This is a genomic window from Micromonospora sp. GCM10011541 (assembly GCF_042650725.1).
Lineage (GTDB): Bacteria > Actinomycetota > Actinomycetes > Mycobacteriales > Micromonosporaceae > Micromonospora > Micromonospora sicca.
In genome coordinates this window covers 1-57,671 of sequence record NZ_JBHSBP010000002.1, presented here as the reverse complement: position 1 = coordinate 57,671, position 57,671 = coordinate 1, and the positions used below count along the sequence as shown (strand labels likewise).

The 57,671-nt window shown below is 66.7% G+C and carries 35 protein-coding genes (1 of these 35 running past the window's edge); 21 read left to right on the top strand and 14 right to left on the bottom strand.

Translation table 11 applies throughout. The annotated features are described in order from the left end of the window. From ACFOYX_RS00440 to ACFOYX_RS00385, 12 genes are all read left to right on the top strand, one after another. A protein-coding gene (locus tag ACFOYX_RS00440; RefSeq protein WP_322442475.1) for a replication-relaxation family protein crosses the window boundary here: on the top strand, positions 1-713 show its 3' portion. The gene continues 175 nt to the left of window position 1, outside the view; 713 of the gene's 888 nt are visible here — the last part of the coding sequence; its start codon lies beyond the left edge, outside the window; its stop codon occupies positions 711-713. A 378-nt stretch (positions 714-1,091) separates the two neighbouring features. After that, positions 1,092-2,006, top strand: a complete 915-nt coding sequence (locus ACFOYX_RS00435; protein ID WP_336636245.1) for a DUF2637 domain-containing protein — start codon at positions 1,092-1,094, stop codon at positions 2,004-2,006. After that, entirely contained in the window at positions 1,987-2,391 is a 405-nt protein-coding gene (locus tag ACFOYX_RS00430; protein WP_322442477.1) for a hypothetical protein, read from the top strand. The genes ACFOYX_RS00435 and ACFOYX_RS00430 overlap by 20 nt, the downstream gene beginning before the upstream one ends. Further along, entirely contained in the window at positions 2,388-3,863 is a 1,476-nt protein-coding gene (locus tag ACFOYX_RS00425; protein ID WP_322442478.1) for a tyrosine-type recombinase/integrase, read from the top strand. The genes ACFOYX_RS00430 and ACFOYX_RS00425 overlap by 4 nt, the downstream gene beginning before the upstream one ends. 504 nt (positions 3,864-4,367) lie before the next feature. Beyond that, on the top strand, positions 4,368-4,568 hold the full coding sequence (locus ACFOYX_RS00420) for a helix-turn-helix domain-containing protein (protein WP_322442479.1): 201 nt from the start codon (positions 4,368-4,370) through the stop codon (positions 4,566-4,568). 87 nt (positions 4,569-4,655) lie between these two features. Beyond that, entirely contained in the window at positions 4,656-5,279 is a 624-nt protein-coding gene (locus tag ACFOYX_RS00415; RefSeq protein WP_322442480.1) for a DUF1819 family protein, read from the top strand. Beyond that, the gene (locus tag ACFOYX_RS00410) at positions 5,279-5,878 is read left to right on the top strand and encodes a DUF1788 domain-containing protein (protein ID WP_322442481.1); all 600 of its coding nucleotides are present in this window, start codon (positions 5,279-5,281) and stop codon (positions 5,876-5,878) included. The genes ACFOYX_RS00415 and ACFOYX_RS00410 overlap by 1 nt, the downstream gene beginning before the upstream one ends. Positions 5,879-5,882: 4 nt before the next feature. Next, positions 5,883-9,392 (top strand): BREX system P-loop protein BrxC, encoded by a 3,510-nt coding sequence (gene brxC / locus ACFOYX_RS00405; RefSeq protein ID WP_322442482.1) that lies wholly within the window; start codon positions 5,883-5,885, stop codon positions 9,390-9,392. Further along, entirely contained in the window at positions 9,392-12,874 is a 3,483-nt protein-coding gene (gene pglX / locus ACFOYX_RS00400) for a BREX-1 system adenine-specific DNA-methyltransferase PglX (RefSeq protein ID WP_322442484.1), read from the top strand. The genes brxC and pglX overlap by 1 nt, the downstream gene beginning before the upstream one ends. Beyond that, positions 12,867-15,362, top strand: a complete 2,496-nt coding sequence (gene pglZ, locus ACFOYX_RS00395; RefSeq protein ID WP_322442485.1) for a BREX-1 system phosphatase PglZ type A — start codon at positions 12,867-12,869, stop codon at positions 15,360-15,362. Before pglX ends, pglZ begins: the two co-directional genes overlap by 8 nt. An 11-nt stretch (positions 15,363-15,373) precedes the next feature. Next, complete coding sequence (brxL, locus tag ACFOYX_RS00390; protein ID WP_322442486.1) at positions 15,374-17,521, top strand: BREX system Lon protease-like protein BrxL; 2,148 nt, start codon at positions 15,374-15,376, stop codon at positions 17,519-17,521. Between the two features lie 137 nt (positions 17,522-17,658). After that, entirely contained in the window at positions 17,659-18,306 is a 648-nt protein-coding gene (locus ACFOYX_RS00385; RefSeq protein ID WP_322442488.1) for a hypothetical protein, read from the top strand. A 145-nt stretch (positions 18,307-18,451) separates the two neighbouring features. On the opposite strand, the gene ACFOYX_RS00380 is transcribed toward ACFOYX_RS00385, so the two are convergent. After that, entirely contained in the window at positions 18,452-19,456 is a 1,005-nt protein-coding gene (locus tag ACFOYX_RS00380) for a hypothetical protein (RefSeq protein WP_322442489.1), read from the bottom strand. Between the two features lie 506 nt (positions 19,457-19,962). On the opposite strand from ACFOYX_RS00380, the gene ACFOYX_RS00375 reads away from it, so the two are divergent. Then, positions 19,963-23,292, top strand: coding sequence for a helicase-related protein (locus ACFOYX_RS00375; RefSeq protein ID WP_322442490.1), 3,330 nt, complete (start codon positions 19,963-19,965; stop codon positions 23,290-23,292). Continuing rightward, complete coding sequence (locus ACFOYX_RS00370) at positions 23,289-25,403, top strand: AAA family ATPase (RefSeq protein ID WP_322442491.1); 2,115 nt, start codon at positions 23,289-23,291, stop codon at positions 25,401-25,403. The genes ACFOYX_RS00375 and ACFOYX_RS00370 overlap by 4 nt, the downstream gene beginning before the upstream one ends. Positions 25,404-25,787: 384 nt before the next feature. Here ACFOYX_RS00370 and ACFOYX_RS00365 read toward each other — a convergent pair whose 3' ends face one another. Genes ACFOYX_RS00365 through ACFOYX_RS00345 form a run of 5 tightly spaced genes read right to left on the bottom strand, consistent with a single transcriptional unit; the run spans position 25,788 to position 34,220 of the window. Next, a complete protein-coding gene (locus ACFOYX_RS00365) occupies positions 25,788-27,389 on the bottom strand; it encodes a DUF6884 domain-containing protein (RefSeq protein WP_322442492.1) in 1,602 nt (533 codons plus the stop codon). Next, the gene (locus tag ACFOYX_RS00360) at positions 27,386-30,481 is read right to left on the bottom strand and encodes a helicase-related protein (protein WP_322442493.1); all 3,096 of its coding nucleotides are present in this window, start codon (positions 30,479-30,481) and stop codon (positions 27,386-27,388) included. The genes ACFOYX_RS00365 and ACFOYX_RS00360 overlap by 4 nt, the downstream gene beginning before the upstream one ends. Further along, the gene (locus ACFOYX_RS00355; RefSeq protein ID WP_322442494.1) at positions 30,478-32,229 is read right to left on the bottom strand and encodes a phospholipase D family protein; all 1,752 of its coding nucleotides are present in this window, start codon (positions 32,227-32,229) and stop codon (positions 30,478-30,480) included. Before ACFOYX_RS00355 ends, ACFOYX_RS00360 begins: the two co-directional genes overlap by 4 nt. Next, positions 32,216-33,451: a DUF6361 family protein gene (locus tag ACFOYX_RS00350; protein ID WP_322442495.1), complete on the bottom strand. Its 1,236-nt coding sequence runs from the start codon at positions 33,449-33,451 to the stop codon at positions 32,216-32,218. The genes ACFOYX_RS00355 and ACFOYX_RS00350 overlap by 14 nt, the downstream gene beginning before the upstream one ends. A 13-nt stretch (positions 33,452-33,464) precedes the next feature. Then, positions 33,465-34,220, bottom strand: coding sequence for a DUF429 domain-containing protein (locus ACFOYX_RS00345; protein WP_322442496.1), 756 nt, complete (start codon positions 34,218-34,220; stop codon positions 33,465-33,467). A 215-nt stretch (positions 34,221-34,435) separates the two neighbouring features. Between ACFOYX_RS00345 and ACFOYX_RS00340 the strand changes: the two genes are divergently transcribed. Continuing rightward, positions 34,436-34,663 (top strand): hypothetical protein, encoded by a 228-nt coding sequence (locus ACFOYX_RS00340; protein WP_322442497.1) that lies wholly within the window; start codon positions 34,436-34,438, stop codon positions 34,661-34,663. A 9-nt stretch (positions 34,664-34,672) separates the two neighbouring features. Here ACFOYX_RS00340 and ACFOYX_RS00335 read toward each other — a convergent pair whose 3' ends face one another. Both ACFOYX_RS00335 and ACFOYX_RS00330 read right to left on the bottom strand, forming a co-directional pair. Further along, the gene (locus ACFOYX_RS00335; RefSeq protein WP_322442498.1) at positions 34,673-36,169 is read right to left on the bottom strand and encodes a hypothetical protein; all 1,497 of its coding nucleotides are present in this window, start codon (positions 36,167-36,169) and stop codon (positions 34,673-34,675) included. Positions 36,170-36,175: 6 nt separating this feature from the next. Beyond that, on the bottom strand, positions 36,176-38,881 hold the full coding sequence (locus ACFOYX_RS00330; protein ID WP_322475116.1) for a hypothetical protein: 2,706 nt from the start codon (positions 38,879-38,881) through the stop codon (positions 36,176-36,178). A gap of 379 nt (positions 38,882-39,260) precedes the next feature. On the opposite strand from ACFOYX_RS00330, the gene ACFOYX_RS00325 reads away from it, so the two are divergent. Next, on the top strand, positions 39,261-43,742 hold the full coding sequence (locus ACFOYX_RS00325; protein WP_322442500.1) for a DUF3883 domain-containing protein: 4,482 nt from the start codon (positions 39,261-39,263) through the stop codon (positions 43,740-43,742). A gap of 145 nt (positions 43,743-43,887) precedes the next feature. Here the strand turns inward: ACFOYX_RS00325 and ACFOYX_RS00320 are convergent, their stop codons facing one another. Beyond that, positions 43,888-44,406: a hypothetical protein gene (locus ACFOYX_RS00320; protein ID WP_322442501.1), complete on the bottom strand. Its 519-nt coding sequence runs from the start codon at positions 44,404-44,406 to the stop codon at positions 43,888-43,890. A 44-nt stretch (positions 44,407-44,450) separates the two neighbouring features. Here ACFOYX_RS00320 and ACFOYX_RS00315 point away from each other — a divergent pair, with 44 nt between their 5' ends. The 5 genes from ACFOYX_RS00315 to ACFOYX_RS00295 all read left to right on the top strand — a co-directional run bounded on the left by ACFOYX_RS00315 (position 44,451) and on the right by ACFOYX_RS00295 (position 53,625). After that, complete coding sequence (locus ACFOYX_RS00315; RefSeq protein WP_322442502.1) at positions 44,451-44,636, top strand: transposase; 186 nt, start codon at positions 44,451-44,453, stop codon at positions 44,634-44,636. Between the two features lie 249 nt (positions 44,637-44,885). Beyond that, positions 44,886-46,163, top strand: coding sequence for a helix-turn-helix transcriptional regulator (locus tag ACFOYX_RS00310; RefSeq protein WP_322442503.1), 1,278 nt, complete (start codon positions 44,886-44,888; stop codon positions 46,161-46,163). Positions 46,164-46,232: 69 nt separating this feature from the next. Continuing rightward, a complete protein-coding gene (locus tag ACFOYX_RS00305) occupies positions 46,233-47,471 on the top strand; it encodes a hypothetical protein (RefSeq protein ID WP_322442504.1) in 1,239 nt (412 codons plus the stop codon). Next, entirely contained in the window at positions 47,468-50,812 is a 3,345-nt protein-coding gene (locus ACFOYX_RS00300) for a hypothetical protein (protein WP_322442505.1), read from the top strand. Before ACFOYX_RS00305 ends, ACFOYX_RS00300 begins: the two co-directional genes overlap by 4 nt. Then, on the top strand, positions 50,809-53,625 hold the full coding sequence (locus ACFOYX_RS00295) for an RNaseH domain-containing protein (RefSeq protein WP_322442506.1): 2,817 nt from the start codon (positions 50,809-50,811) through the stop codon (positions 53,623-53,625). The genes ACFOYX_RS00300 and ACFOYX_RS00295 overlap by 4 nt, the downstream gene beginning before the upstream one ends. A gap of 873 nt (positions 53,626-54,498) precedes the next feature. On the opposite strand, the gene ACFOYX_RS00290 is transcribed toward ACFOYX_RS00295, so the two are convergent. The 5 genes from ACFOYX_RS00290 to ACFOYX_RS00270 all read right to left on the bottom strand — a co-directional run bounded on the left by ACFOYX_RS00290 (position 54,499) and on the right by ACFOYX_RS00270 (position 57,443). Next, the gene (locus ACFOYX_RS00290) at positions 54,499-54,756 is read right to left on the bottom strand and encodes a hypothetical protein (RefSeq protein WP_322442507.1); all 258 of its coding nucleotides are present in this window, start codon (positions 54,754-54,756) and stop codon (positions 54,499-54,501) included. Positions 54,757-54,877: 121 nt separating this feature from the next. Continuing rightward, positions 54,878-55,576, bottom strand: a complete 699-nt coding sequence (locus ACFOYX_RS00285) for a hypothetical protein (protein WP_322442508.1) — start codon at positions 55,574-55,576, stop codon at positions 54,878-54,880. Between the two features lie 196 nt (positions 55,577-55,772). After that, positions 55,773-56,195, bottom strand: a complete 423-nt coding sequence (locus ACFOYX_RS00280; RefSeq protein WP_322442509.1) for a hypothetical protein — start codon at positions 56,193-56,195, stop codon at positions 55,773-55,775. 160 nt (positions 56,196-56,355) lie between these two features. After that, entirely contained in the window at positions 56,356-56,649 is a 294-nt protein-coding gene (locus ACFOYX_RS00275; protein ID WP_322442510.1) for a hypothetical protein, read from the bottom strand. A 521-nt stretch (positions 56,650-57,170) separates the two neighbouring features. Next, positions 57,171-57,443: a hypothetical protein gene (locus ACFOYX_RS00270; protein WP_322442511.1), complete on the bottom strand. Its 273-nt coding sequence runs from the start codon at positions 57,441-57,443 to the stop codon at positions 57,171-57,173. Positions 57,444-57,671 lie beyond the last annotated feature (228 nt).

Here is a 57,671-nt window from a genome sequence, read left to right as displayed (position 1 = left end):
CTCGGTTCCGGCCGCAGCGTGCCGACGGCGGCTCGTACCCGTACCACTACGTCATCGACCAGCTCGGCGCTGAGGTCGTCGCGGCCAGCCGGGACGATCGCCCACCGCGGCGGGACCACGCCCGGGTGGAACGGCGGCGCTGGACCTCGACCCGCAGCCTCTCCCACCGCCTCGGAGTGAACGGCTTCTTCACCGACCTGGCTGGGCACGCCCGCACCCATCCGGGCACCGGCTTGGTGGAGTGGTTACCGGAGGCGGTGTGCCAGCGCGCCGGGACGTTCACCAGCCGGCAGGATCCGGGGCTGGTGCGGGCGTATCAGCCGCGGGTCCGTCCGGACGGCTACGGCCGGTGGGTCGATGGCGGTGTCGATGTGCCGTTCTTCGTCGAGTACGACACCGGCGCCGAGCAGTTGTCGATCCTGGCCGGGAAGGTGGACGGCTATCAGGAGCTGTTCGCGACGATCGGGCGGGTGTGGCCGGTGCTGTTCTGGTTGCACTCGGCCGCCCGGGAGCGCAACCTGCGCAGCGTGCTGGCCGACGTGCCGCTGGCGGTGCCTGTCGCCACCGGGGCCCGCGACCACGCCGCGATGGCGGGCCTGGGCCCGGCTGGGGCGGTGTGGGCCGTGGCCGGCGGGGAAGGGCAGCGGCTGCGGCTGGCTGATCTGGCCGGGTACGCCGTCGACGTCTCCAGCCGGGCGGGTGAGGCCGCGTGATCGGTGACGGCACGACGGGGGCGGACAGTACCTCCGCTGCGGAGCGGACAGCGACGGCCGGCGTCTGTCACGGATCTGTCGTGAGCAGCTCGGCCAGTGCTGACAGATCCGTGAGAGCCACGGACGTCCGCTCCCACAGCGGCCGGACCGCGTCCCCGTCCGGAGTCCGCAGCGGGCGGTCCGCAGCCGGCGTCCGGCACCCGTCCCGACGGTCGTCCGACGCCGGGCCGGTCCGCAATCCGGTCCCGCCTCCTGCGACTGACGGACGGACCGGAACCCCGGTCCGGGTCGAGGAGGTGATAGGCCACGACAGCACCGATCCCTGACCTGGACACCAGTCCGCGCGGCAGCCGTGTCGAGGGTGTCGTTCAGGTCGTCATCATGCTGGCGATCGGCGGCGCGGCCGGGGCGGCCAGCTTCACCCACGTGCACAACGTGGCCGCCGCGCACGGCCAACCCGGCTGGCTGGCCTGGGCAGACGCGATCGTCCTGGAACTGATGTCCATCGCCTCCGGCCTGGAACTGCGCCGCCGCAAACGCGCCCACACCTCCACCGTGTTCCCAGCCACCGTGCTGGCCTGCGCGGTCACCCTGTCCCTGGCAGCGCAGGTCGTCGAGGCCGAACCCTCGGTCATCGGCTGGGTCGCCGCCGCCGTACCCGCGCTCGGGTTCCTCGTCATGGTCAAGATCGCCCTCGGCCGCACCAGCACCGCCACGCCCGCCACCGCCCGAACGATCGCGGACCGGCGGCCGGATGAGGCCGGGCGGACCCGTCCGGACAGCGGATCAGACGAGGCGACCCGGTCCGGCGTCACGGCGGGGGAGCGGTCCAGCACCCGGACCGTCCGTCCACCGGCTGCTCGTCGCCGGAGTGGCGGACGGGACCGGCGACGGCGAGCGGACCGGGGACGGTCCGCGCAGATGTCCGGCGACGCGGCCGAGTTACTGCCGGCGGCGCGAGATGTTCGGGACCGGCTCGCCGCGGACGGGCAGGCACTGACCCGGGCGGCGCTCGCCGAAGCCCTCCGCGCAGCCGGTCACACCGTGTCCAACACCCGAGTATCCGAACTCCTCAAGACCCTCAAGGTCGAATCGTCGGCACCACCCGAGCTGCTCGTGGATCCGGTCATGCCGACCAACCCGATGCCACCGCCTCTGTCACCGGGCCGGCGCAGCGGTGGCCGAGCAGTCACCCCTGCGCCGGTCGACCCCGGCGGGAACACCCCGCTCGGACCGAACAGTCATCCCTTTTACGACCAGGAGAACCCTGATCATGAACAGCCCCATGAATGACGTTGACGAGACCGCCCGCATCACGACCGACAGCACCATCACCGCGCCCGGCGTCGGGGAGGTGTGGACGATCGAGCGCATCCGTGCCCTCGGCGTCACCACCACCCTCGCCACCACTGCCTCGGTGCTCGGGATTAGCCGGTCCCAGGCGTACCGGCTCGCCGCCACCAATCAGTTCCCTATACCGCTGATCCGGGCCGGCAGCCGCATCATCGTCCCGGTCGCCGCCCTGCTCCATCTCCTCCAACCCGACCCCGCCGCGACCGGCGGCGGGCGACTTGATGCTGCTGGGAAGGTGAGCGTGGATGCGATGACCCCGCCACCAGCGGATTCCACCCGACACCGCTGGCGGTACCAGACGGAGCATCCAGGAGACGATGAGTGAAGGGATCCACCTTCAAACGCTGCGGCTGCCGCGACAGCGTCACGGGCCGGCGACTGGGACGCTCCTGTCCCCAGCTTCGCCGGCCCGGCGGCGGCTGGTCCCGTACCCACGGCCACTGGCACTGGCAGATCGACGTACCCGCTCGCGCCGACGGCACCCGCCGCCCACTCCGCCACGGCCCCTACGCCACCCAGGCCGACGCCGACGCAGTGCTGGACCGCATCCGGGCTGCGCTCGCCGTCCCCGACCCCACCGACCCGCACACCACCGTCACCACCGGCGACCTCATCGAAACCGCCGTCAAGACCAGCGCCCCCATCCCCACCCCCGACCAGATCCGGCGGGCGCTGCACCTGGACATCACCCCCACCGAACTCCCGACGATGCAGGCGTACCTGACCGACTGGCTGGCCGGGCGCAAGAACATCAAGAAGGGGACTCTGCGCTCCTATGAAGGGCACATCCGGCTGTACCTGATCCCGCACCTCGGCCACCTGCGCATCGACCGGCTCCGCCCCGGCCACATCGACGCCATGTACGACGCCATCGCCGAACGCAACACCACCATCGCCACCCTGCGCGCCAGCCGCGACCCCGCCAAACGCGACCAGGTCAAGAACCAGCGGATCGTCGGCCCCAGAACCCTGCACGTCATCCACGCCACCCTGCGCAAAGCCCTCAACGACGCAATGCGCCGCCACCGCTACATCGACACCAACCCCGCCCTCATGATCGAACTACCGACCGCCCGACCACCCAAGCCCACCATCTGGACCGACCAACGCATCCGCACCTGGCGCGACACCGGCAAGACCCCCAGCCCCGTCATGATCTGGACCCCCGAACACACCGGCAGATTCCTCGACCACACCCACCACGCCAACGACCGGCTCTACGCCCTCTACCACCTCATCACCTTCACCGGCCTGCGCCGAGGCGAAGCCTGCGGCCTGCACTGGGACGACCTCGACCTTGACAACCGCACTCTCGCCGTCCGCTGGCAACTCGTCCAACACGGCTGGACCACTGCCATCGACACCCCCAAGACCGCGGACAGCGAAGCCCCCGTCGCCCTCGACACCGAAACCGTCACCGTCCTGCGCGCCCACCGAACCCGCCAACATCGCGAACGACTCGCTGCTGGTGTGGCCTGGGCAAAGACGGGCCTGGTATTCAGCACCCCGACCGGCGCCCGGCTTCACCCAGCCGACGTGACCGACCACTTCCACCACCTCGCCACCCAAGCAGGGCTACCACCCATCCGCCTCCACGACCTCCGTCACGGCGCCGCCACCATGGGCCTCGCCGCCGGCGTCCAGATGAAGGTCATCTCTAGCCGGCTCCGGCACTCCAGCCCTCACTTCACCGCAAAGTTCTACGGCGACGTGCTGCCGGAGCTGTCTCACGCTGCCGCGGAGGCCACAGCGGCTGTGGTACCCCGACGGCGGGGCGGCGGCGCGCAGCCGGCATAGGCGATTTGGCTGCGGCGATCTGGCTCACGGAGATCCCGGAGGGTCGATACGCAGCATTCCTACGACGACGCGAGCAGCGTCCAGGCCGCGTTGCTCGCGAGGTGCCACATCGCCAGTCGCTGCCGAGAACGGTGCCGTTGTCCGGCTGGCGATTTGAGTTTCGGCACACCACGCCTGTTCGACCGCCCGCTACGCCGCTATGGCCCGAGCATGCTCCGCGTCCAAGCGCGCCTGCCCTGCAACCTGTCCGCCCTTGCGGCGCTCCACTGATGAGTTCCAGCGCACGTGGTCAGGTTTCGCTGTCATGTCCGGCCGGGACCGTCGCCGGCCGGAGGGGATCTTCCACACCCCTCCTTCCCGGTAGAGAGCTGGGAGGGTCGCCTGAACAGCAGGGCTTAATCCGGCCACACTCGGTCAGACCGGGTGTGGACCGGCCTCTGCCCCCGCAGATAAGGTAGGCGTCCCCGATGCGCTCATCGCTGGCTGTCGACTGGAGGTTGCACCTTGGCTGAACCCTGGCTGTCCGCCGACGACATCGCTGCCCACCTTGGCGTCACAAAAGACACGGTCTATGCGTGGATTGCCGAGAAGGGCATGCCAGCCCACAAGCTCGGCCGACTCTGGAAGTTCCAAACTAGCGACGTCGATGAGTGGGTCCGCAGCGGTGGCGCCGCCTCATCGGGCGACGATGCGCGACCGGACTAACCCCTTCGCGCGACCGGTCGACCCGCGGAAGTGTCGGTGGGGCGCCATACCCTGAACGACTTGCCTGGAACTGGAAGGAGGTGCCCGGTGGATGAGACGGTGACCACTACGCGCTACAAGCTCTCCTTCACCAGCGGTGCCCTCCTCATGCGTGAGGCGGTGATCGCCGCACCGCTGTATCTGCGTGAACGTGACTGGTCCAAGGTGCGTGCGGTGATCCAGGGCGACAATCTCCTGCAAGCCCGCACGGTCGCGTCTGGGCGGCGCTTCGCACGCGAGGTTGTGCAGCGGCTCGCCATGCTCACCGGTGACGAGATCGAGCTGCTTGTCGACGCCACGGCCACCGAGCGTGCCCACCTGCTGTGGGCGGCTGCCTGCCGCCGCTACTCACTAATTGGTGAGTTCGCGGAGGACGTCGTGCGGGAGCGGTTCCTACTGCTGACAGTGACGCTCAGCTACGAGGACTTCGACAGCTTCGTGCGTGGCAAGGCCCTGTGGCACGGGGAACTGGTCGAACTCAGGGAGTCGACGTTGCGTAAGTTGCGCGCGAACTTGTTCCGGATGCTGCATGAGGCGGGTCTCCTGTCCGACGACGGTCACATCCTCCAAGCCGTGTTGTCGCACCGAGTTGCTGGTGAGCTGGCCGCACGGACGCCGAGCGACGTGCGGTTCTTTCCGACCACCGATGGCGCCGCAGGGAGGACCGGGTGATGACGCGCAAGGAGGTGTCGAGGCAGGAGGAGCACCTGTTCACCGTTCTCAGCGGCAGGCGGTTCCTCCGAATGGAGGGCCTCGGCAACGAGGTGCCGTTCTTCATCTACCCGTACGCCCCGGAGGACGCTCTTGAGGTTGCCCGGTCCAAGAAGCGCATCAAGAACCGGCTCAGCAACAAGGGCATCGAGGTGCTTGAGGTCAACCTCTACGACCTGTCGGTGGAGATCCTCAAGGAGCGCGGTGTGTGGGATCGCTTGCTTGCACTCGAACCAGAGCAGGACAAGGGCGACTTCCGCGAGCTGCTCCAGGGGATGCTCGACCCTCAGCTTCACATCGCCCCGGCGATCCGCGCCAAGCTTGCCGAGCGTGACTTCGACATCTTCTTCTTGACCGGCATCGGCGAGGTCTTCCCCTACGTCCGCTCACACAACGTACTCAATAACTTGCAGAGCGTCGTGGTCGGCAAGCCGATGCTCATGTTCTTCCCCGGCCGCTACGAGCAGTCCGACACGTTGGGGTCCTCGCTCGTGCTGTTCGGGCGGCTCAAGGATGACCAGTACTACCGAGCCAAGGACATCTTGGAACAGGAGGCTTGACTCGATGTTGAAGCTGAACGCGATCTTCGCCAAGGACGTGCAGCGCCCGATCGAGGGCGTCATCAAGGCTGACGACACCGCGCACTTGGGCACCGAGGTTGACGAGTATGTGCTGACCAACGAGGCCGCCAAGGGCCTGGAGCTGCTGCTTGAGGCGTACACGAACTACACCAACGCCAACGGTGTGTGGATCTCGGGCTTCTTCGGTTCTGGTAAGTCGCACTTGCTGAAGATGCTCGCTCATCTGCTCGGCGACGTAGAGGGACAGGAGTTCCCGCGCGAGCGCGTGTCGGAGAGTTTCCGGTCCAAGGCGCAGGGTGCGTTCCTCCCGGCGCTGCTGACCAAGGCCGACCGCATCCCGGCCAAGAGCCTGCTGTTCAACATCGACCAGAAGGCGACGCTGATCAGCAAGGATCAGAGCGACGCGTTGCTGAAGGTGTTCGTCAAGGTCTTCGACGAGAGCCGGGGCTACTACGGCAACCAGGGCCACGTCGCCCGGTTCGAGCGCGACCTGGACAACCGCGCCCAGTACGAGGCGTTCAAGGCCGCGTACGTGCGGATCGCTGGACGCGACTGGTCCCAGGGCCGCGAGGAGGGCGTGCTCGAAGAGGTCAACGTGGCCAAGGCATACGCCCAGGTCAGCGGCCAGACCGAGGGGACCCCCACCAACATCCTGACGAAGTACCGCAACGAGTACTCGGTGTCGATCGAGGACTTCGCCGACGAGGTCAAGGCGTGGCTCGACAAACAGGAGCCTGACTTCCGGCTGAACTTCTTCGTGGATGAGGTCGGCCAGTTCATCGGGTCCAACACCCACCTGATGCTGAATCTCCAGACGATCGCCGAGTCGCTGAACACCAAGTGCCAGGGGCGCGCGTGGGTGTTCGTCACCTCCCAGGAGGACATGGACAAGGTAGTCGGCGACCGCACCAAGCAGCAGGGCAACGACTTCTCCAAGATCCAGGCTCGCTTCGCCACCCGAGTCAAGCTCACCAGCGCCGACGTCGAAGAGGTCATCCGCAAGCGCCTGCTTGAGAAGAACGACACGGGCGAGTCCGCACTGCGAGCGATCTACGCGGCCGAGTCGGCGAACTTCAAGACCTTGTTCGACTTCGTCGACGGGGCCAAGACGTACCGCAACTACACCGACGAGGCTCACTTCGTCGGCACGTACCCGTTCGTCAGCTACCAGTTCCCGCTCTTCCAGGCGGCGATCGAGGGCATCTCAGACCACAACGTGTTCGAGGGCCGCAACAGCTCGGTCGGTGAGCGCTCCATGCTCGGCGTCGTGCAGCAGGTCGCCAAGGACATCGGCGATGTCGAGGTCGGCAGGCTCGCGACATTCGACCACATGTTCGCGGGTATCCGCGCCTCGCTGAAGTCCGCCGCACAGCGCGCCATCGATCGTGCCGAGCGGGACCTGCCGGATCCGGACTCGGACACCACCAAGCTTGCCGTGCGGCTGCTGAAGGCACTGTTCCTGGTCAAGTACATCGAGGGCTTCCACGCCACCCCGCGCAATCTGACGGTGCTGGTCTACGACCGGTTCGGGCTCGACCTTCCTGCTCTGTCCAAGCAGGTGCAGGATGCCTTGACGCTGCTGGAGATGCAGACGTACGTCCAGCGCAACGGCAACGTCTACGAGTACCTGACGAACGAAGAGCAGGTCATCGAGGAAGAGATCAAGAACGTCGACATCGACGCATCCGAGGTCAGTGGTCGCCTGTTCAAGATCCTCTCTGGCGATGTCATCCGCACCAGCAAGCTGCGGTACGCCAAGAACGGCCAGGACTTCGCGTTCGGCTACAAGCTCGACGATCAGGTGTACGGGCAGCAGCGTGAGCTGACGGTGCACTTCATCACGCCCGAGTATCCGTACAGCCCGGAAGAGATCCGCATGCACAGCGCGGGCAGGGACGAGCTGCGCGTCATCCTGGAGCCCGACGAGCGGGCTCTGGCGGATCTTCGCTTGCTCATCAAGACCGAGAAGTACACCAAGCGCAAGCAGACGACCTCGCTCTCCGCAATCGAGGAACAGATCCTGCGCTCCAAGGCGGCGCAGAACGTCGAGCGCGAGAAGGAGCTCGTTGAGCGCATCCGCCGGGCCGCAGGCAAGGCGGATCTCGTCATCAACGCCGCCGATGTGACCTCCACGTCGCAGGACGCCATAGCCCGCGTTACCGACGGGTTCCAGGACCTCGTGAGCCGCACCTACACCCAGCTCAGCTTGCTCGGGGGGTCCACCTACAGCGAGCAGCAGGTCGCTGCGTTTGCCAACCCTGACCAGTCGGGCATGATCGACGACCCGTCGCTGTCGAAGCTCGGAGGTCCGGGCGATGAGGTGCTCTCGTTCGTGCTGCAACGCGACCGGCTCGGCGAGCAGGTGACGGTCAAGACGATCGTCGGCGCATTCCAAGCCAAGCCCTACGGCTGGGACCTCGCCTCGATCGAGGTCATCATCGCCTGGCTCATCGGCAACTCGAAGATCACGCTCACCGTCGACGGCAATGCCCTGAAGCGCACCGAGGTCGCCGCCGTGCTGCGCAACACGCAGAAGCACTCGCATGTGGTGGTTGCCCCGCAGAAGGTCTTCGACCAGCGCAAGGTTGCGGCGTTCCGCAAGTTCTGCACCGACTTCTTCGATGAGGCGAGTGCGCCGAAAGACCCGCTGGAGCTGGCGCGGCACGGCAGCGAGAAGCTGCGCGGCAAGCTCGACGAACTCAAGGCGCGGGTGACCGGCTCGAAGTACCCGTTCGTCGAGCAGCTGGCCGCACCCATCGCGCTGCTCGAACAGGCCGTGGGCAAACCCGACGAGTGGTACCTGACCGAGTTCGGTCTCGCCGACGAGCTGCTCGACGCAAAGGAATCCGTGATCGACCCGATTCAGTCGTTCCTCGGTGGTGGTCAGCGCGCGATCTACGATGGAGCGGTCGCGCTGCTCGCCACGAACGCGAACAATCTCGGCTACCTGCCTGCGGGCAGCGACGCTGACGTGAAGCGGATGCTGGACGACCCCAACGCGTTCCGTGGTAACCGGATGACGCAGCTCAAGCAGGCCGCAGAGGCGCTCGGCAAGCAGATCGGGGAAGCACTCGCGACCAACCGCGCCGTCGTGGTCGAAGCCATCGAGGGCCGCAAGACCGAGGTGCTCGGCAGCGCCTACTACGGCAACGCCACCGAAGAGGCACAGGAGAGGGTCGTCCGCGCGATCGACCAGATCATCGCCCGGGTCGGCAGCGAGAAGCAGATCGCGCTCATCCGCGAGCAAGGGAACAGCTTCGGCGAGACGATCTACCCGTCGTTGCTCGACCAGCTCGTATCCTCCGCTCGGCCTGCGGGCGGCACCGACGATCCCGAACCCAAGCCGGTCAGGCAGACCGTCTCGGTCAAGACGATCACCGCGCCCGGCGTTCACGGTGTGCTGGAGACCACCGAGGACGTCGACCGATACCTCGATGCGCTCCGCGGCGCGCTGCTGTCCACGCTTAACGACGGAAAGCGAATCGCACTCTGATGGAAACCGCTCCACTGAAGTCCTTTGCCACCTGGGCGCGCACCGCACTCATCCGCGAGGTGGCAGCCCGCATCGCCGTGGTCCTCGCCCCTGCGTCACCCGAGCGTGTCGAGCTGCCGAATGCTGTGGCCGCCCTGGAAAAGGCCGTCAAGGCATCAGGCGGCGGCGATGCTGGCCGCGCCGCGATGGCGGACAAGGTTGCATACACTTGGTTCAACCGCATCATCGCGCTGCGATTCATGGACGCCAACGGATACAGCGGCATCGGCGTCGTCTCACCCGAGCGCGGCCGCGAAGGCGGTCAGCCGGAAGTCCTCGCCGAAGCCAAGCGCGGGAACATCGACAACTCGGTCGTCACCAACAAACGCACCGCGGAGACCATCACCAGCCTGCTAGACGGCACCCGGCGCAGCGACGACCCACAGGGCGAGGCGTACGCCCTGCTGCTCGCGGAGTACTGCCGCTACTGGAACCGCTCGATGCCGTTCATGTTCGAGCGCGAAGGCGACTTCACGGAGCTGCTCATCCCGGCGAACCTGCTCGCCGACGACTCCGTGATGGCCCGTGCGGTCACCGTGCTCACCGAGGAGGTCTGCCAGGACGTCGAGGTCATCGGCTGGCTGTACCAGTTCTACATCTCGGAGCGTAAGGCCGAGGTGTTCGCCGGGTTCAAGAGGAACAAGAAGGCCGGCGCCGTCGAGATCCCGGCCGCCACACAGCTATTCACGCCGCACTGGATCGTCCGCTATCTCCTCGAAAACTCACTCGGGCGCCTTTGGCTGCTGAACCGGCCCACCTCGCGCCTGGCCGACCAGATGGACTACTACATCGCCCCAGCCGATGAGGAGACCGACTACCCCAAGGTCGCCAGCCCCGAGGAACTGAAGATTATCGACCCCGCATGCGGCTCTGGGCACATGCTCACCTACGCGTTCGACCTGCTCTACGCCATCTATGAGGAAGAGGGCTACGCGCCGTCCGACATTCCACGGCTGATCCTCACGAACAACCTCTTCGGCACGGAGGTCGACCCCCGTGCAGGGGCGCTCGCCGCGTTGGCCCTGACAATGAAAGCTCGGTCGCGACAGCGCACGTTCTTCAACAAGAAGGTCGAGCCGAACATCTGCGTGCTCGAGCCGAGCTCCTTTACACCGGGCGAGTTGGACCTGCTCGTCACGCCGGACGGAGATCGTGCCGCAGAGGAAGCGTTTTGGAACCAGTTCCGGCACGCCGACACCTTCGGCTCCCTGATTCGTCCGAGCGAAGCGCTGATCGAGCCGCTTCGGAAGCACCTCACGGAAATCGAGCCCAGCGATGGAGACCTGATCTCGAGCGAAGTGTTTGTCCGAGCGAGTCGGGTGATCGCCCAGGCGAAGCAGCTTTCGCGGTCTTACGACATAGTCGTAGCCAACCCTCCCTATATGGGCAGCGGAAACATGGATTCTCGGCTTGCCGCACTGGCGAAGCGCGATTACGCGGCTTCGAAGATGGACCTCTACGCGATGTTCATCGAGCGGAGTCTCGACCTGGCCCATACCGCTGGGTTCGTGGCGATGGTTACGATGGATAGTTGGATGTTCCTGGGGGCATACAGCCGGTATCGCAACTCTTTGCTGAAGGGTTCGAGAATCTCGACTCTGGCCCACCTCGGAACCGGAGCGTTCGAGACGATTGGCGGTGAAGTCGTCTCGACCGTGGCTTTTGCCGCACAGGCTGCGCTAGCGGGAAGCTCTCGATCGACGTTCATTCGAGCCGTCGACGCCGAGGGTTCTGAAAAGGCTGATGCGATTGTCGGTGCCAGGCAGGGCCGCCGCCCCGACCTAACCTGGGTCAGAGGTGTCTCCGAGTTTCTCGACGTGCCCAATACTCCGGTAATTTACTGGGCTTCCGAGAACGAGATCGCCGCGCTGAGGCAGGGGCCATACCTCGGAGACCTGCTCCAGGCGCGGGAAGGGCTCACGACGGGAGACAACGACCGGTTTTTGCGCCGCTGGTACGAGGTATCACTTGCCGATATCGGTTTCGGGAACGAATCGACCGAGGAGAGTATCAAGAGCGGTGCGACGTGGTTTCCGTACCAGAAGGGGGGATCCTCGCGCCGGTGGTACGGCAACTTCGACTATGTTGTCGACTGGGAAGATGACGGTGCCCGGTGTCGGCGAAACGTTGATCCTTTGACTGGTAGAGTGCGCTCGCACAACTACAACGGCGCATTCGCGTTCCGGCGAGGTCTCGCCTGGTCGAGCATCTCCGGCGATGGCTTCGCCGTACGTCACGTTGACGGCGGATTCATGTTCGACACGAAGGGCCCGATGGCGTTCGCAAACCGCGAAGAGGAGCTCCTCGTACTCGAGGGATTCATGAACAGTTCCACGGCCACGCGTTTCATGCGGCTGCTCGCGCCTCGCCTGGACTTCAAACTCGGGCACGTGCTGAGTCTTCCGATCCGAGTTCGTGGAAGTTCGGAAGTCGAGAAGCTCGTGGAGTTCTGCGTCGCCGAGGCGAGGTGGGAGTGGGACATGCACGAACTGTCGGTGGACTTCGCCCGATCACCCATCCTAGGCCTCGCGACGACCGCTGAGGAGGCGGTGGACAGGGCGTTGCGGAACGCGAATGAACACATGACTCGACTTGCTGACGCCGAGGAGGCGATCGATCACTACTTCGCCACGGCTTACCTGGGGTCCCAGCGGCTTAGAGAGGCGGTCGTCCGGCGACCGCCGCAAGCCGAACGTGCCAGTCGTGTCCACGCCGCGATCGAAGATTTGGTTTCCTACGCCGTGGGCTGCATGTTCGGTCGCTACAGCCTGGACGAGCCGGGCCTGATCCTCGCGAACCAGGGCGACACGCTCCAGGACTACTTGGCCAAAGTGCCGAACCCGTCGTTCCGGCCGGACAGGGACAACGTGATTCCGATCGTTGATGGCGATTGGTTTGAGGACGACATTGTGGCGCGGTTCCGGCAGTTCTTGCGGGCGGCGTTCGGGGAGCGGCACTTTGAGGAGAACCTGCGGTTCGTTACCGAGGCGCTCGGTGTCGAGGACCTGCGCGACTACTTTGTGAAGTCGTTCTACAAGGACCACGTGCAGCGGTACAAGAAGCGCCCGATCTACTGGCTGTTCTCCAGCCCGAAGGGATCGTTCAACGCTCTCATCTACATGCACCGCTACACCCCGTCCACGGTCTCGACCGTGCTGAACGAGTACCTGCGCGAGTTCAGGGCGAAGCTGGAAGCCAGCCGTCAGCATCACGAGCGTCTCGCCGTGGGTACGGGCAAGCCACGCGAGAAGGCAGCCGCGCAGAAGGAGGTCGACCGTCTGCGCAAGGTGCTGCTCGAACTCGGCGAGTACGAGCACGACGTGCTGTACCCACTGGCGACCCAGCAGGTGCGGATCGACCTGGACGACGGCGTGAAGGCCAACTACCCGAAGCTCGGGGCTGCGCTCAAGAAGATCCCCGGTCTTGAGGCAAGCGATGAGTGAGTTCACTGCCGTTCGGTCTCACCTGGAGCGTCGCTTCGAGACGCACCGGGTGGTGTTCTGGCACGACCCCGAGGGCGAGTACGCCGCCGAACTCGACTCGCTCGGCTTGGAGGGCGTGGAGACCGTTCGTGTTGCCAACGACGAGTACGCGGTGAAGAACCGGCTGCTGCATCTGGAACCTGACGCGAAGTTCCTCGTCTACCGTTCGGGTGCCGTGCCAGCGGGGATCGGTGACTGGCTGCTCGACTTGGAACTGGCCTACGGCGTGTTCACTGCGGACCGGACCTCACTGGTGCAGCAGGAACTCGGGCTTAACGCGGACGGCGTCGGCGAGGTCGTCGAGGCGCACGAGAGGTTCTTCCGGTCGACCAAGCGCATGCAGAGCCTCAGGGCACTGCTCGACGCTGACGATGACGCGCGGCTGCTGCGAGCCAAGATGTCGGCAGTGCTGCTCGGCCATCGAGAACACAGCCTGCTGGAGATCACGCGCATCCTGCTCATCGAGAACGCCAACGGTGCCGGCACTAAGTACAGCGTCCTCGCTGACTACGGCCTCGATAAGTTCTTCTGGCAGGGCGCCCAGTCGATCTACGGCTACACGTCTCCGGGCCCGAGCATCGACGACTTTGTGCTGTGGGTGTTCCGACAGGCTATCGCCGGATTCAAGTCCGACCGCCCAGGCGGGCTCCGCAACATCCAGCTCGACTTCGGCAGCCTGCGCTACGACGTGCGCAGTCAGAAGGCGATGAAGACGCTAGCGAAGCGCGTGGCCCGCGACTTGGACTACGCGAGCACGATCGAGGACGCTAGCTTCCGAGACCTGCTGGGCAACGACCTGTTCGAGGAGGTCGACCGCAAGATCATCAGCAATCTTGCGGGTGCCGTCGCCGACCGGACCGTCACGGCCCGCGAGGTCACCGAGGTGATTCGCAATCGGCAGAGCAGTATCTGGATCGACGGGTACCGCAAGCTGTACGCCGCGATCGGCAGTGCTTCCGACCTGCTGACCGCGCTCAGCGCGCTCAACCTGTCGATGCAGTCGTTCGACGAGGGCCTGGAGCGGTACCGGCACGACTGGTTCCGCATCGACCAGCACTACCGGCAGTTCGTCTACGCCGCCCGCACCGCCGAGCACGCCGGCCCGCTGGAGGCGCTGCGCGCCCAGGTCGAGAAGTTCTACGCGAACAAGTTCCTCTACGACCTAGGGAATGCGTGGCAGCAGCAGGTCGACGGCATCGACCGGTGGCGGTCCGCCGTACTCCGACCGCAGAGCTCGTTCTTCACCGACCACGTCGCACCGATCATCCGCGACGGCAGGCGCAAGGCCGTCGTCATCATCTCCGACGCTCTCCGGTACGAGGTCGCCGACGAACTCGGCTCACGCATCCGCCAGGAAGACCGGTTCGACGCGACCCTCGATGCTGTTCTCGGCGTGCTGCCGAGCTATACGCAGCTCGGGATGGCCGCACTCCTTCCGCACGGCACGATCGGGCACTCCAAGGACGGCGATCCCGTTCTGGTCGATGGCCAGCGTTCGGACGGCACCGCGAACCGCAGCAAGATCCTCGACACCGTGGACGGGAGGGCGATCCAGGCAGAGGACGTGTTCTCGCTGACCCGCGAGGAGTTGCGAGAGCTGTACCAGCAGCACCAGGTGCTGTACGTCTACCACAACCGCATCGACGCGACCGGCGACAAGGCAGGCACCGAACGCCAGGTCTTCGAAGCCGCCGAGGACGCTCTGCGCGAGCTGGTCGAGCTAATCAAGCGCCTGACGAACGCGAACGCAACTAACCTCCTTATCACGGCCGACCACGGCTTCCTGTTCCAGGACACGGCGCTCGCGGACGCCTTCTACCTGTCGACGCTGCCTCAGGGCGACGAAATCAAAGTCACCAACCGTCGTTACGTCCTCGGCCGTGGGCTGAAGGACGACCCCGCGTTCAAGTCCTTCACGTCAGCAATGCTCGGCCTCGACAGCGACCTCGACGTGCAGACCCCGAAGTCGATCCATCGACTTCGGCTCCCGGGTGCGGGCTCACGCTTCGTCCACGGCGGCGCGGCCTTGCAGGAGGTCGTCATACCGGTACTCGCGGTCAACAAGAAGCGCAAGAGCGATACGCGCCTGGTCAACGTCGAGGTGCTGCCCGAGTCGGACAAGATCACCACCGGCCAGTTGGTGGTCAAGCTGTTCCAGTCCGAGCCGGTCAGCGAGAAAATCCAGGCCCGCACCGTACGTGCGGGGCTCTACGTTGGGGAGGCCCTCATCTCGAACCAGCCCGAGCTGGTGTTCGACCAAGGGTCGACCGATAAGCGCGACCGCTACCAGAGCGCAGTCATGCTGCTCAGCCAGGACGCCAACGGCTACAACAACCGGGCGGTCGAGTTCCGGCTCGAGGAACGGATCCCCAACACGAACCAGTGGCGTGTCTATGCCAAGGCGATGTACACGCTGAAGCGCTCGTTCGCCTCGGATTTCGACTTCTAGGGAGTGCTGCCGTGAGCGAAGTGAGCGAGGTCAGCTGGGAGGCATCCGTTGAGCCCGACGCGCCGGTCGATGCCGCCCCGGCGCAGAGCGAACTGGACCGCAAGATCAACCGCCTGTTCCCGGGCGTTGTCGTGCGCAAGGACTTGGTAAAGGCCGTCAAGGGCAACGCCATCGTGCCGTCCTATGTGTTGGAGTACCTGCTGGGCCAGTACGCGGCATCCGACGACGAGGCCACCATCCAGGCGGGCATTGACACGGTGCGCAAGATCCTTGCCGACCACTACGTGCACCGGAATCAGTCCGAGCTGGTGAAGTCCACCATCCGTGAGCGCGGGCGGCACCGGATCATCGACAAAGTGACTGCCACGCTCAACGAGAAGGATGACGTGTACCAGGCCGAGTTCGCCAACCTTGGCATCAAGGGCGTGCTGGTCGAGCCCGCGACGATCAAGGCGCATCCGAAGCTGCTCGTCGGCGGCGTCTGGTGCATCTGTGACATCGAGTACTTCCACAGCGACGACGCGCGGGTCGTGCCGTGGATACTCGGGTCGATCAAGCCCATCCAGTTGTCGAACTTCGACTTCGAGGGATACCTGGCTGCCCGGCGGGAGTTCACCACCGACGAGTGGATTGACCTGCTGGTGCAGTCCATCGGCTTCAATCCCGAGCTGTTCGGCCGGCGGGCCAAGCTCATCCAGCTCGTGCGGCTCATCCCGTTCGTCGAGCGCAACTACAACCTCGTCGAACTCGGCCCTAAGGGCACCGGCAAGTCGCACATCTTCTCGGAGTTCTCGCCGCACGGCATGCTCATCTCCGGCGGCGAGGTCACTGTGCCGAAGCTGTTCGTCAACAACGCCAACGGGCGTATCGGCCTGGTCGGCTACTGGGATGTCGTGGCCTTCGACGAGTTCGCGGGCAAGAAGAAGCGCGCGGACAGGGCGCTCGTCGACATCATGAAGAACTACATGGCCAACAAGACGTTCTCGCGCGGTGTCGAGACGCTCGGCGCGGAGGCGTCGATGGTGTTCGTCGGCAACACCTCGCACACCGTGCCGTACATGCTCAAGCACTCCGACCTGTTCGACGAGCTGCCCGACAGCTACCACGACTCGGCCTACCTAGACCGACTGCACCACTACATTCCGGGCTGGGAGGTCGATACCATCCGCGGGGAGATGTTCTCCAGCGGCTATGGGTTCGTCGTCGACTACATCGCCGAGGTGCTCAAGTCGATGCGCTCGGCGGACTACTCGGACCGCTACCAGCAGCACTTCACGCTCTCGTCGAACATCTCCACCCGCGACCGCGATGGCATCCACAAGACGTTTTCCGGGCTGATGAAGATCCTCTATCCCCACGGGGAGGCCACGCCCGAGGAGATTGAGGAGGTCCTGCGGTTCGCGATCGAGGGCCGCAAGCGCGTCAAGGACCAGATCCTGCGCATCGACTCGACGATGGCCGACGTCAAGTTCGGTTACCTGGACACCGGTGGAGTCTGGCACTCGGTCTCGACGCTCGAAGAGGACGAGTACCCGGCCTACTACTACCGCGAGCGCCGCGAGGGCACCGAAACCACGGCCGATGGAGGCGAACCGACGCCAGGTGGCTCGGCACCGACCGTGGAGGCCGAAGCACCGCGCCAGCCCGAGCCAGTCACCGAGCCGCCGCTATTCGAGGGGCACCGGGAGTTTCAGGAGAACCAGCGTGGCGTCTCATTCGACACGCTCATCATCCCGTACCTGCGTGGCGCGGGGCAGATAACGATCGTCGACCCCTACATTCGCCAGTTCCATCAGGCCCGCAACCTCATGGAACTCATTGAGGCGATTGCCAGGACGAAGGACGCAGCCGACGAAGTCAACGTCAAGCTCCTCACCGCGGAGAACATCGAGAGCGCGGACAAGCTGCGCAAGCAGCTTGAATTCCTCGTCAAGATCAAGCAGGGCGCGGCAGCGGGAGGCATCAACTTTGACGTTGCGTTCGACGACACGATTCACGACCGCTCGATTGTCACGGACGCGGGCTGGAGAATCCTCCTCGGCCGTGGCCTCGACATCTTCCAGTACGTCACCGGCGACGCCTTTGACCTCGCGACCAAGCTTCAAGCGTTCCGCCAAGTCAAGGCATTCGGGATAACCTATATCCGCGAGGGCGGGTGACCGAGGTGACGGCAACTGTGGTGCGGTGGGGGATGAGCGAGTTAGGCCGCCACACCTCACGCACGCTTCACCGTATATTCCGCTGACCAAGAGGGGTGGCAAGCCTGGCAGTGAAACGAGTCGCGATCGTCGATGTGATGTCCACCGATGTGATAGCGGTGGTAGATGCCTGCCGCTGCTTCGAGTGGGCGCCCTACCCGGGCGGCTGGCGGGGCGAAGTCGAGGCGGCCTTGATCGATGCGGTGCTTTCCATCCAGGCCAGGTACGGGCGTCCGGATAACGGTGTGCGGGGTGCGCTCGCACGGTACCGCCGGCACGAGGACAGGCAACGCCTGGACGATCTCACCCGGCTGGCCGCATGGTCGGCGAAAGACCTGCAGGATGTGCTTGAAATCGCGCAGCGGACAGCCGGCGTGCCCAAGGCGGCGGCGATCGTTGAAGCGGCGACGGCGCTGGTCGCCGTTGGCGTGCGGCACGCCCACCAGGTGGAAGCTGACGACGACGCACGCAGGGCTGGCCAGCGGCGCGCCTACACGTCGGTGCGCGGCCTCGGCGAGGTTACGTGGGAGTACCTCGGTATGAGTCTCGGCATCCCCGGAGTGAAGGCCGACACCTGGATCATCCGATTCGCCTCCAACGCCATCGGCCGTCACGCCGGTCGAGACCAGGCACGAGCGCTCGTGATGGCGGCTGCGGCGGAGTTCGGCGTGGATTCGATCCGTCTTGACTACGCCATCTGGCGGCACATGAGTACGACCGCACGCAGGCGTCGACGCCCACCCTGATGGGTGAGGCCTCACCCTGGCGGCGCTCACATTGCCCCGATTGGCATTAGGCCTCTGGGGGTCAACGGAGGTGGGAGCAGCTGACGACCACGCATCCCGCATCCCGGTGCCGTCGCCCGGAGTGGTGTCGAGTCCCGGCACTCTGCTATGCAGGCTCGCGATCTTGCTCCCACTGCTTCAGCCAGGCTTTCCTGGCGCGGCCGGCAGGTGATTCGGGATTGCGGGCAGCCTCCACGATCTCCGCGATCCGGGGGCTTCGATCGGCGAGCACGTCGAGGATGGCATCCACCATCGGCGGTTCCAGCGCCAGTTGTAGCGTCCACTCGCTGCTGTCATAGCAGCCGAAGATCGGATTCTCCTGGTCAACCTCGACGAGCCGGCTCCCAGGAACGGCCTCGCCGTTGTGGCCCCCTGTACTCGCTTCGACGAACAGTTGCGCCAGCAGCTCCTCCCCAACAGGGCTGCCAAAGAAGTTCGTTGATAGTGAGCCGTCCAAGAGCCAGTCGACGAACGCTACGGCGTCGTCACCGCGTCGCGCGAGATCGACGTCGTCGGGCTCGGATTCGTCAAACCTAGTGGTGCAGGCCACGACACCGGAAGTAACAAGCCCAATCGTCGTCCGATCGGTGCCGGAAGTCATACTGGCCGTTTCGGTGAAGCTCAACTCGCCCCACCTCGGGGACAGAAGCGGCTCCGTTCCCCACCAGTCGGGGTCCTCGGGCAGGAACCGCTCACCTTCCGACGTGGAGAAAATAGGCCAGCGAGCACCGTTGACGTACAGCACACGATGCATCCCTCTCTCCTGTGCGCTCTCGGCTTCTTCGATGTGCTTCTCCCACATGCCGTCAGACCACAGGCTCCGATCGACGACTTCCCCGCCACCAGGGGCAGAAAGCGCCAGTGGCAAGTGCCGTAGCGACTCCTGGGTTGCCTGGACCCGGGTGACCTCATTCGGGTGGACCTCACTGAGGGTCAGGTCGGCGCTGATGAGCACGGCTACATCACTGCCAGGACAGGGGACCTCCAGCCCGTCGGCGCTGAGTCGCCACAGCATCTCTCCCCTCCGGAGCACCTGCACCCGCTCGAGCAAGCGCTCTTCCTCGCCTCGGGGGCTGTAGCGCGCAATCTCATACACGAGCTCGCCGTCCATGCTGTTCTCCCCTGGTCATCGTCGTTCCCAGCTATCGGCCGGTTCGCAGCGGTCCTGAACCTGGTCCACCGCCGATTGTGAGACTGCCGTGCCCGTCAACAGCTTCGAACGCATCGGCGGACGGTGGATCATCAGCGGCGACCAGTCTAAAAGTTCGGCCTTTCGTGCGGGCCCGCGGACCTCCCCGGCGTGTAGCGGCTGGCAAGGTCTTTTATCACGAGTCCCTCGATGCCGGCACCGGTCCACCATCGGAAGCTGGTGTGCATGGCTCACGCTGGCGTGATGCCGAAACGCTCACGCCAGGTATCCGCCGGACCGGTGTTACGCAGGGGCCTCGGCGAATCGCACAACTCGCGTTGGCTGTTCGGCCCAGAGACGCGGTGGTGCCCGGCTGCGTAGGCTTGCGGGACAATGACCAGGGTTCGGCCCCTGGCTCCTTTCTACCCGGCAACTGGCGGACAGCAAGGAGTGCCTGCTCGGTGACGCCCCCCTCATCGACTGGTGATGTGACGTTCGGATATTTCCCCGACCATGAGCGGATCGACGTCGCGCTCGACCGGGGTCGGTTCGCGCGCGCGCTCGTCCTGGACACGCCCGTGCGGTCGCTCGCCGATCAGGTAAGCGAGTGCCGGGTGCTGTGGCACCCGGAGGTGGAACTCCCCGAGGGCGTCTACTGGTTCCAAGGGGTCGAGGACGGCCCGGTCATCGTCCAGGTCGCGGCCGGTGCTCTGCCGGGCGGCGCCATGGTGGAGTCACCCTATGGCCTCGACGCCGAGCATCCGCTGCTCGCCGCGTGGGGCTGGGCGGAGGATCTGTGGCACAAGGCTGCGGTGGTCCCTGCTCCGCTCTTCGCGCTCAGCGAGGCTGCCCTCACTCACCCCGGTGGCGTGGACGTGGTGGTGCGCGACCGCAAGTTCCTTCGCGAGCATTGGTCCTACACGGTGATGGTTGAGGGCCGCCAGCAGGACGTCGTGGAGTCGCGGCTGCGTCCATTTCCGAAAATCGACAACCCGCCGACCTGGGTGACCCGCGAGCCGACCCCGGCGAGCAGGTTCGGTGCCACCCTCACCCGTGCCAAGCTGCTGGGTAAGTTCGCCAACACGCTTTTTTCGTTTCGCGCCACGCGGACGACGTTCCGGCCCTACCAGTTCAAGCCGGTGCTCAAGCTGCTGCAAACCGGCAAGGCGAGGTTGCTCATCGCTGACGAGGTGGGCCTGGGCAAGACCATCGAGGCGGGCCTGATTTGGACCGAGATGGAAGCCCGCGGAGAGGCCGACCGGGTCCTGGTCGTGTGCCCGTCGAGCCTGGTGGGCAAGTGGAAGCAGGAGATGGAGGACCGCTTCGAGTTCGAGCTCACGGAGCTCGACAGCGCGGGCTTGAAGTCCTTTCTCCAGCGCCACCAGCAGAACCGGTTGCCTGCCCGCCAGGCCTACATTTGCAGCCTCGAACGTCTGCGCACATGGGGCGGGCTGGAGGATCTTCGGGCCGTGCCGCCCGTGTTCGATCTGGTGATCGTTGACGAGGCGCACTCCATGCGCAACCAGGACACCAAGAGCTACGCGCTCGGCACGGAGCTGGCGGACTGGGCCGCGAGCCTGGTCTTCCTCACCGCGACGCCGATCAACCTCCGCGAGCAGGACCTGCTCAACCTGCTCGAACTCCTCGTGCCAGAGGACTACGGGAGCAGCCTGGACCTGCAGCTACGGCTGGAGCCCAACCGGATCATCAACGCCGTCACGGCGCGCCTCGTCGAGAAGGGGGTCCGCGGCCGGGAGCTGATCGCCCAGCTCGGTGAGCTCAGGACCACATCGCTCGGTGGCGCGCTCATGCGGCGGCCCGACTTCGGGCTCCTGCGTGACGTGCTGGTTAAGGACGAGCTGACGCCGCACGACATCGTCGACGCCAAACGCTACCTGGCCGGACTGAACACCCTTTCCACCGTCATCACGCGCACCAAGAAGGTCGAGGTCGACGACCGCAAGGCCAAGCGCACTGAGGACCGGCGAAAGATCAACTGGACCGACGTGGAGTCGGACTTCTATAAGGAGTACGTTCGGTGGTGCTCGGACCGGGCCGCGGCGATGGATAGCAATCTCTATTTCGCGATGCAGATGCCGCTGCGCCTGGCCAGCGCATGCCTTCCGATGGCGCGGAAGGCGGTGCTCGACCCGGGCGCCTTCGACATCACCGATGCTGACTCGGATGCGGCCGCCTACCGACTCGAACCGCACGCCGAGCTTGTCGCTGCCGCCCAGCGCCTCCCCGAGCACGTCGACACCAAGTTCGACACCGTGCGGAAGGTGCTGCGACGGTTGCACCAGCAGGAGCGGCAGGCGCTGCTCTTCACACACTCCCGCCCGACCCTGGCCTACCTCGCCGGCCGGCTCGGCACCGAGTTCAAGGTCGCGGTCATGCACGGCGGAGTCAGCCGCGAGACGCGGCGCCAGATCATGGCCGACTTCCGTGCCGGTGGCTATGACTTCGTGCTCGCCAACCGGGTGGCCAGCGAGGGCCTGGACTTCGAGTTCTGCTCGGCCGTGATCAACTATGACCTGCCGTGGAACCCCATGGAGATCGAGCAGCGCATCGGCCGCATCGACCGGATCGGGCAGAAAGAGGAGACGATCCTCGTCGTCAACTTCGTCAACGAGGAAACCATCGACGAGCGCATCCTTGCCCGCCTGCTGGATCGCATCGAGATCTTCGAGTCATCCATCGGCGCACTGGAACCCATCATCTCCGCGCAGGCGCCCAAGGCGCTGCAGGCCGGCTTCGACTTCACCCTCACGCTAGCGCAGCGAGAGCAGAAGCTGCACGAGGCGCTGACCGCCATCGAGGAGCAGCGCGCCGGCCTGCGGGACATCTCGGACGCGTCGAACGCGCTGCTGGTGGGCAACGACGTCGACGTCGCCGGGCTCGAGGACGACCTGGTGAGGACAGGCCGCTACATCGGGCAGCGCGAGCTTGCCCTGCTGCTCGACGACTGGGCGCGGACCGATGCCGCGACCGGCGTGAAGGTCGCACCCGACGGCCTCACCCTGGAGCTACGGGGCAACGCCGCCATGGCCGCCCGCGTCGACGATCTCGCCAAGTCCGCGCAGCGCTCCCGCACCGAGACTCGGTCGATCTCCGCGCAACTGCGCAACGAACTGCCGCTCACGCTCGTCCTCGACCAGGAGCACGCCCGCACCCACGGCGGCACCCTGCTCACCGCCACCAGCCCACTCACTATGGCGGCCGCGGCCATTCCCGGTCATCGGCAGGCACGCTTCGCGTCGCTGCGGATCACGGGAGACCCGGACGAGGTCGCGCCCGGCACCTACGTCGTCGTCCTCGCGACGGCGGCGACCGCATCCCGACGTGGCGACGAGATCTGGGGTGCCGCCGTCACCGAGACCCGGCGCAACGCCGGCGACGGACCCGTCGACGCCCTGCTGGCCGCGCTGGCAGAGGGGAAGCTCGCCGACGCGCCGCTTCCCACGATCGACCGGCTCCCCAGGCTCGCCGAGCGCGCGACGGACCGCCTGCACTTGCGCCACCTTGACGAGCAGGCCCGGCGGGACGTCGAGTTCGCAGCGCTGCAGGAGGCGCGGATCGTCACGGTTACCGCCCAGCACGAGCGCAAGCTGGCGACGATCCGCAAGCGCATCGAGACCGCACTGTCACGCGGCCGCGGGCACAGGGCCGTCGCGGGATTCCGAGGCCAGGAACGCCGCGCGGAGGAGAAGTTCACCGCATTGCTGGAAGACATCCGCACCGCGGGCCAACCGGAGATCCGGCTGGAGCCGCTCGCCGCATGTGTTGTCCAGATCGTCGACGGGACGGAGACGGGATGACCCTGGAAAGGAAGCAACTCGATCTCGAAGACGAGCGGACCGCGCAGAAGCGCTACCGCCGCCAGGTTCAGGACCGTGCCAGCCGACCCATCACATATCAGGGATCGCGCAACAGCTTATGGACAGGCACGGGATTGCCGAAAAGCGCCGTCATGCCGCTTGGCGCTCTCATCGGCCGCGTGGCCCTCCGCGAGCCCGACGAGGAGGACCTCGACGGGGGCAGCGACTTCTACATCGGCGAAACCAAGGCCAACCTCGATGGCGTCGACGTCTTCAGCTGGGCCGCTCCCGTCGCCTGCACGTTCTTCCGCGGGTCCCGCCACCACGAGCTCTGCGACGAGGTCGCCGTCATCCGCGCCTTCGAGCACCGCGGCGACGAGATCGTCGACTTCCACGACGAGCCGGTGGGCGACGAGATGCCAGCGCAGCCCTTCCGCAAGCGCGCACTCACCGTCCCCGCCGCACCGAGTCGCACGCTCCGCCCACCTGCAGCGCCCCGCGCGGCGCCACTGCCCCCGGCGCCACCGTCACCAACGCAATCCCCTTCCGCGAAGCCGACGGCAGCGCAGAAGCCCGCAGCGCCCACCCCGGCCGCGGGCTCCACACCGCCAGTAGCTCGCCAACGCAGCTCGCTCCCGGCCCCGTTGTCGCCTGATGCCGCGGCCACTGCGCCGCCGTCCGCACGCCCAGCTCCTCCCGCCGTACGGCCCGAGCCTCCGGCCTCACGCCCGGCCGCTCCGGCCGGGCAGAGCGCCGCAGCGCCACCAGTGCGTGCGGAGGCGCTGCTGCGTGCTCGGCTCGCTGCGCCACGCGCGAAGAGCCTCGCACCGGTGCTCGCAACGCTCCAGCCGGACCAGTACGACCTCGTCACCGTGCCGGCGATGGACAGCATGATCATCGAAGGTCAGCCCGGCACGGGCAAGACCATCATCGCCTCTCATCGGGCGGCCTACCTCGTCAGCGATGGCACTCCTCCCGAGAACAGCCTCGATGGCAACGTCCTGATCGTGGGACCGACCAGTGGCTACTCGGAGCACATACGGGCGGTGATCGATCGGCTTACCAGCGGATCGAAGCGGGTTCGGGTGCTCTCGCTGCCTGAGCTGATGCGGCACCTGCTCCACCTCCGGCATGAGCCGCGTGGCCCAGTCTCCCGTTCCTGGCAGGACTTCGCCAAGATGCTGGCCGTGTTGGTGCGCGCAGCGGTCGCGCGACTGAAGGCCACCGGCATGATGCCCACACTTGACGGCGTCTACGAGCACGTGCGCCGCAACGGCAGCAGCGAATACCCATTGACGAAAGATCCGGAGTGGATCAAATACCTGGGTGGCCTCCCACCGGTCCGGGATGCGCGGACCATACGCGCGCATACCCCATTACTCGCGATCATCCAATGGGAGGTCGCCAAGCCACGCGATCTCGTGGGCATTGAACACATCATCGTCGACGAGGCGCAGGACGTGACCCCGCTGGAGTGGCACCTGCTAACGTCGATGAACGAGGCCCACGCATGGACCATCGTCGGCGATCTCAACCAGCGGCGCTCCGACTACACCCCTGGGTCGTGGACGCAGGTGCTGGATCTGCTCGCCATACCCTACGGCGATCCGCCGATACACCGGCTCGAACGTGGTTACCGGTCCACCCGACCGATCCTCCAATACGCCAACCGGCTCCTCCCGCCTGCGGAGCGTGTGGTCCTGGCCTTCCAGGAGGAGGGGCCTGAGCCGACGGTCAAGCGGTGCCAGCGGTCGGATCTGGGCACCACGGTGCTCCACCACGTGATCCGTTTGCAGGTGGCCTATCCTCAGGGCACTGTCGCCGTCATCACCGCCGATCCAAAGACAGTGGAGACCATGTTGCACCGGGCGCGCTGGGTGAGATCCCGGCAGAACGGTTCCACCTGGCAAGACTCAGGCCGGGAGGTGACCGTGGCCCACCCGGACACCGCCCGCGGGTTGGAGTTTGACGGTGTTGTCGTGGTCGAGCCCGCCGACTTCCCGCAGAACCTCGGTCGGCAGGGGCCGCTCTACACGGCACTCACCCGGCCGAACCGCGAGTTGGCCGTCGTCCACACCAAGCCGCTGCCTGAGCCGCTTCGGAGGAGGTAGCTACGCCCTCGCTGGCATGGCCCGGCATCATCGGGGTGCTCGGCGGGTGCTCAGGCGCCGTGGACGGACCCGGGGTTGGGTGGACGGAGTGGGACGCCGTCTCGACGGGACCGACACATAACCGCGAAAAGATGGACTCTCGGCACCTGGTTGGACCGAACGACTCGACCAAGATCAGCCTCTTAATCTGCGGGACTGCTTGGACGGCTGCGGACCCATGGGATTGAGGGTGGCGCCATAGAGTCTTTGGGACCCCTGACGTGCAGCGTCCAGGTCAAACCTGCCCGCAAGGCAGGCTTCCCAGGCTGCAGGCGCAAAATCCGCTCGTGAACACCACTGAGCGGTACCAGGTGGGATCGCTCCGGCCAGACTTGCCTTCGGCCGTCAGACCGCTGCCGCCTGACCGATATCCTTCGGGCAGACTGATCGCAGCGGGCAGCCGCCGCAGTCTGGTATGCCTGGCCCGCACCAGCGTCGTCCGATCAGCCAGGCAGGGAAGTCCAGCTCTCCGGGCCGCTCGGGGTGTAACCATCGCGCCACCTCCACCATGTGGTCGATGTCGTCGCGCTCGGCGAGTCGCGTACGGAGGAATACCCGCCGTACATGCACGTCGTAGGCGATGTCCGTCCCGGATAGCTCCCGGATCGGCACCGCCAGGTCGCGGGCCAGGATCTCTACTGCCATCGCCGACTTCTTCTGTGCGATGCCGGGAAACCTCCGCAGCCGGGTGGCCAAGTCGGTCGCGCGGGGTTCGCCCGCCCAGATCCGGCCGGCGTCGCCACCGTATTCGTTCACGACGATGATGGCGGCGGCGACCAGCCATCCGGGCATGTTGTTGACGAACCGATGCAGTGCCCGCGGCTGGGCGACGGCAGCACGTACCTGCTCTGGTTCGGCCGCCACCCGCGCGGGGTCGAGGTGTCCGAGGCGCTGACGCAGGTCGTACGGTGCCTGCCATGCCCGCTCGGCGGGTATGCCCTGGTCGAAGATGACGGCGAGTAGGAACGCGAACGGGTTGGTCAGGATCAGCGTGTTGGCTTCTGGGTGCGGTGTGAATCGGGGTGGGGTGCCGGCCCGTTCGGCCTGATGTTCCCGCCCGTACGTCAGCAGGGCAGTGACGATGGCACGCGCATCTGGCCGAGCGGGAACGGGCATGCCGGCGGGCGCGAGCGGTGGGAGGGTCTCCCGGGGCTGCCCGGCGAGAGCTGAGGGTTGTTCTGGTGCTGGTGATAGGGACTGCCGGCTGTACCAGGCGAGCTGTTCGCCGAGCGGTAGCCCGGCTAGCGGTCGGCGTACCGTCGCTCCGGCCTGGGTGAGCAGTGGCGCGATTGCTTGGGCGTACTCGTCGCCGGCGTGGATTTCGATCACGCGGTCGCGCACCTGGCCCACTGCGCGCATCAGCTTGGCCGCTACCCATTGGCCCCAGACCCGCCGGTAGTCCTTGCTTTGCTCGGCGAGGGCGGTGTCGTACGGCGCGAGCACCGTTTCAGGCAGCACCAGGCCATGCTCGGCGCTCAGGATGTAGTAGCGGCGGGCGTGCCGTTCGACGTAGGTGCGGCGGCGGATGAACAGCGGCGAGACGTACAGGTCGCGGGCTGGCACAGGGCGGTCGAGTTTCGTCTTGACGCAGCCGATCAGTGCGATGTCGGCCTGGGTCTCACCAGACTCGGCCGGCCTTGAGTGCCCGCTCGGGCGCTGGGTCGGGATCGATGGCTGAGCTGTGGGGGAGGAGGGCGGTCGGCTGCTGTCGACGAGCGTGTACCGGCCGGGCCCGACCCGGATGAGCGGCATCCCGCACGGGCTCGGCGGGCCGCCGGTGGTATCCCGGGTCATTCCCTGGATGACCGGGCCGAGCGACTGTGGGTGCCGCCTCGGGTCGAGCCGTTGGACCTCGTCGATCAGCTCCGCTCGGCTGAAGTTGAGCTTGCGTTTCGCGAGCTGGCGCGCTGCGGTGAGGATGAGCTGCCAGGCTGGCTGGTCGGTCACTGTCGCTTCCATTCAGGGGCCGGTCGCAGATCCAGGATGTCGGGTACGCCCGCCGCGCCGGTCTCCCGTCGTCGGAGCAGGTTCAGCAGGTCCTCCTGCCTGGGCTGGCCGAACGCCAGCCGGTACATCACCAGGTCCGACTTGAGCCGGTCGAGCTTCGCCTGGTCGCGGCTGAGCGGGTACGGCAGGATGTGCCGCTCGATCTTCGCCGGTCCCGGGAACACCCAGTACGGCGCGAAGTCGCCCAGCTCTCCGGAGACTGCGCGTGCCGCGTCGTACAGGGCCTTCCACACGTCCGGCTCGGGGGAGCGCAGGGCCTCCGTACGGTGTGCGGCGGCGACGTTGCGGCGCACGGCGTGCCCGCCGAACCGGTGTACCCGGCCCTCACGCTGCTCGAAGTCGACCGGGTTGGCGGGGGTGTTCCAGTGCACGACGGCCGAGCACCACTGGTGGAAGTCAATGCCCTCCTGGCCGGCGCTGGTCGTGGCGACCACGAATGGCCAGAACGGGCTGTTGAAGGCCCGCCGCACGGTCTCCTTGCGATTGACCTGGGACTGTTCCTCGCCGCGGCCGCCGTAACGCAGCGCGAACCGACCCGGCAGCTTGATGGGCTGACCGGGGTGGCGCGGGTCGAAGGCTTCGTACGTCGACGGTCGGCTGGCGATCGCTTGCCGCGCCTCTTCGGCGAGTCTGTAAAGCTCGTCGTCGTCCAACCGGGTGTCGGAGGCCCCGCTGCGCAGCGTGTGCAGGTGCTCGTCAAGGACGGCCTGCAGACCCCCGGCCGCGCAGTAACGGAGCACCGCCTGCCAGTAGACCTGGCCCATCGACAGGCTCTCGAGCAGCTGCGCGGATTCCGGCCGGTTGAACAGGGAGCGTAGCCCGTTGGCGAGGAGCGCCGCGGCGCGCCAGTGTCCCGCCGGTGTCACAGTGCTGTCGGTGTGGATCAGCCGGGACAGCGCCCGCCAGGCGATGTTGCCAGGTCCGTGCAGACCGATCGCCGCGACACTGTCGAGCAGACGGTCGAGGTGTTCTGCTGTCGGGTAGCGGGCCTGGCTCGCCAGCTCGCGGGCTCGTGCCACGTGCCGGTCCAGGCCGGTGGCCGCTCCTTCCTCATCGGCGGAGGTACCCAGGGCCGCCGCGGCGTCTTCGACGCCGGGATCGGCGTCGGGCCACTGGAAGACCAGCTCCCACGGTTCGGCGGGGCTAAGCTCGGTGGGCGCCGCATCGCCAGACGTGCGAGCGCGCAGCCGTTCGCGGACCTCCCGCTCGAATTCGTCGAGCGGTGCGGTTTCGTCCGGCCGCTGCCGGGCCAGGGCCAGCGGGTCGCACAGCGCGGCTAGGGCGGGATGCGGCCAGAAGAGCGCGAGGGCGTTCATCGCCGCCGGGCGGCCGTGTTCCATGCGGTAGTCGAGGTGCCGGTGGCCCTCCCCGGCACGACCGAGCCGGCGTTCTGCCTCGTAGCTGAGCAGCCCTGCGACGGCGGTGGGGGTGGCGTTCCAGGACGAGAACAACAGCCGCTTGGTGATGCCCTCACGCGCCGCGGCGGCGAACGGCTCGCCGAGCGCGTGGTACGGCAATGACGGGGGCAGCCACAGCAGACGCCACCAGCCTCGATCAACAGTTCCCGCAGCGAGCTGCCGCAACCGGCCGTTGCCGAGATCGACCGGCTCTCGTCGGCTGATCACCTTGGCGTCGAGCAGATGCGCAGACGCCAGCAGCGCGGGCACGTCGGGGTGCGGCTGGCCATCGAGCGCCGCGCGGACCTTGTCACCGAGCTGGTAGCCGTCGAGGAAATTCAGGAAGTACGGCGCCGACTTCCAGTACTCGACTGTCATCGGAGCGCCGACGGCTTTGGCGATTCTGCGCATCGACACGTAGCTGCGTACGTCGGCGGCGTCGACGTCGTTGGCGAGGCTGACGTGCTCGCGCAGCATCCCGTCCTGGCCCAGCGCAGGCCGCTCGGTCCGGCACATGACTCGCAGCAGCAGGCCGCGCAGCCAGTCACGCAGGTCACCGCAGGGCTCGCCGCGTACCAGCGCATCCCGGTACCCCTCGAACGCCTTTGTCACGTCGGCGTGCCAGGACTCGTCGTCGCTGAGGAAACGCAGCACCTGCCGGAAGTCGCTGTAGTGGTCCTCGCCGGCGGCGATTTCCTCGGCGAAGGTGAACGGTTTGTACGGGGTGGCCGACAGCAGCAGGACCCTGGCGGCCCGGTAGTCGAACAGGTGGCGGGCGAGTTCGGCACCCTCGCCGCCGTTCGGATCGAGCAGCTCCCGGAACCGCTGGAACTCGTCGAGGATGATCAGGTCGGGTTCGAGAACCTCGACGCCAGCGGTGGCCAGCGCCGTACGTAGATCGCCGGTGAGCTTGCGGGCCTTCTCCTGCAGCGCGTTGGGCAGGGCGGGGCGCCGACCGATCCCGTCGAGCAGTGCGTCGAACTCGTCGAGCAGGCCCCGCTGACGGGCACGGCGCAAGAACTCGCCGGTGATCGTGGGGTCGAGTTTCCCCTCGAGCTGCTCCCGCAGCCGGTCGCAGTGCCTCTTGAACCGTTCAGGGTTCGCGACGCCCGCCTGCAACGCCCGTAGCGCGGCCCGCGTCCGCCAACCGTCCCAGGAGTTCGCCTGTTCGAGGAGCAGGAACAGCAGCGCCCGCTCCTCCGCGGTACCGGTCCGCCAGCCCTGATCGAACGAGGTGCCCGGCGTGAACGCGACCAGGTTGATCGGCTTGCCGGCGGCGACGGTTGCGGCGTTGAGCTGGTGCGCGTGCTTGGCGAGCAGGGTGAGCCGGCTGGACAGCGTGACGGTCTCGTCGGGGGTGACCCGTAGCCGGCCGATGTTCTGCCGGGCGACGTCCTGGTTGGAGCAGACGTAGATGACGTCTACCCGCTCCACGCTGGTGTCGTCCTGCAACCGCTGCAGGGTTTGGGCGATGACGCCTCGGGCGACGACGCTCTTGCCGAGCCCGGTCTCGTCGGCGACCAGGAAACGGCGGGTCGGCTCGGTGCCGAAATACCGGTCGATGACGTGCGCGACGGTGGCGCGCTGGAAGTCCTTCAACCCGGCCATGACTGGTCCGGCGTCGTACCGCTTCACCGGCTCGCCGCCTCTGTCATCGTGTCCCGTGCCGCTGTGATGACCCGCCACAGCTCGGGGAAGCCGGGCGGCAGCAGCCGCTTGCCGTCACCGCCGGCTTCGATGCGGGTGACCAGCCGGGCTAGGTCGTCAAGCTGCTCCGGCCGGTCGACGAGAGCGTTGAGCAGCAGCTCGAGGATTCCTGTCCCGCCGGTGCGCCAGGCGCCTTGTCCGCCAGCGTGGTCGCTCGCGACGGCGGCAGCCTCGGTACCGAGGCCGAGCATCAACAGCAGGAACTGCAGGAACTTCTCCGGCGTGTCGATCTGCTGGGCTATGAGGTGGTCGAGCCGATTCGCGGGGTCGCCGATCAGGGTGGCGAGAACGACGGTCTGCTCCCGGCCAGTGCCGTCCTCGGCGATGACGAGGACGAACGGAGTTATGTCGGCCAGCGCAAGCCCGATGAACGCCGCAGCCACCGGCTGCCCCGGAACCAGCAGCACCGCCTCGCCGCGACGCGTGTGCAACTGCGCGGTAATCCGCACCCCCGACACGTCGGGCAGGGCGTCCTCCGAGGTCAGCCGGATGCCGTAGCCGTCGGCCTTGGGCGTGACGGTGGCCGACAGTGGGATGGCAGCGATGTCGCGGACCAGATCGCGCAGGATGCCCGTTTCCGGCTCCGGCTCGGTGGCCTCCTGGCGTTCGTATGGCTCGAGGATCTCCCGGAAACCCGCCCCGGGACCGAGAAGGGCATTGACGCCCCACTGAGTGCGGCTACCAACCAGCTCCACCAGCAGTTCGACGTTACCGCCGAACGCCGCATCGGTGGCATTCGCGGAACCGAGCAGGACTCGCGCCTGGTGGCCCTTCTCCACCACGTACACCTTCGCGTGCAGCCCGTGAAGCACCTCCTGGCCGGACGGCGCCTCCTCGGCGGGCAGGCCGGCTAGGGCGCTGACTACGAACGTCTCGGATCCTCCCAGGCTCTCCTGAGGCACGCAGTCGAGCGTCTCCTGGCGGCTCACCAGCGACAGCTTGCCGCTCGGTGCGCACCGCTCCAGACCGCCGGCCGTGCAGAACGGTGATATGACCAGGTGACGCGTTCCTTCGAAGTCCGGTGGGCGAGTACGAGGCACCCCCAACGCGTAAAAGAACATCTCCCGCGCGCCCTCGGGATACTCCCACTCGGTCCGACGCAGGTCCTCGCCTAGCGCCTCGATCGCTGCCCGCCGGTCCGGCGGCATTGGCGCGACCGCGAGGTGCAATGTGTGCTGCACGAGGTCGAACAAGGGTTTGTTGGTTGCCAGCCGGCGAGTGCCAGTGTGACCGTCCAGGCGCAGGCACACGTCCCAGCTGCGATCCTTGGTCAGATTCCGGCTGAGCACCAGCATCCGCAGCGATGTCTCTCCGGTCGCCTCGTCAAGGAACCGCAGCGCCCACAGCTTGGGGTGGAACAAATGACCCGGCTTGGGACGGCGCACCTGGTGCACCATGGGCTCGACGAACGCCAACAGCGCAGACCGTCCCGGCGGCACCACGATCTGCCCTGCCTGGCAGAACACGTCGATGCGGTCGGCGCAGTGCCGTACGCCCTCCATCACCGCAATCGGGTCGGTCGACTCGCGCAGCCCGTGCGCGGCGAAGGCCAGCGGGGCGACCAGCAGACTTTCCAAGTCCAGGGTGAACGTCAAGGCCACGGCGCGGGACAGCCGCGCGCCCGGTGGCGGGCGCAACGCGTCGAGCAGCAGCGCGCGGGAGTCAGGCGTGAGCACCGGCAGCCTCCGGCAGGTCGGCGGCGCAGCCGTCGTGGATGTCGGCGAGGATCCGGCGAACCTGCGGCCAGCGGAACACCAGTGGTCGACTGCCTGAGGCGCCGCTCCACGCGCGCAGCAGCTTGTCGTTGACCAGTCGCGACTGGTCTTTCTTCACCGACCGTTCCCGCTCGGCCACGAGGTTCCGCAGGCTCTGGTCGGTGGCGGCGTCGCCCGCGGCTCCGCTGGTGACCGCGTCGATCCATCGGTCGATGAAGCGACGTGCGGCGACGTTCGTGGCGATCCGTGGATTCTTGTCGATAAGTCGGGTCCACATGCCCGGTCGGTCCCAGCCCTTGAGGTTGTGCTCCGCCGACACCCGATCGTTCCACCTCAGCAGCTCGTTCCGGTACCGGGCCACCGGCTCCTCGCGCTCGGTAAGGCCCGCCTGCTCGTATCGCTTGGCGATGAGCAGGTTGTACAGCAGCGCTGCGCCGTGGATGGCCAGCGAGAATCGCTGGGCGTCCCGGACCAGCGGGCCGATCGGCTCTGGCGCGGCGAGCGTCGTCGGCTCACTCCACGGTGCCTCACTGTCCCAGCCGGGACGGTGCTCGGGCTCGAGCAGGTACGCCAACAGGGTGTTCGGCTCTGCGGCGAGGATCCGCTCGCGCAGCCAGCGGGCCTCGTCCGGGCGCAGCCTCAGCGCACCCTCGATCTCACTTGGAAACTTCGCTGGCGCCGCTGGCAGCGTCGGGTGCCAGGTTCCGCTCGACCGTTCGGTCATCTCGTCGGTCTCGGCCGTGCCGACAGTCAGTCGACGGTCCGGGGCGGTGTCGTCGTCGCCGGTGCGGATGCCGTACCGCAGCAGCGCCGCTGCGTAGATGCTCGACGGCAGCGTCCGCACGCCGACGCCGGCCCGCCGGCCGATCACGCCCTCGGTGTCGTCTCCGCGCAGCAGGGCGTCGATCACCTTCCGTTCGTTGCGGTCGACCTGCGCGGCGAGGCGGTCACCGCGTAGCCCACGCCGCTGCGCCTCCTGGTAGCACCAGGGCACGATCAGCAGGTATCGGGCTCGGTTCTGGAGGACGGAGGTGCCCGGGAAGAGCAGGTCGCTGAACGCGTCGCGGACCTGGCCGATGCCCAACTCGTCCCGGCTTTCCGTGTCGCTGAAGAGCTTGAGCAGCTCACGCATGCGTTGCTGGTCGTCGCGGGAACTGTCCAACCAGCTCAGGCCCGATGTCATGGATGCCTTCCACTCATGCTTCTGCCATGTCGATGAGACCGCTGGGAGGACAGGTGGGAAGAGCGATCCAGCCCTCGGTACGCGCGATTACTCGCTGCTCTTCGTTGGGCCTGGTGGCCTTCCCCATCGCGGCGGCGCGCGCACTCAACGCCGCGACTACCGAGTCGAACGCATCATGGCTGCGCCGGCACAGCGCCTCGAACGCTCCCAGCTCGAGCCATGGTGCGGCCGCACAAAGTGCGGTCACGAGGTCGGCGTGCTGGGCCTGCTGACCGCGTCCCTTGTAGCCGCGGTGCGTCAGCCCCCAGCAGTTCAGGGCCGCCGCCGGGTACACCTCGACGATCTTGCCGCTGCCGCAGCGATCAACGTCCTGCCCGTCGGCGGCGAGCATCGCCAGCAGCCCGGCGCAGCGGAGGGCGGTGTGCGCGATGCGGTCCGCTGCCACGCTGAGCGGAACGATGCCCGTCTTCTCGCGCACGACCTCGTCGGTGAGGCGGTAGGCCATGCGACGGCGCCACTGTGCGCCCTCACTTTCGGCAACGGTGACGTGACCGGATTGGTGGGCCGTCATGAGCGCGACGAAAGGTCCCGGCCATCCGAGCGGGCAGTCCAGTCCGGTCTTGTCCACGTCGTGGCTGGCCTTGACGATGCAGGCGTCGCTGACGTCGAGTACCAAGTCCCGCACCACCGCGCGGTCCGACAGCCATTCGATCGTGGCCATGGCCGTGCGCTTGTCCGCTGCTGCCAGGTCAACGCCGAGGGTCAACACCGCAATCATTCTAGGTACGCCGGACCCGATTGGACATGATCCGATCGATGGGTGTTGCGCGCCGTTCAGCTGTGGCGGTGCGCCCGCGCCCAGGCTGCTGCGGCTTGCGACCTTCGCCGAGGAAGCCGCAGAGGCACGGCATGATGGCCCGTACATCTTTGCCAAGGTGTCGTCGGATCACTTCAATTGCAGGCGACACCGAGGTGGCTACGGTCATGGCCGAGCTGATCACGCGGCGATCTGTCTTTCACCCGGAGGCCGACTTCCAGCACGCATTCGCGTGGACAGCCTCATTGCTGCGTGGGCTCCTGGTCGCCCTCGTCATCCTCCTGATCTGCGCCGATACCCGCCATGTGGTGTTCAGCCTCGGCGGTTTAATTCTGGGTGTCCGCGCCGGCGCGCTAATCGCGATCTTCATATTTGGCTCAAGTACCAGGCGGTAGCACGAGCGGTTAGATCGGGTTTACCGTTAGCGTGCTCCGGCTGAAGGCAGCCAGGATCCGCTGGTGGGTCTGGCGGGGGAGCGACCGTGATCCAGGTTCGCCGAGCGGGGTACCGGGGCGGGCTGGCGCCTTGCTTAGCAGGTCGTTCAGGCCGCTGCGGGCGACCATCAAGAGGCCGTGTGTCGCGCGGGTGCAGGTGACAGCGAGGCGCCCGAAGGCGGAGTTGAACTCGTCGAGCTGTTCGGCTCCGGAGAGCGGGTGGATGGCAACGGTGATGGCGTTGGTCTGGCCCTGCCAGGAGTCGACTGTTGATGCCACGAGTACGCCGTCGGGCAGGTCGTACTTCTCGGCCAGGCGCTCGACCAGCTCGGTCGCGTCGTCGACGGTCTGGTTGCGGGTGGCGAGGATGACGATCAGCGGGTTGTCCGTGGACGCTGCCGAGTTCACGCGAACCTCTTCGAGGGGCTTTCCTTGGCCGTCGTACTGCCGGGCGACGGTGCTGAAGCCACCCGCGAGCAGGGGGGTGAGCAGTTCCTCGACTATGCCGAGAAGTGGGAGATCGATGTCGGCAGCTTCGGGTGCGGGCAGGCCGTCGACCTCGAGAAGAGTGGGATTTCCACTGGCGACGGAGGCCCAGATCGAGGCTGTTGCTCCGGTCAGTGGCGGCAGCTCCACGGACCGGTCGCCGGGCCCTGCCACACAGTTGAGCTGATCCCAATCGCTGTAGAAGGCCCGCCAGAGCGGAAGCTGTGCGGCCGTGGGGCGCCATACGGCTGGGAGATCGAGAACGCAGGTCGTATCGCCGCCCTCGTAGGCGGTGGGCCATGCGCGGTACGGGTTGTAGCCGGGGTCCCCTCGCCACGGGTTTTGGCTGGGGTCGATGGGCGGCAGCTGGCCTACGTCGCCCACCCCGACGGAGATGGGAGCGAGTCCCTCGACTGTTGAGTAGCGATGCCGGGGGAGCTGCCAGGCCTCGTCGACAAACAGCACGTCGAAGGGAAGCGAGTCGTTGCCGGCTGATCCGAGGTGGTCGAGCAGTCGCCGGCGCTCGCCCAGCGCGCCCAGCTTGTGAGAAGTGCCGAGAACAACCTCGCAAGAGCTGGGGATGAGCGTGGTTGTCGTCGCGACGGAGACGTTGTCGCGTACGTCCTGTGGGACGTCGGGTAGGCGGTCCTGGGCCACGAAGAGGCAAACCTTCGCTGCGCCGAGGGCCTTACCGAGGTCGCCGGCCAACGGGAAGACCTGTTTGTTGGCGAAGGCCGTGACTGCGACCCGGGTGCAGTTGGCGTGGTCCAGACCCTCGCGGACCATGCGCACCAGCGCGTAGGACTTCCCCGCGCCCGCGGCGGCGCGCAGCAGGATCTTGTCGTAGTCCGCGGCACCGCTCAGGGCCGCCGAGAGCGCGGAGATGGCGCGCTGGGCCGCCTCGATATTGCCCTTAGCCGCCTCCTCATGGTGGAGCGCGTCATCGGCTGATGCGGCGGGGGTGGAGAAGGTTATGGTCACTGCTGCTCAGTCCAGGTCGTCGATGGTCAGGGTGTCGGGCGCCGGTGCGGGCGGGGGTTCGGGTGCGTCGGTGCCCGGGCCGACGTCGAACCGTTCCTCATCGACGAGGGGTGGCCACACCTCGGGGTTCAGCTCGCCACGTTCCCGGCGTTGCGCGAGCAGGTCGGACCATTCGGCCTCGGCAACGGTGTGCGGCCTGCAGCACCACCGGTGGCCCTCTGGATCGGAGGCATAGGTCGATGCGGTGCACGTGTTCTTGGGGGCGGACTGGTTGTCCAGGGACGGTCGCGACACTGCGACCTCGTGACCTGACCGGAGCGGCTTGCCGAACCAGGCTGTGTCCGCCAGGACCAACTCGTCGCCGACTGCCAAGCGGGGTGCGACCGTCGGCTCCCAGAGGAGCCCCTCGACGCCCCGGACTTCCCTCAGCGTGGCCACCGGGAGCTGGCCCAGCTTGAACGATCCCTTCTGGGTCTTGACGGTCGTGGTGGGCTCCTCGACGAGGCTGCGGCCGTTGATGTGGAGGGCGACGACCCGAGAGCCGTCGACCAGGCGCCGCGACCTCACGTCCAGGCGGACGGGGTCGAGGTCGATCACGGTCGCGAGTGCAAGCTCCCGCACGCCAGCGTCGGTCGCCTTGTCGCGCGCGGCGGAGGCGTCGGCCAGACAAGTGAGTTGGTCGAAGCATCTCCGGTCGGCGTCGAGCATCACTACCTGAATGTTGCGCCAGTTCGGATAGGTCCGGGAGAACCGCACCAGATCCGAGGCCTGCAGCGCCAACCGACGTCCCCACACCTCCTGGGCGTCGCCCTCCAGCTCGCGGTGCACCTGGCGCAGTCGGGAGGCGTCCAGGCGTTCAAGTACCGCCAGCGCCCGCCCGAGCACCTCGATGCGGTAGTCCAGAGCGTCCTGAACCAGCGCGTCGTACGCCGTCAGTTCCCTTCCCTCGCGAAGGGCTCGATGGATTGCGTCTGACGCGGAGTTGGAGAGCCGCGAGCCGGGGGTCTCGGGTCGCTCGGCGATGTCGTCGGACACCTTCCGGTGGTCCAGCGGGTCGGTTGCCTCTGCCCAGGTGACGAGGTAGTCGAGGCGGCCCGTGTCCACCGCGGGGCCGCCCGGCACGACATGCGAGGCAAGCACGGACCGCAGGTCCACGATGGGGGTCCGAAGGCTCATCGCCCGCGCCCGGTCCTCCTCAAGAAGAAAGCTGACCGCGACCCGCTCGTCGGTGTCCAGCGGGTCCGGCAGTGTCGCGGGCTCGCCGTCGAATGTCAGCGCCGGGCGACCGCTATCCAGATCGTGCTGCCAACGCAGCCGACTCAGCTCAACGCCGGCCAGGGAGTCCGCCGCGGTCGCCAGCAGGTCAGCGGTCGGACGGTCCGGAACGACCAGATGGACCGGCCCGAGGCCCGCCTCATGAAGCTCCCGGATGGCGCGGCCGAGAAGGCGCATCATCGCCCGTCGCGTGAACGGGGACTGTGGCTCGGAGAAGGTCCGCCGTACCCACGCGCCAGGCCCGTCCGCGCCCACACCTTGCAGGGCCACGCCATGCACGCCGAGGGCCGCGGCATCAGACTTGACGAGCACCAGATTGATGGAGCCGGGCAGGCCGCACGGGTCAGTGCGTGAACGCCCGATCCATTGCGGGAGGCCGGTGACAGTGGCAGTGACCTGCGCGATCGTGCTGGATGGCACCTCTCCGATCTGCCCGGTGCCGGAGACGAGCCCCACGACCGCAGGTCGGGTGAGTCGGTCGACGCCGATCTCGGTGAGCAGGGCGAGTGGGTCGTCGGCCGCGCGAAGCTCTTCCCGGCAGCACGAGAAAAGGTTGCAGGTCACGCAGCTGCCCGGGTCAAACGTTGCCTCAAGGCGAGCGACGTACGTCACCAGCTCGTCCTCCGCCGGCGCGCTGTCGCCGAGCGTGGACTTCACCGCCAGCCGCTCATCGGCGCGGGTGCGCACCTCGTCCCGGTGGTCATCCAGCAGTTCAACGACCGCCTCGGGCTGCAGGAAGGCGTTGCGCGGCACGGCCAGCGCACCGTACCGGTGCACCTGCATGCCGTTGGGCAGCATGCTCCATGCGGCGGCAGACTCGGCGCCGAGGGCAACCTGCAGGAAGCCCTTGAGCATCCGGCCGTCGTCGATGCGGGAACGGATTCGCTCGTAGTCCTTCGCGTCGCCCACGATCAGCCAGGACCCGATAATCCGGTCATCGTCGGCCAGGCGTGGGCAGACGATCGCGAAGTCCGGCTGGACCGCGGTGGCGCCGGGGACGTCCTCGAGCTTGAGGTACGGGACGGCGAGCGCGGTCAGCATGGTGGCTTCGCCGGAGAAATTCGCCTTCAGGTGCGCCTGGGCGAGCTCTTTGGCCGTGGTGTCGATGACGCCGTGGCAGTCGCGTCGACGCACCGCCTTCGGGCGGGGGAGGCCGAGCTGCCCAACGGTTTTGGTGAGCAACTCGGTGACGAACCGCTCGGAGTGCACCAGCGCCTCGAAGGTCATCGCTCGCATCCAGCGGGCTTCGGGGATCCCGGCGCTGATGTCAGGGTGCCCGATGTACGCGGCGAGGGCCTTGCGGGTCCTGCCGGTGATGAACGGATCGGTCAGTCGGAACCGCTCGCACCCGGCATGAGCTGAGGCGGCAACCGCACTGGTCCCGCCGCCGGACTGAAGTCCGCCCATGTCGTCGATCCCCCGTTCGCTCTGCCCCACTACGAGACCCCCGGCTTCGGGTGGGGGTTCGGCGACATGACAGCGCGTGGCGCTCGAACAGAGGGCAGTCTCGGGGAGCCTGGTTGAGCGTGCCCCACGGAGCCCGGTCGCGGAAGCGGTCAACAATCTGGAGGTTCCGAGCCATTGCGTCTACCGTCGGGTCAGCCGGTCGGCTAAGAGACGTCTCACCCGACGATCCATCATGATCGCAGCACCAACCATCGCGCGATCATCGATACTCAAGCATCTGCAACCGTGCACCAGGTCGTTAGGCTATCCCGCAAGGGAGGTCCGATTGTCAGTGCACCAGGCAGCCGGTGGGCCGCGATCCGGGACCGCGCGCAGCCGCGGCATCAACTACCACGGAAACCTCGGCAGGATGCTGCGGGACCTTACCGGTTTCGCCACGCTCACGTTCGAGCTGTTGCAGAACGCCGACGACGCCGGAGCGACCACGCTGCGGGTCGATATCACACACGACGCGCTCGTCGTGTTCAACGATGCCGTGTTCTCCGACTGCGGTGATCAGGACCTTGCCCCCGGGGAGTGCCTGTTCCTGGCCGAGCGCGGTCACCGCTGCGACTTCCACAGCTTCCGAGAGGTGGCCAGCGGCGACAAGCGTGACCGCATCGACACCACGGGCGCATTTGGGATCGGGTTCACCGCGGTCTACCAGGTCGCTGACACCGCAGTGCTGGTCTCCAACGGGCGGCGCTGGGACATCGATGAGATGCAGCCGGAAGAACGCCGGATTATGGAGAGCCCAGCTTCGGACGCGGATGGCACGATGTTCATCCTGCCGTGGGCCCGTGACCCGAACTCGCTGTTTCGCCAGGCGACCGGCAGCGCCGCGATCGCCCCCGACGGTCCGCAGCGGCTGTTCGACACCCTCGTCGGGGCCTTGCCGACCGCGATGCTGTTCCTGAGGCATGTCCGCACGGTCGAGCTGTTACGTGACGGTCAGACTGTGTGCCGCTACGTCCGAGAGGACGCCGACGACCTCTGCGAGATCATCGGCGGAGACGAGGCCCGCCAATGGCTGATGTTGCACGGGGAGTTCGCCGAGGATGCGGCGGCGCTCCGCGAGGAGTTTCCCGGAAAGATTGAGGACGGACGTCGATCCGACGTGACCGTCGCGGTCCCGCTGACTGACGACGTCGACGGGCTGCTGTGTGCCTATTTGCCCACCGACGAGCGCAGCGGGCTGCCGCTGCACGTCAACGCGGACTTCTACCCTGAGTCCGACCGTCGGCACCTGATTGTCGACAGTTTCCACGGGCAATGGAACCGGCTGGCCGTGCGCGCCGCCGCCCGAGTTCTCGCCGACCGGCTGCCCGACTTCGCCCCGCTGCTGGGACATGAACAGCTGTGGCGCCTGATCTTCGCCGCGTACGAGGCGAGGGCGGCCCGTCCTGACACCGGCATCGGCGCGTTTTGGGAGGAGATAAACGGCATCCTGGCTACGTCGCCGGTGATGTGGACGACCACCTCAGAGTGGACGACACCCGCGAACGCCGTTTTTCTCTACTCGAGCGATGAGGACGAGGTAATCCCTGTCCTCGAGCAGCTCGGCCTGCTCGTGATGCACCCAGATGTCGGGGCGTTCGTACGGCGGATGCCCGGGCGGTCCGGAGCCCGCCAGCTCTCGATCGAGATCCTTGCCACCGCGCTGCAGGACAAGGGCTTGACTGGCCCGACATCCGCAGCCGACCTGCCGGCCGCCATCGCGACGCGCGAATTGCGGGAGATTCTCTGGCGGGAGCTCGAGCGGCTGCTCACCCGTACCACATCGTCCGTGGATCGCATGCCGCTGCGGCGCACCGCTGTAGTGCCTGGCACGGACGGCCGCCTGTGGCCGGCGGAGCAGCTCAAACGCGCCGACCACCTCCTCACGGCCCGGCTCGTCACCGACCTGGGCCTCGGCGTCGCGTTGCTGGACGAAACCGCACTACCATCTGGCTGCGAAGGACTCACCGCGCTGTGCCCGCGGCTTGACCTGCCGTTTGTCCTTACTCTGTTGGCGAACAACGACGGCGCGCAGCGGCTGCGAGACGCGCTGGATATCCAGCGGGTCACCGCGGCGCATTTTCTGTCCTGGCTGCGCTCCTACGAGCAGGCGATCCTGGTCAACCGTGACCTGCGCACCCGGGTCCGCGCGTTGCCCATCTACCCAACCGGCAGCGGGTATCGACGGCTGGACGAGGTCGTGCTTCCCGGCGGCTTCACTGACCGGCTCGGCATAGCCGAGGCCATCGCCACCGAGCAGGTCAGCGAGCACATCGGCTTCCTCGAGCGGCTAGGGGTCAAGCGGCTGACGCTGCATACCTACCTCACCGACTTCCTGCCACACGCCGCTCACCGCCGCGGGATGCTCATCGATTCGCGCTGGCGGCAACTGGTCGTGGACCTCGCCACCCGCCTGGATCAGTTCGACAACGACGCGCAGGTGCGCCAAGCGCTGGCCCCGCTGCCACTCGTCGCCTGCGGCACCGGGTTTGTGGCCGCATCGTCGTGCTACTTCGCCAGTGAGACGGTGGCGGAAGTGCTCGGCGCGCAGGCGCCGGTCGCCCGCCCGCTGCCAGGCCACGAGTCGTCGACGAAATCACTGTACGAGTGGCTCGGCGTAGCGCACGAGCCGCGACTGCTCGACGTCGTGAAGCGTGCCCGGCGCCTGGCTGCCGGTGCCCAAGACGCCAGCGCGCGGCAATCGGTCGCAGCCATCATCACCTTCCTCGGCCGGCTCGTGCCGGACCGGCGGACCCCGGCGCCGGCCGAGCTCAACCCACTGCGTGAGCTGGCCTGGCTACCCGCCCGCGGCGACAACACCTGGTACCGCCCGGCCGAGGTGCACAACATCTTCCGCCAGACGCTGTTCGCAACCCAAGGCCGCTTCCTTGCCGTCCCTGCAACACTCCAGCAGGACGGGGCTAACTTCCTGCATTGGCTCGGGGTCCAAACGAACCCGTCCGTGCCCCAGGTCGTCGCTAACCTGCTCACCCTCGTGCGCCGGGGAGCGCCAGTCGGCCGCGACGTGTACGCGGAACTGAACCGCAACAGCACAGACGAGGCGCTCGGTCCTCTTGTCGGCGTGGCCTGCCTGCCGCTACCCGACGGCGGATACGTCGCGCCAACCGCCGTTTTTCGGCAGCAGAACCCGTTCGAGCGGTTCAGGTGGCAGCTCGAATCGGAATTCGATGCGTTCGGCGACCTGCTCGACAGGCTCGGCGTCAAGCGCGTCCCTGACCACGACGACGCCCGGGCAGTGCTGATCGATGTCGCCCGCGAGCAGCGGCAACGCTTCCATGAACCGGTCGTGGATGAGCATGACCTCGCCGTGATTTGGCGGTGCTGGCAGATGCTGGACGCGGCGTTGGCCCGCGGTGACGTAGACGGCGACTGGTTCGGGCCACTGCGTGACTTGCCGGTCGTACCCAACGCCGCCGCCGTACTAACCCCGCCGACCCGGCTGCTCATCGACGACATGCCAGGCGTCGCCGAGGCCCTCAACGTCGGCGACGCCGTCATCCGGCGCAAGGAGGGCATGTGGCGGGCGTTCCAGGCGGCTGGCGTGCGGAGCATGACCGAAGCCGTGACCGTCGAGATCCTTGAGATCCACGAAACCACCCGCGTCGGTGCGGTTCTCGAACAGATGGAGATCCGACGGCCCGCGCTGGCACGCGTCCTCGACAGGAACACCCAAGGACTGCAGCGGCTTGCCGAAACCCTTGCCGAACTCTCGTTCCCGCAGAGCCCAGTGCTGCGGGTCCGCTACCACCTCCGCGACTTCGGCCTCGCTTCGGGTGACACCCGGCTCAGAGCGTTGTACGTGCCCGCAGACCCCGGCGTAGACCGTGAAGCCCAGCTAATCAGCTGCCCGCACGACGACGGCTGGCCGTGGATGCTGATCGCCAAGGAACTAGCCCGAGCCCTGTACCCCGGAGAGACACCCGGGCCACTCGCCTCGAGCCTATACGTGGCGTTGAATGCGCCGTCGCTAGATGCCGCGCACAGCGCTCTCGACGATGCCGGATGGCCCCGACTTGAACACGTCGATGTCACTCCTGCTCAAGCCGGGCCCACTGCAGGGTTCGGCAATGACACCCCAGCGGGCGAGCCTCACAATAGCCAGCCCCAGCACACCCCGGACGGGGCCGCCGACGCGGAACACACGATCAACGAGCCCAATGACACAGGTACGACAGCTGGCATGCAACCCGTCGGTACAACCCGGAATCGGGCTACCGGCGCGCGGCCAACTGCCGACCATGATCCACTAGGGGGTGCACCCGACGCTACGCCAGAGGTCTCTGACGGTCGAACCGGGCAATGCCCCAGCGACGCCTACTCACCGCCCAGCCCCCGACGGCCGCCCGAAGACGCCGCGATGCCCCGCGGCCCTCGTGGTCGTCTGCGCTCCTATGTGATGATCGACGACAGCGAACGGGCAACCCGGACGGCAATGGATCGGTCACCGGTGGACCGCGCGGGCATCAGTCGGGTAGTAGCGGCCGAGCGCGGAGCGGGACGCCACCCAGAGGTGATGGCGCACAACAACCCCGGCTTCGACGTGACATCACGTGACGACACTGGCCAGGTGCTGCGCCACATCGAGGTGAAGTCGACCGCCGGTGCCTGGAGCGACATGGGAGTGGCCGTGTCCCGTAGACAGTTTGACTTCGCACAGCAACACCCAGATACGTTCTGGCTGTATGTGGTCGAGCACGCCCTCGACGACGCCCAAGCGCGCATTCTACGCATCGCCAACCCCGTAACTCGTGCTGAAGAGTTTCGATTCGATGGCGGATGGGCGGCAGTCAGCGAGGATGCCGGCAGCGACCCAGCACCGCCGGCCCAGATGTAAACCGGGGCCACGAAACCTGGCCGCGGATGGGTACCCCTGCGCACTGCGTGAGGACTTGACCGTCGCTGCCGAACCGGACGAGTGGGTCTACTGGCCCGGTATGGCCGGACGACCGGGCACCTACGCGGTAGACAGAGACGTGCCCTCACACCGCCGCCGCTTGGGCGATGTCCTTCGGGCAGATGGAGCGCAGGGGGCAGGGGCCGCAGTCGGGCGCGCCTGGTCCGCACCAGCGCCGCCCGATCAGCCACGCTGGGTAGTCGAGCTCTCCGGGTCGCTCTGGATGCAGCCATCGCGCGACCTCCATCATGTGGCCGGGGTCGTCGCGTTCGGCGAGGCGGGTGCGCAGGAATACTCGCCGTACGTGCACGTCGTAGGCGATGTCGGTGCCGGACAGCTCCTGTATCGGCACCGTCAAATCGCGGGCCAGAATTTCTACTGTCATCGCCGACTTCTTCTGTGCAATGCCGGGGAACTTCCGTAGCCGGGCGGCCAGGTCGGCCGCGCGGGGTTCGCCCGCCCAGATCTGGCCGGCGTCGCCACCGTATTCGTTCACGACGATGGTTGCGGCGGCGACCAGCCATCCGGGCGTGTTGTTGACGAACCGGTGCAGTGCCGGCGGCTTGGCGACCGCTGCGCGGACCTGCTCGGATTCGGCCACCATCCGCGCTGGGTCGAGGTGTCCGAGGCGCTGACGCAGGTCGTACGGTGCGCGCCAGGCGCGCTCGGCTGGTACGGGACAGCGGACTGTCCAACGCCCGGATCGAAGCCAACAACGTGCACCTGCGGGTGCTGACCCGCCAGGCGTACGGCTACCGCAGCGCCACAGCGCTGATCACCATGGCTAACCTCCGCCGCGGCGGCCTCTGCCCACCACTCCCCGGACGATCATGAAACCCAACCCACGAGAACGTCAGTAGACCCTCTTTTGAGCTACGCGAGTCCTGCGACCACGGCTGCTCGACTAGTCGGCGCATCCGTGCGACGATCAAACATATGTTCGATAGGTCAGTGCAGGGGGTCGGTGGGTAGTTCGGGCTAGGTCACCTGCAGTCTGGTTTGTAGCGGGTTATCGTCGCAGGTGGAGACGGTTGCGGGGGCTATGAAGGCTATGTCTGCGGATGTTGGACTGACGTGGACGGTGTGACGAACGTTGTCGGTGCGGACATGAACGCGCCTACGGCTCGTCGGCTGGTTCCGGGGGCGCTGGCCGCACGGCGGATGACATCTGGCTTGTCGCGGCGCGAGGTGGCCGCACGCGCGAGCCTGTCCGCCCGGAAGGTGTTCCTCTACGAGGAAGGTTTGCTCGCGCCCGCTCCGCCTAAGCTGGAGCGCTTGGCCGAGGCAGTGAGTTGCCGCCCTGATGAGTTGATCGACATCGAGCCAGGCCAGGAGACGCTTGCCGATTTGCGCTTTTTGATCGGGCTGACGCTGGCCCGTGCATCGGAGTTGTTGGAGGCGTCTCACGCTGGTCAAGAGTTGCGTGTGTCGGCTGAGGCGCTGTCTGCGCTCGAATGCGGTGAGCCGATGGTCGGGCGGGGTTGGGATGAGCCTTTGGTGACCGGTCGCCTCCTGCCTCCGCTGGCCAAGATCTATGGGGTGCCGACCCGGATGGTTCTGGATGCGTGGATGCGCACCCGACCGGCGGATCCTGCGCCGGTGGTGGAGAGCGTAGGTCGGGGCGGCCCGTCTCGGGCTGCTATCGAGGCATGGGCGTCACTCAATGAGCGCCAGCGCGTGTATCTGGGCGAGATCATGCGCGACGACCGGATGACCGAGACCGAGATGTGGATGCGCCGGCTGCAGCGGTTACCGGTACCACCGGCCGCTGAGTGGCGTCAGCTGCCGCTGGCCCTGAAGGCGGCGTCGTCAGAGACGGGTTATACGCGTCTGCAGGAGCGGCTGCGCCGGCGTGGGGTTCATGACCCGGGTGCCGGCCGGACGGTGCACGCCCTAGCCCGGCGGGGCCTGGTGATCGTGACTGAGGACGTAATCGATCACCCTGTTGCCGGTGAGGTCGTCCGGGTCGCCGTCAAGATCACCCGACGCGGACGGGCTGCGGCACGGGCAGGCCTGGACAAGCCTGTCGAAGTGGATCAAGAGCCACATCTGTTGTCGGAGTGGTTATGGGGTGTGTTGGTCCGTGTCGCGCTGGCCGAACCCGAAGGTCTGCCGGAGGACCGGCTGGCGGGCAGACCTTTGTTCTTTCTTGGCGTCGGTTATCGCAACGCGGCCGGTGGTCCGCCGAGCCGAGGGCTGATCGAGGCGGTGCCGGTGCTGGCTCCCGGCGGGACGCACGTGGCGGAGTTTCGGTGGCGGTTGACGGATCTCGGCCGGCGTCATGTCGTCGAGTTCACAGGCATCTATGGTCAGCGGTATCCGCGCGTGGACTGTACCGGACTCGAGAGCCTCGTCGTCTGATTTCTGACACCGACCCCGATCGCTTCCGGGGCCCGTTTTTGTCGGAGGGCGGGTCTAACATCCGCCCTCGTGGCCCATCCTGTCGATGACGAAAACCGCACACTAAGTGATCCTCATGTTCGCTACCTCGTGACCAAGGCAGCCCTGCACGCCGCGAAGGCACTCACTGCTGCTGGATGGAAGCCGGAGCGACGGCTGGAGACCTTGATGGAATGCCACGGCATCGTGCTGGCTGCCCGCGGCCCGGGAAGCCCGCTGCCTTTTGGACGGTTCCGTGAGGCGCTTTCGAGTGACCTTGCGCAGCTGCTGCCCGACGGGGTAGAGCCAGTCGACCTCAAGGGATTATTCGTCCTGGATCACGACGGACAGGTCACGGAGGACGCCTTCGATCTGGACTTCGAGCAGCGGATGCTGCTGCACACTCTGCGCAAGCTCGATCGCAGCACGGACATGCTCGGAGGCGTGCGCGAGCTACGGGAGGAGGTCGAGCAGGAGACGGTGTACCTGGCGCTGAGTAAGCAGGGCGTTCAATCGGTCTACGAGAACGGGCGTGAGGATCTGATCCGATATCCGTCCGGGCCTACCGACGGGCTGGCGGACTTGCGGCTGCCACCGACCGTGGTTGAGTTCTACACCGACATCCCGTACGCCTCGACTCACCAGGGCTGGTGGTACGAGTGCCCGATCTGCCGGTGGCCAATGCGGCTGGCGCTGGGCAAGAGCGCCGGTGCTCTGGTGGGGTCGGCCCGATGCTGGCACACCCCGCATGCGGAGATGGGGGCCTCCTACCTGTTCCGTCCGAGCGATGACGGTTCCGCTGCCGAACTGCTTCCCGAACCACGCCTAGACCGTCCCGCCGGCCGCGAAGCGGTGCTGTTCCCCGACATCGACGGTATTCCCCAGCCTATGCCGGCGGAGAACCACAAGGCGCTGGCGCGGGGCATCTGGCGATACACCACGGTTCCGGGGATTCCGGAGCTGGCGCTGCGGGACCGGCTGGTCGAACGCGGGCTGAAGGTGGACCTGTGGCCGGCCCTGGACGCCTACGACCTAATGGTGAAGATCCCCGGCACAAAGACGTCCTTCAAGGTCGACGTCAAGGATTACACGTCGGCGACGACGCTCGCGAGCCTCATCCATGCGCAGGAGGGTGACCGCGGCGGCGCCGCATGGCTCGTGGTCCCGGACTACCGGGCCGGGCAGGTTCCGCTGCTGTCCGGGGTGTGCCACCAGTACGACATGAAGGTGGCCACCGCCTCGGCCTTCGCCGAGCTGGTCTGCAAGCAGGCGGGGGTGATGTGGGCATGAGCGAACCGACCGTGCGGGCCAGCGTGGTACATGCCGCCCTGGCACTGGCAGCCCACTACTTCCCGCGCCGTATCCCCGGTGATGCGCGTGAGGCAGCCGGGTTCGCAGATGCTGCGTTCCTGCTGTCCGGCAAATACCCGGTGTGGGACCGCTGGAACAGTCTCACCCACGACGAGAAGCAGCGGATCGCGTTGGTCGGATCGATCGCCCCGGCCGACATGGCGGAGCATCACGCCTTCTCGGTCGCCGCCCGCACCGTGCTCGCACCCTCGGACCAGGGTAACGACGGCGAACAGGCACCCATTGCGGCCTTCGAGCTCGTCGGGAACAACGCCTTCAAGGCAGACGCTGCGTTTCCTCGCGTGGGCGGCAACCTGCTCGACTACGTCGATCGTCAGACCGCCCGGTTCCGGCGCCCCAGCGCCCGCCCGAAGCCGCCGGACTTCGCGGGCCCCGGCACGTGGAATACGCCGACGATCTATATCAAGGACGGCGGTCAGATCCACGGGCGAGTGCGGATTCCCCGCTATCCGCATTTCACCGAACCATTCACTCTCGACCGGCTGCCGCACGTCTCGACCGTCCCGTACACGCCTGAGCTGCAGATTCCCACGCACGAGCTCCTGACGCTGGCCGCCCAGATCGACGAACGGTTCCCGCAGGACGGGCGGTTCCTACACAGCACGCTCACCGGGCTGTTCGAGGTGCTGCAGACCACCGACGTCGTCTCGCCCCGTGAAGTCTTGACTCTGTCGGCCGGCGGCCTGGAAATCTTCCATGCTCCCACCGGCACCGGTAAGAGCGTGCTGGTTCGCGTCATGGCCAGCTGGTTCGCCCTGCGTAACCTGCGGGTCACGATCGTGCAGCCCGACATCAAGTCCTGCTTGGCCATGACGTGGAACATCCGCGGCGACCTAGCCTACCTGCGCGAGCAACAGGACTCAGACCACGCGCCTACGTGCGCCCATCTGATGTCTTCGGGTGGCATGCACGAGCGGGCCGTCAAGCACGCGTCGCTGATCGACGAGGACCCCTTGTCGCCCGGCGACTGGGGTAGACGCGGGGAACGCGACATCGACCCGCTCGCCTACGGATGCGCGCAGCGGGAATTCACCGAGGCCACCGGCGACTACCCGCCCGGACGCGAACCCTGCCTCTCGCTCGGCCGGCAGGGTGTCGGGGTATCGGCCTGCCCGTGGATCCCGACCTGCAGCAAATTTACCCCGGTCTACGAGGCGTGCGACGCGAACGTGGTCGTGATGAACCACTTCCTCTTCCTGCAGGGCACCCTCCGGATCGGCGTCAACCTCGATGGCCGGCCCGTGCGCACCTTGACGGCCGCCGAGTTTGCGCTGCGCACCAGCCATGCCGTGCTCATCGACGAGGTGGATCAGTTCCAGTCCCGGGCCATTGAACGCTGCGCCAGCGACGTGAAACTGCACTCGCGCCGTCATTGGACATCGGCTCCGCAGGAAATCGACACCGACGCGAAACGGCTGCCCATCGACGACGAGAACATGCTGCTGCCGTCGGTCAGCCACGTCCGGCTCATGGCCGAGTTCCTGCTGCTGAGCATCTGCCGTAATACGCTCACTCTGCACGCCGCCGAGGACCAGCGCGCCGAGGAACGCATCCCCGACCAGACCAGCAGCCGCTGGCACATGTCCCGTGGCCGCGACCGTACGCTGGCCCGGCTGCTGTGGCCTGATCTCGACATGGGCGACGCGGGCATCCCCACCGAGGTCGTCGAACGGATCAACGCGCTGATGCCCGAGCGCTACCAGCACACCGACCGGCACGGGCGCGCGAGCGGCGCGCTAGAACCGGTATGGGCGGACGTCCAACGAGGCCTGACCGCGCTGGTAGGACCCCGCGGTGAGAGCCTGCTCGACGCGGTCAAGCTCGAACTGCACGAGCTGTTGAGCGACGTCATCAAGGACGGGCACCGCCGAGCTCAGATCATTAACCTGCTGGCGACTCGCGCGGTGATGATCGAACTCGACGAAGCGTTGGCCGAGGTTCGCAAGAGCGCGCAGGGATTCCGGTCATCCGGCTTGCGATCCGCCCAGAAGATCGTCGAACAGCTGCAGCACTCGGCGATCACCTCGGTGATGCCGATCGGCATGCTCGGCCGCTCTCTGACCGGCTACCGAGTCACCGGCCTCGACGACAAGCAGAAGAGCGCCGAACTGGTCGCCCAGACCATCGGCGGTGACCCGCATCTGTTCACCGCCGAGCTCGGCGGGATCGTCGCGCTGAGCCTGGCCGGGACCCAACGGCCGGTCATGGGGCTGTCCGCGACGGCGTTCTTCCCGCAGGCTGTCCGCGAACACGTTCACGCCCCGGTCCGATGGTGGATGACCGACGCGCAAGCCAAGTCCATCAAGGCCCGGAAACGCCGTATCGACTACGGCAAAGGGCATCCATTGTTCGGCGAACCGATCAAAGTCTCGGGTCTGCATACAAGCCGTAAACGCGACGCTTTGATCGAACTCGGCGACCAGCTGTACGACCGGCACATCCGCCGGGAGCTGGAACGGGCAGCCCTTGAGGACCCCGACCGTGCACATGTGCTTGTCGTCGCGAACTCCTACGAGCAGTGCGCCTGGCTCGCCCGCGGCATTTCGCAGTCCGGTCACTACCGGTCCGGGCTGTGCGTCGCCGTGCGCGCAGAGGACCGGCACAGTCTTAATCCGGATCTGCCCCGCGGAAACGTTGCCGTCCGGCTGACACCGGAAGAGTTCGAGACCTTCCCGGACCGGGGCAACATCCTGGTAGTGCCGCTGTCGCTGATCGCGCGTGGCCTCAACATCGTCAAGGGCATTCGCTCCGCGGTGCGGTCGGTGTATCTGTGCGTGCGGCCCCTGGCACTACTCAACGAGCCGTCCGAGATGTACGGAAGCATAAACGCGGCCGGGATGCGCGCCCTTCCTGCCGGTGGAAGCACCGATCCCGTCGCCGCGCTTGCCGGCGCCCGCGACGCCGCGTGGGAGCGGCTGAGGCTGCTGCTGCGCTCAGCCAGCCAGTTCACCTCCATGCAGAAATCCCTGCAGGAGGAAGTCGTTGCCGGCATGATTGTCGACCTCATCCAGCTCGCTGGACGGGCACGTCGCGGCGGCACCGAGGCTGTCCTGCACATGGTCGACTTCGCCTTCCACGAGGACACCTGGAGCGCTGACCTCGACACCATCCTGCGCCGCATCCACGCCAAATGGCCGCCCGACGTACGCGCACAAATGAACGACTTGTACGGCGAAGCACTCAACGCGTTTCTGTCGTACGCCGGAATCGACCCCAACGAGCACACCGTGCTGGACGCTCTTCGAGAAGAGGACGAGTGACCCGACACCACCGCGAGCCCGGACGCTATCTCGACACGCTCGCGTACCGCTGCACCCCCGACCTCGTCGGCGACGACGTCGTGTACCTGAGAAACCTGGGCGCCGAGACACGCACCCTGTGGGAGAACTTCGACCGCGCCTGCCAGAAGCGGTACGGCAACGACTCGGCACAGGCGCCGTACTCGATCGCCACCACTGTGCTCAGCGTGCTCACCGGCGGATACGTCTACTTCGAGCCCAGCGGGCCCCAGCCGTTCCTCGCATCACGGGAGCGGATCGACGACAAGCTCCTGTGCCGGGTGTTCACCCTCACATACGGGCTAGCCCAGGGCACAGCGATCCACGAGATCGACCTGCGGCAGCCGCCACAGCTGGCGCAGAAGATCGCCGATACTCCTGAGAGCGAGGTATACCTCGCCGAGCACATCCGGCCGCAGGCTGGTACCCAGCCGGTTGCCCCAAATTGGGTGTTCCGCACCATCGCCTGGGGCCTGGCGCAGAAGCTGGCCGGCCCCTGGACGGTTCGCGAGGGCCTTACCATCCCGTTGCGGCCGGACGTCACCGGCGGGCTGATCGCCCTCGACGACCCTTGGGAAAACGACCAAGGCGGCCGGTACGCCCTGTCACGTACCGCTCTCACCCTGCAGACGGTGCCGAACATCGCCACCCCCGTACTCATGGTGACCTCCCGGGTTACCCGCATCTCGGACTCGCTGATCTACAGCAGGACGGTGCTGGCGGTCCAGCCCGGTGACGACCACCCGATCCTCGAAGTGGGCCTGCACGGCGGCGGCGGAGCCCGCACGATCAGCCGATACGCGCTTGAGGCTCTCGGACGCCTCAAGATGGACTACTCCATCCTGCAAGCCATCGCGACCCGCTCGCAGGCCGAACAGCGCATGCGCGCCGAAGCCATCGCCGAGGCCGGCAGGGACCGAAAGCCCACCCTGAAGTTTCCCCGTGAACGCCCCGACCAGATCTGGCCCGTCCTGCCCAAGAGCCGCCCATTCCCCATTGGCGTCGGCAGCGGCATGCACCACCTGCGAGTCCTGAATCAGCACATCCTGGGCCGGTTGGAGGACCGGGCAGAACCTCTCGTCGCACGCGCCACCGCCATGGCTCTGCCGCACCGCCCGACCGATCCCGAGAAGGTGTCCAAGGCGGAGATGGACCGCCGTAAGGTCGAACGCGAAGCCACCGGGTCGAAGAAGGCTCTGCGAGGCAGGGGCAGCGCGTTTCCCGAGCCCGCCTCCATCGCCGCTGCGGTCAAGGCGGCCGGCTTCACCAAGCTGCGCTTGGTCTGCCTCTGGTACCGCGATGAAACCCGGCTGCGAATGATCGCTGCCCTCGCCAAGACGTACGGCCTTGAGACTGAGGGCCTCGACCCGCACGACGGCCAAGAGATCGATCTCTTCGGCGGAACGATCACCGCCGTCTTCCACCTCGCGGCGGACTTCCTAGCACATGGTAGCCCGAACGGCCGGACAAAGGCTTTGAGACCCGCCGCCGCAGGACTCGATCCCAGCGGGGGCGTCCTGATCGGTGCTTGGTGCGAAACCCACATCCCCACCATCGACGATCTCCCGGGCCTCAAACCCGCCGAACTGGAGGACGCGGACGCGAAGCCACAGAGCAAAACGATTCTGGCAAGCAAGGACATCGCCAGCCAGTATCTGCTCGGCAAGAACACCAACGGCATCATCGAGCCAAAGGACCCCGACCACCCGGCCGAGATGGCGCTGCTCGACCTCTACCGCTCCCTCGGCATCATCGACGACCGCATCGCCAAGGCCCTGCGTCCTGAGACGCGACACGCGGAGTACGGGGCCGACCGCATCGCGCACGTCGGCTTTCACATCCGTCAGCAGAACAAACGCAAGGGTGAGAAGAGCTCGCCCAGAACGGTCGTGACCGCAACCGCGTTGATCCCGCAGACGGCGCCAGGCGACGTGTGGCAATTGCTCGGCTGGAGCTCGACCGTCGCCTCCTGGCAGCCCTACCGCCCAGCCCAGAACCAGTTCCACGAGACCGAATACCCGCAGGAGACCGGCGGCAAGAAGTCGTACCGTCAGCGCTGGGACGACGTCGGCACCGTCATCGAACAAGCATTGCAAGACCTCGTCGAGGAGCTCGACGGTCGGCCATACATCGTCACCGTCGACGAGGACAGCGCCCGCCGCATCTGGGACGGGCTGCAGAACAGCAAGCAGGGCAGCCGACCCGATACACGGAAAAGCAAGTACTGGCTGCCGGGGTACAGCCTCCAGGACGATGAACGGCCCGACGCCGTCATCCGCGTCAACATTGCTGACAACAGAGTGCCTCCGCCGATCGCCTACACCCGCGTGCTCAGCTCACGAGACGCCGTTACGGAAGGCGAGACGACCAACGCCCTGTATGAGATCGAGACGGACTTCAGCACCCCGGTATGGGTCCTGTGCAACGTGCCCCGCAATTATGACGGCGGCAACTCGGGCCGGCTCGGCGCTAAGTACACCAGATGGGACGCGAAACGGTCCGTCATCTCCGATAACCGCGAAGAACGCCGGAAGAGCGAGATGCCCGAACCGTGGTACTCGATGACCGCTACCGAGATATTCCCCATCGCCCTTAATGACCGCGTCTTTCACGAGGCACTCGCGGTCGCCACCGCTCAGCTCTGTCACCAGACCCTGTACTGGTCTGGCCGTGCCCGCTACCCAGTCGCATTGCACGCGGCCATACAGATGGATGAAGGTCATCCTCAATATCGCCGCACAGCACAGTCGCTCGACGAGGAGGAGGACGGCTCGGCTCTGCCTGTCGAAGAGTAGCGCGTGGACCGCGCAGAGGGCCTCGACGAGGAACGATGGCTCGCATGTGGCTCTGACCAAAATATTGGTCAGGGCCACATGTCTTATCTCCGTGCTTCGAAAGTCGGAAGCGACATCCGACATGCGTTCGTCGTATGGTGTCGTCCGCCGACTGAGTTCCGCCCAAGGTCGGGTGACGTTACGTAGTTTCTGTTTAGTCACTCAGTTTCGCTCAGGTCGCCCCGGCGGGCCCTATTGCGGATTTGTTTTTGCAGCGGCGCAGCTGGGTCCACAACCTTCGGCGATCCGCCGTCGCAGCTGTTCCCGTAGATGTCGGGGGGACTGCGGGCTTGGGCCTCGCGGTGAGGAAGTGCGGCTCCTCGTTACGCAGAGCTTGGCGTACCGGCCGGTAGTCGCACGGTCGCCCCATGTGGTAAGCAAGGGGTGCATCGGTGGGTGCTCCGCAGGTGCTCGGCTGCCGTGGACCGGTCAGTATCTGTCTGGACATATGAGTCTGTGTTTCGACGAAAATGGGGCTTCAGTCGGGAACGGGTGGACTACTCGGACGCCGCTGGACGTCATGACTCGACCAAGATCAAGCTCTTAATCCGCGGGTTCGGGGTTCGAGTCCCTGGCGGCGCACCAGCAGTAACACCTCAGGCCCGGTCCTCATGGACCGGGCCTGACCCCTTTTCTTGACCCCAACGTCAGGCGTCGAAGAGAAAGCCGAGCTTGTCGACCGACGAGCACTGGGATTGCCCGCTTGGCGGTTCGAGACGCGGCGAGACGCCGGCGGCTGGCGGCTGTGGGCAGTTGATTTGCCGACCTGGTGCGGTGTGCACGTCCGGGCAGACGCCTGCCGCTGAGGGACCACCGGGCAGCGGCCGGGCATAGCTAATGGGTCTGCGGGCGGTTGGCCTCCTGCCGGACTGCCTCCGTGAGATCCCGCCAGGTGCCGGCCGAGGTCTTCACCATCCGGTCGGCCATCGACCGGGCGGATGCTTCGTCCCGGAAGCCGTAGGACACCTCCTGACCTCCATCACCACCGAGGCGGCCACGGACCCGCCAGAGCTGACCGTCGGAGACCAGCCAGATATCCCGCCGGGCCATGCGACCCCACGCCCCGTTCCAGTAGCGACCACGTACCTCCACCCCCAGCAACCCTAGTCGAACACACGTTCGACCGGCCGGCTGCCGGCGTGTCGGCTGCCGGCGGCTGCCAGCGCAGGACCTGCGTGACAGATCGGTCTCGGGACGTGGGTGACACAGCTGGCTAGGCGACCCGCAGCGCCAATGAGATCTCCAGCAGGTCGGCGGGCGAGTGCGCAGCCGGCCCCTCGGGGTTGCGCCGGCTGTACCGGTCATCACAGACGAGAGCACCATCGCTTTGCTGACGCCAGTGCGGCCACTCCTCCGGGTCCTCCAGCAACCATTCGGCGAGTTCACGGGCCCCCGGCCCGGCGCCGCAACTCGTCAATGCGGCCGTCACCATCGCCGTTGCCTCCGCCGGCAGATCCGCGTCCCCGAATGCGGGCAGCAACAGCAGCAGCCGGGCATCCGGCTCCACCACCCCGTACGGCGTGCCCGACCAGTCCGCGGCGGCCATCAGCTCGGGCCAGCTCAGCCCTGGGCGGAACTCGCGTCCCCCCACGTTCGCCAGGTCCAGCTTGTACTCCCCGCCTGACCGGCACAGGACGAACTCCGTGCTCCCCGCCCCGGTCACGTTCCGGTAGACCACGTCGATCTCGTGCCCTTCGCGCAGCCCGAGCCGAAACACCGGCCACGCGTCTGGATCTGTCAGGCGTTCGTAGTAATTCCAACAATCTTCCTGATCGACCTCAAACGGCGCGGTGACCAATGAGTCATCGTGGGAAGTCATTGTGTCGGACAAATAGGTCGGCCAGAACAGCGAGTCGGTCAGGAACTGACTGCCGTCGACCAGCGGGTCGTTCTCATACCCAGTAATCAGCACGTCCGCATAGTGCCGCCCCGCCCGAGATCACGGGACCCCGAACCCGTGCTCGACTCCCGCGCTAGCGCTTCGCGACTGCCACGCAGGTCCTGATACCGATCTGTCACGCAGGTCCCGAGACCGGACACGGCGGCTGCCGGCGTGCCTGGTCTCGCATGATGGTTGACACTTCGGCCTCGCCTGATGCTTCACACACTCAACAACTATCGCCACCGTTGACGATCGCGATGACGTTCTTCCGTTCGAGTCGCTGCTTCAGCAGCTCAAGCTCTACCCGGGTCCCCTCGATGCCGGTGGTAACCGCGCGCTGAGCCGCCGCCTTCGCCTCCGATAACGAGGCACCGGCATCACGGAAGACCTTCAGCAACGCGGCGCGGCCAGGTCCCGTTTTGCCCTCGATGGTGAGGCGTGCCAACCCGCTGCGAGCGACCAAGGCATCGCGGATCTCGGCGGGGGTGTCATCCCAGCCGAACGTCTCAACGGTCGAGCCGCAGTGGGGACAATGACACTCGGCGGTCCAGTGCAGCCGGTCCCGGACGATGCGCTGCGCCAGCTCGCAGGTCATCTCAGATGCGCAATCGCCACACGGACGGGCGACGTTCACGCCGTAGGAGATCACCGGCCACCTCTTGCGATCCGTTCAGCGTCATCTAGGGCGCCAGAGCGGACAATCAGCCAGGCGCGACTTCAGCGCGATCATGTCAGGCATCAGCCGAGGCCGCAGTGTCAAACATCAACCGGCGCACGACACGATGTGAGTGCGCCCTTGGACGTGAGTGTTAGCCACAGCGCTCGTTGACGAACGAGTCGCGTGACAGCACCTTGGAACGCTTATGGCCGATTGGGGCTAGCACCTGGCCTGCTCCGATCTTCGGCAGGTCATCGGTGGTGAAGGTGACCGCTGGTGCCCTCGCACCTTCAGGCCCACTGGCCGACGAGTCGAGGGTGTAATGGTGTCCAGGATCGATCGATGTCATCGGTGCAACCTTGAAGCTGCCGAGGCCGGTGCCAATGACCTCCTCCTCGTTGGAGCTGATCTCCCAGCCGGGTCGCGCCGTGCCAAGCAGCTCCACCTCGACGTCCTGAACCCGCCCCGGCAGCGTGACGTGACGGACCAGAGGTGCAAGTCACGGTCCACGGTGTCTTCATTGAGGTACAGGTCGACGCTGACTGTTGATCGTTCGCAGACGGCGATGACTGCCGTCGGCCGCCCAGCGATCATGGCCAAGGCCGCATATTGCACCGGATCCGGACCAAGGTAACAGGCGCCCAGCGAAATCCATGCCATGACCGCAGCTGCTGCCGCTGCGACCGACCGCCTCATGGTGGGATCCTCGGCGATCGCCATTACGTGCCGATCACAGGCCGGCGTCAATGCACTCACAGCGTCAGGAGCTACGACGCCTGGGCAGCCGATATCCGCTCACTGCGCAGAGTCGCGTCTTCAGTGCGACGCGAGAGCGACCATGTCAACCATCAACCGAGGGGCGCCGTGTCACCATCAACCGGAGTCGGACAGCCCGCTGCCGGCGATGTCGTACTCCGGTAGATGCGTTACAGGTTGGCTTCACATGATGGGTGACACGACCTGGACTTAGTCCTCCCGCGGGTCGCGGGCCAGCATCAGAGGGGCCGAATCGAGACTCAGCGGAATGGTCCCCGGGTCGAGGTGGATGTGGGCCCCAGACGGTGCGCTCTCGTCCGAGAGGGCCAGGCACCACCGTGCCAGATCCCGCAGGCCCGCCCGGTCGCCGAAGATCTCAACGGAGCCGTCCACGATCTCGACGGACACCGTGCCACCCTCCACGGGCACCACGACGCCATGCGCGCTGTCGTAGCCGGGCACCGACAACACAAGCTCATCCATGCGGCGAGTGTGCCTCAGGCTGATCCGTTGCTGCCTCGCGGTGTCACCCATCAAGTGGTGCCGCTGTATCACGCATCAAGTGGAGCCCGACAGCCGGCTGCCGGCGATGCCGGGTCTCAAGACGTCCGTGACAGACCAGTCTCGGGACGTGGGTGACACTTCCGGCTAGGGCGTGTGTCGAAGTCGGCGGTGGTGGGGCGATGAGATTCCGGCGCGTCGGTGATCGAT

Coding starts and splice junctions, on each gene's coding strand:
- ACFOYX_RS00430 (WP_322442477.1), top strand. CDS start 1,987: ATGAACAGCCCCATGAATGACGTTGACGAGACCGCCCGCATCACGACC.
- ACFOYX_RS00410 (WP_322442481.1), top strand. CDS start 5,279: ATGACGCGCAAGGAGGTGTCGAGGCAGGAGGAGCACCTGTTCACCGTT.
- brxC (WP_322442482.1), top strand. CDS start 5,883: ATGTTGAAGCTGAACGCGATCTTCGCCAAGGACGTGCAGCGCCCGATC.
- pglX (WP_322442484.1), top strand. CDS start 9,392: ATGGAAACCGCTCCACTGAAGTCCTTTGCCACCTGGGCGCGCACCGCA.
- pglZ (WP_322442485.1), top strand. CDS start 12,867: ATGAGTGAGTTCACTGCCGTTCGGTCTCACCTGGAGCGTCGCTTCGAG.
- ACFOYX_RS00385 (WP_322442488.1), top strand. CDS start 17,659: ATGTCCACCGATGTGATAGCGGTGGTAGATGCCTGCCGCTGCTTCGAG.
- ACFOYX_RS00380 (WP_322442489.1), bottom strand. CDS start 19,456: ATGGACGGCGAGCTCGTGTATGAGATTGCGCGCTACAGCCCCCGAGGC.
- ACFOYX_RS00370 (WP_322442491.1), top strand. CDS start 23,289: ATGACCCTGGAAAGGAAGCAACTCGATCTCGAAGACGAGCGGACCGCG.
- ACFOYX_RS00350 (WP_322442495.1), bottom strand. CDS start 33,451: ATGACATCGGGCCTGAGCTGGTTGGACAGTTCCCGCGACGACCAGCAA.
- ACFOYX_RS00340 (WP_322442497.1), top strand. CDS start 34,436: ATGGCCGAGCTGATCACGCGGCGATCTGTCTTTCACCCGGAGGCCGAC.
- ACFOYX_RS00325 (WP_322442500.1), top strand. CDS start 39,261: ATGCTGCGGGACCTTACCGGTTTCGCCACGCTCACGTTCGAGCTGTTG.
- ACFOYX_RS00320 (WP_322442501.1), bottom strand. CDS start 44,406: ATGGTGGCCGAATCCGAGCAGGTCCGCGCAGCGGTCGCCAAGCCGCCG.
- ACFOYX_RS00300 (WP_322442505.1), top strand. CDS start 47,468: ATGAGCGAACCGACCGTGCGGGCCAGCGTGGTACATGCCGCCCTGGCA.
- ACFOYX_RS00270 (WP_322442511.1), bottom strand. CDS start 57,443: ATGGATGAGCTTGTGTTGTCGGTGCCCGGCTACGACAGCGCGCATGGC.